At 60.8% G+C, this 57,671-nt stretch carries 46 protein-coding genes and 3 tRNA genes (2 of these 49 cut by a window edge); 33 read left to right on the top strand and 16 right to left on the bottom strand.

Translation table 11 applies throughout. The annotated features are described in order from the left end of the window. The 5 genes from AB4O09_RS16250 to nudC form a co-directional block, all read left to right on the top strand. Nucleotides 1-2,861, top strand: the 3' portion of a protein-coding gene (locus AB4O09_RS16250) for an MdtB/MuxB family multidrug efflux RND transporter permease subunit (RefSeq protein WP_003201732.1). The gene continues 235 nt to the left of window position 1, outside the view; only the last 2,861 of its 3,096 coding nucleotides appear in the window; the start codon falls outside the window, past its left edge; it ends in the stop codon at nt 2,859-2,861. 112 nt (nt 2,862-2,973) lie between these two features. Beyond that, on the top strand, nt 2,974-6,078 hold the full coding sequence (locus AB4O09_RS16245) for an efflux RND transporter permease subunit (protein WP_013693328.1): 3,105 nt from the start codon (nt 2,974-2,976) through the stop codon (nt 6,076-6,078). After that, nucleotides 6,075-7,565: an efflux transporter outer membrane subunit gene (locus AB4O09_RS16240; protein ID WP_003201735.1), complete on the top strand. Its 1,491-nt coding sequence runs from the start codon at nt 6,075-6,077 to the stop codon at nt 7,563-7,565. Before AB4O09_RS16245 ends, AB4O09_RS16240 begins: the two co-directional genes overlap by 4 nt. 215 nt (nt 7,566-7,780) lie before the next feature. Beyond that, nucleotides 7,781-8,593 carry a crotonase/enoyl-CoA hydratase family protein gene (locus AB4O09_RS16235; RefSeq protein ID WP_003201737.1) on the top strand — a complete coding sequence of 271 codons (813 nt, stop codon included), beginning with the start codon at nt 7,781-7,783 and terminating at the stop codon, nt 8,591-8,593. Nucleotides 8,594-8,599: 6 nt separating this feature from the next. Further along, entirely contained in the window at nt 8,600-9,430 is an 831-nt protein-coding gene (gene nudC, locus AB4O09_RS16230; RefSeq protein ID WP_003201739.1) for an NAD(+) diphosphatase, read from the top strand. Here the strand turns inward: nudC and AB4O09_RS16225 are convergent. Further along, nucleotides 9,398-10,177: a TSUP family transporter gene (locus AB4O09_RS16225; RefSeq protein WP_060613859.1), complete on the bottom strand. Its 780-nt coding sequence runs from the start codon at nt 10,175-10,177 to the stop codon at nt 9,398-9,400. The two genes, nudC and AB4O09_RS16225, sit on opposite strands and share 33 nt — an antisense overlap. Nucleotides 10,178-10,574: 397 nt before the next feature. On the opposite strand from AB4O09_RS16225, the gene AB4O09_RS16220 reads away from it, so the two are divergent. The 3 genes from AB4O09_RS16220 to AB4O09_RS16210 all read left to right on the top strand — a co-directional run bounded on the left by AB4O09_RS16220 (nt 10,575) and on the right by AB4O09_RS16210 (nt 11,626). After that, nucleotides 10,575-10,648, top strand: a tRNA-Cys gene (locus AB4O09_RS16220). A 193-nt stretch (nt 10,649-10,841) separates the two neighbouring features. Then, nucleotides 10,842-10,928 (top strand) — tRNA-Leu (locus AB4O09_RS16215). 230 nt (nt 10,929-11,158) lie between these two features. Further along, nucleotides 11,159-11,626: a hypothetical protein gene (locus AB4O09_RS16210; RefSeq protein WP_032833317.1), complete on the top strand. Its 468-nt coding sequence runs from the start codon at nt 11,159-11,161 to the stop codon at nt 11,624-11,626. A 128-nt stretch (nt 11,627-11,754) separates the two neighbouring features. Here AB4O09_RS16210 and AB4O09_RS16205 read toward each other — a convergent pair whose 3' ends face one another. Beyond that, a complete protein-coding gene (locus AB4O09_RS16205; protein ID WP_003201745.1) occupies nt 11,755-12,117 on the bottom strand; it encodes an NUDIX hydrolase in 363 nt (120 codons plus the stop codon). Nucleotides 12,118-12,402: 285 nt separating this feature from the next. On the opposite strand from AB4O09_RS16205, the gene AB4O09_RS16200 reads away from it, so the two are divergent. Both AB4O09_RS16200 and AB4O09_RS16195 read left to right on the top strand, forming a co-directional pair. Then, nucleotides 12,403-12,588, top strand: a complete 186-nt coding sequence (locus tag AB4O09_RS16200; protein WP_003201747.1) for a hypothetical protein — start codon at nt 12,403-12,405, stop codon at nt 12,586-12,588. Between the two features lie 88 nt (nt 12,589-12,676). Further along, entirely contained in the window at nt 12,677-12,904 is a 228-nt protein-coding gene (locus AB4O09_RS16195; RefSeq protein ID WP_003201749.1) for a PLD nuclease N-terminal domain-containing protein, read from the top strand. Nucleotides 12,905-12,929: 25 nt separating this feature from the next. On the opposite strand, the gene AB4O09_RS16190 is transcribed toward AB4O09_RS16195, so the two are convergent. The 3 genes from AB4O09_RS16190 to AB4O09_RS16180 all read right to left on the bottom strand — a co-directional run bounded on the left by AB4O09_RS16190 (nt 12,930) and on the right by AB4O09_RS16180 (nt 14,115). After that, entirely contained in the window at nt 12,930-13,355 is a 426-nt protein-coding gene (locus tag AB4O09_RS16190) for a hypothetical protein (protein WP_003201751.1), read from the bottom strand. A gap of 121 nt (nt 13,356-13,476) precedes the next feature. Continuing rightward, nucleotides 13,477-13,707 (bottom strand): hypothetical protein, encoded by a 231-nt coding sequence (locus AB4O09_RS16185; RefSeq protein ID WP_003201752.1) that lies wholly within the window; start codon nt 13,705-13,707, stop codon nt 13,477-13,479. Between the two features lie 153 nt (nt 13,708-13,860). After that, nucleotides 13,861-14,115, bottom strand: a complete 255-nt coding sequence (locus AB4O09_RS16180; protein ID WP_003201754.1) for a DUF6555 family protein — start codon at nt 14,113-14,115, stop codon at nt 13,861-13,863. 230 nt (nt 14,116-14,345) lie between these two features. On the opposite strand from AB4O09_RS16180, the gene AB4O09_RS16175 reads away from it, so the two are divergent. Then, nucleotides 14,346-15,245 carry a polysaccharide deacetylase family protein gene (locus tag AB4O09_RS16175; protein ID WP_460107203.1) on the top strand — a complete coding sequence of 300 codons (900 nt, stop codon included), beginning with the start codon at nt 14,346-14,348 and terminating at the stop codon, nt 15,243-15,245. A gap of 103 nt (nt 15,246-15,348) precedes the next feature. Beyond that, nucleotides 15,349-15,540, top strand: a complete 192-nt coding sequence (locus AB4O09_RS16170) for a hypothetical protein (RefSeq protein ID WP_013693334.1) — start codon at nt 15,349-15,351, stop codon at nt 15,538-15,540. Between the two features lie 148 nt (nt 15,541-15,688). On the opposite strand, the gene AB4O09_RS16165 is transcribed toward AB4O09_RS16170, so the two are convergent. From AB4O09_RS16165 to AB4O09_RS16155, 3 genes are all read right to left on the bottom strand, one after another. Further along, a complete protein-coding gene (locus AB4O09_RS16165; RefSeq protein WP_003201758.1) occupies nt 15,689-17,485 on the bottom strand; it encodes a DAHL domain-containing protein in 1,797 nt (598 codons plus the stop codon). A 252-nt stretch (nt 17,486-17,737) separates the two neighbouring features. Beyond that, nucleotides 17,738-18,592 (bottom strand): prohibitin family protein, encoded by an 855-nt coding sequence (locus tag AB4O09_RS16160; protein WP_003201760.1) that lies wholly within the window; start codon nt 18,590-18,592, stop codon nt 17,738-17,740. Nucleotides 18,593-18,716: 124 nt separating this feature from the next. Continuing rightward, nucleotides 18,717-18,804: transfer RNA gene (locus tag AB4O09_RS16155), tRNA-Ser, on the bottom strand. A gap of 124 nt (nt 18,805-18,928) precedes the next feature. Here AB4O09_RS16155 and AB4O09_RS16150 point away from each other — a divergent pair. Both AB4O09_RS16150 and AB4O09_RS16145 read left to right on the top strand, forming a co-directional pair. After that, nucleotides 18,929-19,600: a Bax inhibitor-1/YccA family protein gene (locus AB4O09_RS16150; protein ID WP_003201763.1), complete on the top strand. Its 672-nt coding sequence runs from the start codon at nt 18,929-18,931 to the stop codon at nt 19,598-19,600. 614 nt (nt 19,601-20,214) lie between these two features. Continuing rightward, on the top strand, nt 20,215-21,177 hold the full coding sequence (locus AB4O09_RS16145; RefSeq protein ID WP_003199432.1) for an IS110 family transposase: 963 nt from the start codon (nt 20,215-20,217) through the stop codon (nt 21,175-21,177). Between the two features lie 578 nt (nt 21,178-21,755). Here the strand turns inward: AB4O09_RS16145 and AB4O09_RS16140 are convergent. Then, nucleotides 21,756-22,034 carry a DUF1652 domain-containing protein gene (locus tag AB4O09_RS16140; RefSeq protein ID WP_003201764.1) on the bottom strand — a complete coding sequence of 93 codons (279 nt, stop codon included), beginning with the start codon at nt 22,032-22,034 and terminating at the stop codon, nt 21,756-21,758. Between the two features lie 193 nt (nt 22,035-22,227). After that, nucleotides 22,228-23,691, bottom strand: a complete 1,464-nt coding sequence (locus AB4O09_RS16135) for an MFS transporter (protein WP_027913047.1) — start codon at nt 23,689-23,691, stop codon at nt 22,228-22,230. A 131-nt stretch (nt 23,692-23,822) separates the two neighbouring features. On the opposite strand from AB4O09_RS16135, the gene AB4O09_RS16130 reads away from it, so the two are divergent. The 8 genes from AB4O09_RS16130 to AB4O09_RS16095 all read left to right on the top strand — a co-directional run bounded on the left by AB4O09_RS16130 (nt 23,823) and on the right by AB4O09_RS16095 (nt 36,842). After that, nucleotides 23,823-24,728: a LysR family transcriptional regulator gene (locus AB4O09_RS16130; RefSeq protein WP_027913048.1), complete on the top strand. Its 906-nt coding sequence runs from the start codon at nt 23,823-23,825 to the stop codon at nt 24,726-24,728. A gap of 332 nt (nt 24,729-25,060) precedes the next feature. Beyond that, nucleotides 25,061-26,518 carry a serralysin family metalloprotease gene (locus AB4O09_RS16125; protein WP_003201770.1) on the top strand — a complete coding sequence of 486 codons (1,458 nt, stop codon included), beginning with the start codon at nt 25,061-25,063 and terminating at the stop codon, nt 26,516-26,518. 55 nt (nt 26,519-26,573) lie between these two features. Continuing rightward, nucleotides 26,574-27,011 carry an AprI/Inh family metalloprotease inhibitor gene (locus AB4O09_RS16120; RefSeq protein ID WP_371916703.1) on the top strand — a complete coding sequence of 146 codons (438 nt, stop codon included), beginning with the start codon at nt 26,574-26,576 and terminating at the stop codon, nt 27,009-27,011. Between the two features lie 139 nt (nt 27,012-27,150). Beyond that, complete coding sequence (locus AB4O09_RS16115; RefSeq protein ID WP_028236894.1) at nt 27,151-28,950, top strand: type I secretion system permease/ATPase; 1,800 nt, start codon at nt 27,151-27,153, stop codon at nt 28,948-28,950. Continuing rightward, nucleotides 28,947-30,281: an HlyD family type I secretion periplasmic adaptor subunit gene (locus AB4O09_RS16110; RefSeq protein ID WP_028236893.1), complete on the top strand. Its 1,335-nt coding sequence runs from the start codon at nt 28,947-28,949 to the stop codon at nt 30,279-30,281. Before AB4O09_RS16115 ends, AB4O09_RS16110 begins: the two co-directional genes overlap by 4 nt. 14 nt (nt 30,282-30,295) lie before the next feature. Continuing rightward, on the top strand, nt 30,296-31,645 hold the full coding sequence (locus AB4O09_RS16105) for a TolC family outer membrane protein (protein WP_003201779.1): 1,350 nt from the start codon (nt 30,296-30,298) through the stop codon (nt 31,643-31,645). A 187-nt stretch (nt 31,646-31,832) separates the two neighbouring features. Then, nucleotides 31,833-34,925 carry an autotransporter serine protease gene (locus AB4O09_RS16100; RefSeq protein WP_039011944.1) on the top strand — a complete coding sequence of 1,031 codons (3,093 nt, stop codon included), beginning with the start codon at nt 31,833-31,835 and terminating at the stop codon, nt 34,923-34,925. A 63-nt stretch (nt 34,926-34,988) separates the two neighbouring features. After that, nucleotides 34,989-36,842, top strand: coding sequence for a polyurethane esterase (locus AB4O09_RS16095; protein WP_013693342.1), 1,854 nt, complete (start codon nt 34,989-34,991; stop codon nt 36,840-36,842). Nucleotides 36,843-37,095: 253 nt separating this feature from the next. Here AB4O09_RS16095 and AB4O09_RS16090 read toward each other — a convergent pair whose 3' ends face one another. Further along, the gene (locus AB4O09_RS16090; protein WP_003201785.1) at nt 37,096-37,320 is read right to left on the bottom strand and encodes a YgdI/YgdR family lipoprotein; all 225 of its coding nucleotides are present in this window, start codon (nt 37,318-37,320) and stop codon (nt 37,096-37,098) included. 220 nt (nt 37,321-37,540) lie between these two features. On the opposite strand from AB4O09_RS16090, the gene AB4O09_RS16085 reads away from it, so the two are divergent. The 3 genes from AB4O09_RS16085 to AB4O09_RS16075 all read left to right on the top strand — a co-directional run bounded on the left by AB4O09_RS16085 (nt 37,541) and on the right by AB4O09_RS16075 (nt 43,704). Next, nucleotides 37,541-39,271 (top strand): VRR-NUC domain-containing protein, encoded by a 1,731-nt coding sequence (locus AB4O09_RS16085; protein ID WP_013693343.1) that lies wholly within the window; start codon nt 37,541-37,543, stop codon nt 39,269-39,271. Next, nucleotides 39,268-41,598, top strand: a complete 2,331-nt coding sequence (locus AB4O09_RS16080; RefSeq protein ID WP_003201789.1) for an ATP-dependent DNA helicase — start codon at nt 39,268-39,270, stop codon at nt 41,596-41,598. The genes AB4O09_RS16085 and AB4O09_RS16080 overlap by 4 nt, the downstream gene beginning before the upstream one ends. 177 nt (nt 41,599-41,775) lie before the next feature. Next, nucleotides 41,776-43,704, top strand: a complete 1,929-nt coding sequence (locus tag AB4O09_RS16075) for a hybrid sensor histidine kinase/response regulator (protein ID WP_003201791.1) — start codon at nt 41,776-41,778, stop codon at nt 43,702-43,704. A gap of 43 nt (nt 43,705-43,747) precedes the next feature. On the opposite strand, the gene AB4O09_RS16070 is transcribed toward AB4O09_RS16075, so the two are convergent. Further along, complete coding sequence (locus AB4O09_RS16070; protein WP_003201793.1) at nt 43,748-43,978, bottom strand: hypothetical protein; 231 nt, start codon at nt 43,976-43,978, stop codon at nt 43,748-43,750. Between the two features lie 153 nt (nt 43,979-44,131). Here AB4O09_RS16070 and AB4O09_RS16065 point away from each other — a divergent pair, with 153 nt between their 5' ends. Next, nucleotides 44,132-44,668, top strand: a complete 537-nt coding sequence (locus AB4O09_RS16065; RefSeq protein ID WP_003201795.1) for a hypothetical protein — start codon at nt 44,132-44,134, stop codon at nt 44,666-44,668. A gap of 12 nt (nt 44,669-44,680) precedes the next feature. On the opposite strand, the gene AB4O09_RS16060 is transcribed toward AB4O09_RS16065, so the two are convergent. Next, complete coding sequence (locus AB4O09_RS16060; RefSeq protein ID WP_003201797.1) at nt 44,681-46,018, bottom strand: cation:proton antiporter; 1,338 nt, start codon at nt 46,016-46,018, stop codon at nt 44,681-44,683. 401 nt (nt 46,019-46,419) lie between these two features. Here AB4O09_RS16060 and AB4O09_RS16055 point away from each other — a divergent pair, with 401 nt between their 5' ends. Genes AB4O09_RS16055 through ligD form a run of 4 tightly spaced genes read left to right on the top strand, consistent with a single transcriptional unit; the run spans nt 46,420 to nt 52,576 of the window. Then, nucleotides 46,420-47,805 carry an iron-containing redox enzyme family protein gene (locus tag AB4O09_RS16055; RefSeq protein WP_027913053.1) on the top strand — a complete coding sequence of 462 codons (1,386 nt, stop codon included), beginning with the start codon at nt 46,420-46,422 and terminating at the stop codon, nt 47,803-47,805. 10 nt (nt 47,806-47,815) lie between these two features. Further along, the gene (locus AB4O09_RS16050) at nt 47,816-48,829 is read left to right on the top strand and encodes a methyltransferase (RefSeq protein WP_003201800.1); all 1,014 of its coding nucleotides are present in this window, start codon (nt 47,816-47,818) and stop codon (nt 48,827-48,829) included. After that, nucleotides 48,801-49,964, top strand: coding sequence for a carboxylate-amine ligase (locus AB4O09_RS16045; protein WP_013693345.1), 1,164 nt, complete (start codon nt 48,801-48,803; stop codon nt 49,962-49,964). Before AB4O09_RS16050 ends, AB4O09_RS16045 begins: the two co-directional genes overlap by 29 nt. Beyond that, nucleotides 49,961-52,576 carry a DNA ligase D gene (gene ligD, locus AB4O09_RS16040; protein WP_100263750.1) on the top strand — a complete coding sequence of 872 codons (2,616 nt, stop codon included), beginning with the start codon at nt 49,961-49,963 and terminating at the stop codon, nt 52,574-52,576. Before AB4O09_RS16045 ends, ligD begins: the two co-directional genes overlap by 4 nt. A gap of 338 nt (nt 52,577-52,914) precedes the next feature. On the opposite strand, the gene AB4O09_RS16035 is transcribed toward ligD, so the two are convergent. Beyond that, entirely contained in the window at nt 52,915-53,526 is a 612-nt protein-coding gene (locus tag AB4O09_RS16035) for a Yip1 family protein (RefSeq protein WP_003201804.1), read from the bottom strand. A 167-nt stretch (nt 53,527-53,693) separates the two neighbouring features. Here AB4O09_RS16035 and AB4O09_RS16030 point away from each other — a divergent pair, with 167 nt between their 5' ends. Beyond that, nucleotides 53,694-54,194: a CinA family protein gene (locus AB4O09_RS16030; RefSeq protein ID WP_003201806.1), complete on the top strand. Its 501-nt coding sequence runs from the start codon at nt 53,694-53,696 to the stop codon at nt 54,192-54,194. A 145-nt stretch (nt 54,195-54,339) separates the two neighbouring features. Here the strand turns inward: AB4O09_RS16030 and AB4O09_RS16025 are convergent, their stop codons facing one another. After that, complete coding sequence (locus AB4O09_RS16025) at nt 54,340-55,197, bottom strand: SDR family oxidoreductase (RefSeq protein ID WP_460107198.1); 858 nt, start codon at nt 55,195-55,197, stop codon at nt 54,340-54,342. A gap of 187 nt (nt 55,198-55,384) precedes the next feature. Between AB4O09_RS16025 and AB4O09_RS16020 the strand changes: the two genes are divergently transcribed. Beyond that, a complete protein-coding gene (locus AB4O09_RS16020; protein WP_003201811.1) occupies nt 55,385-55,789 on the top strand; it encodes a VOC family protein in 405 nt (134 codons plus the stop codon). A 57-nt stretch (nt 55,790-55,846) separates the two neighbouring features. Here AB4O09_RS16020 and AB4O09_RS16015 read toward each other — a convergent pair whose 3' ends face one another. After that, entirely contained in the window at nt 55,847-56,995 is a 1,149-nt protein-coding gene (locus AB4O09_RS16015; RefSeq protein WP_003201813.1) for a MalY/PatB family protein, read from the bottom strand. Between the two features lie 179 nt (nt 56,996-57,174). Between AB4O09_RS16015 and AB4O09_RS16010 the strand changes: the two genes are divergently transcribed. Beyond that, nucleotides 57,175-57,671: the 5' portion of a methyl-accepting chemotaxis protein gene (locus AB4O09_RS16010; RefSeq protein WP_003201815.1), read on the top strand. 1,015 nt of this gene lie beyond the right edge of the window; 497 of the gene's 1,512 nt are visible here — the first part of the coding sequence; the start codon lies at nt 57,175-57,177; its stop codon lies beyond the right edge, outside the window.

Raw genomic sequence — 57,671 nt, 5'->3', positions numbered from 1 at the left:
AAATGGCCTCCACCAGTTCCGGTGGTGCGTCGGTGATTACCCTGCGCTTCAACCTCGACATCAACATGGACGTCGCCGAGCAGCAGGTGCAGGCCGCGATCAATGCGGCCACCAACCTGCTGCCCAAGGACCTGCCGGCACCGCCGGTGTACAACAAGGTCAACCCGGCCGATACCCCGGTGCTGACCCTGGCTATCACCTCCAAGACCATGCTGCTGCCCAAGCTCAATGACTTGGTGGACACCCGCATGGCGCAGAAAATCGCCCAGATCAGCGGCGTCGGCATGGTCACCATCGCCGGTGGCCAGCGCCAGGCCGTGCGAATCAAGGTCAATCCCGAGGCCCTGGCGGCCAACGGCCTGAACCTGGCGGATGTGCGCACATTGATCGGCGCCTCCAACGTCAACCAGCCCAAGGGCAACTTCGACGGCCCGACCCGGGTCTCGATGCTCGACGCCAACGACCAGTTGACCTCGCCCAAGGATTACGCCGAACTGATCCTGGCCTACGCCAACGGTGCGCCGTTGCGGCTCAAGGACGTCGCGCAGATCGTCGATGGCGCCGAAAACGAACGCCTTGCCGCCTGGGCCAACGAAAACCAGGCCGTGCTGCTGAACATCCAGCGTCAGCCGGGGGCCAACGTCATCGAAGTGGTGGACCGGATCAAGGCCCTGCTGCCGAGCATCACCGACAACCTGCCGGCCGGCCTGGATGTCACCGTGCTGACCGACCGCACCCAGACCATCCGCGCATCGGTCACCGACGTGCAGCATGAGTTGCTGATCGCCATCGTGCTGGTGGTCATGGTGACCTTCCTGTTCCTGCGTCGCGTCAGTGCCACGATCATTCCGTCGGTGGCTGTGCCGTTGTCGCTGATCGGCACCTTTGGCGTGATGTACCTGGCCGGTTTTTCCATCAACAACCTGACCCTGATGGCCCTGACGATTGCCACCGGTTTCGTGGTGGACGATGCCATCGTCATGCTGGAGAACATCGCTCGCTTCATCGAGGAGGGCGACAGCCCGCTGCAGGCAGCACTCAAGGGCGCGAAGCAGATCGGCTTCACGCTGATATCCCTGACGCTGTCGCTGATCGCCGTGCTGATCCCGCTGCTGTTCATGGCCGATGTCGTGGGACGGCTGTTTCGCGAGTTCGCCATCACCCTGGCGGTGGCGATCCTGATTTCCCTGGTGGTGTCCCTGACCCTGACGCCGATGATGTGCGCCCGCTTGCTCAAGCGTGAGCCCAAGGAAGCAGAGCAGGGCCGTTTCTACCGAGCCAGCGGCGCCTGGATCGACTGGTTGATCGCCGCCTACGGACGCAAGTTGCAATGGGTGCTCAAGCACCAACCGCTGACCCTGCTGGTGGCGGTGGGCACCCTGGTGTTGACGGTGGTGCTGTACCTGGCCGTGCCCAAGGGGTTCTTTCCGGTGCAGGACACCGGGGTGATCCAGGGCATTTCCGAGGCGCCACAATCGATCTCCTTTGCCGCCATGAGCGAGCGCCAGCAGCAATTGGCGAAAGTGATCCTGGCGGACCCGGCGGTGGAGAGCCTGTCGTCCTACATCGGCGTGGACGGCGACAACGCCACGCTCAACAGCGGGCGCCTGCTGATCAACCTCAAGCCCCACAGCGAACGGGATGACAGCGCCACCGAGATCATTGCCCGCCTGCAGCCGCAACTGGATCGGCTGGTGGGCATTCGCCTGTTCATGCAGCCGGTGCAGGACCTGACCATCGAAGACCGGGTCAGCCGGACCCAATACCAGTTCAGCCTGTCGTCGCCGGACGCCGAATTGCTCAGCCTCTGGAGCGGGCGGCTGGTCGAAGCCCTGGCCCAACAGGCGGAGTTGACCGATGTGGCCAGCGACCTGCAGGACAAGGGTTTGCAGGTCTACCTGGTGATCGACCGCGACGCAGCCTCTCGCCTGGGCGTCTCGGTGTCGAACATCACCGATGCGCTCTATGACGCCTTCGGCCAGCGGCAGATTTCCACTATCTACACCCAGGCCAGCCAGTACCGCGTAGTGTTGCAGGCCCAGGCCGGGGAGCGGATCGGGCCGCAGGCGCTGGACCAGATTCACGTCAAGACCACCGACGGCGGGCAGGTGCGGCTGTCGAGCCTGGCCCGGGTCGAAGAACGCCAGGCGCAACTGGCGATTGCCCACATTGGCCAGTTCCCGGCGGTGATGATGTCGTTCAACCTGGCACCGGGCGTGGCCCTGGGGCATGCGGTGGACGTAATCGAAAAGGTCCAGCGGGACATCGGCATGCCGGTGGGCGTGCAGACCGAGTTCCAGGGCGCGGCCCAGGCATTCCAGGCCTCGCTGTCGAGTACCTTGCTGCTGATCCTGGCGGCGGTGGTGACCATGTACATCGTCCTGGGCGTGCTGTACGAAAGCTACATTCACCCGATCACCATTCTTTCCACCTTGCCCTCGGCGGCCATCGGCGCCTTGCTGGCCTTGATTCTCAGCGGCAATGACCTGGGCATGATCGCGATCATCGGCATCATCCTGCTGATCGGCATCGTCAAGAAAAACGCGATCATGATGATCGACTTCGCCCTCGACGCCGAACGCAACCGGGGCGTCGACCCGCAGACGGCGATCTATCAGGCTGCATTACTGCGCTTCCGTCCGATCCTGATGACCACCCTGGCGGCCTTGTTCGGTGCAATACCGCTGATGTTCGCCACCGGTTCCGGCGCCGAACTGCGCCAGCCTCTGGGGTTGGTGATGGTCGGTGGGTTGTTGGTGAGCCAGGTGCTGACGTTGTTCACTACCCCGGTGATCTACCTGTATTTCGATCGACTGGGGCGCCGGTTTGCCAGGCCCGATGGGAAAGAGGTGCAGGTATGACTGCGACGCCCGAAATCCTGGGGCATTTGTGGCGAGGGAGCTTGCTCCCACATAGCGGAAGCAAGCTCCCTCGCCACAACAGCCTGCTCATTGAAGCCTGGAGCGGCTGCTGATGAACCTGTCCGGTCCATTCATCAAGCGTCCGGTCGCGACCATGCTCCTGAGCTTCGCCATCATGCTGCTCGGTGGTGTGAGCTTCGGCCTGCTGCCGGTTTCGCCGCTGCCGCAAATGGATTTCCCGGTGATCGTGGTCCAGGCCAACCTGCCAGGGGCCAGCCCCGAGGTGATGGCTTCAACGGTGGCTACGCCCCTGGAGCGTTCCTTCGGCGCTATCGCCGGGGTCAACACCATGAGCAGCCGTTCCAGCCAGGGTTCTACCCGCGTCATCCTGCAATTCGACCTGGACCGTGACATCAACGGTGCCGCCCGGGAAGTGCAGGCGGCCATCAATGCGTCGCGCAACCTGTTGCCCAGCGGCATGCGCAGCATGCCGACCTATAAGAAGGTCAACCCGTCCCAGGCGCCGATCATGGTGCTGTCGCTGACCTCGGATGTGTTGAAAAAGGGCCAGCTCTACGACCTGGCCTCGACCATCCTGTCCCAGAGCCTGTCCCAGGTCTCGGGCGTCGGCGAGGTACAGATCGGCGGCAGCTCGTTGCCGGCGGTGCGCATCGAACTGGAGCCGCATCTGCTCAACCAGTACGGCGTGGCCCTCGATGACGTGCGCACCGCTGTTGCCGATAGCAACGTGCGCCGGCCCAAGGGGTCGGTGGAGGACGATCAGCGCATGTGGCAGGTCCAGGCCAACGATCAACTGGAGAAGGCCAAGGACTACGAAACGCTGATCATCCGTTACCAGGATGGCTCGGTACTGCGGCTCAAGGACGTGGCGAAAGTCACCGACAGCGTCGAGGATCGCTACAACAGCGGTTTCTTCAACAACGATGCCGCCGTGTTGCTGGTGATCAACCGCCAGGCCGGGGCCAACATCATCGAGACGGTCAACGAGATCAAGGCGCAACTGCCGGCGTTGCAGGCCGTGCTGCCGGCCAGCGTCAAGCTGAACCTGGCCATGGACCGCTCGCCGGTGATCAAGGCCACCCTGCATGAAGCGGAAATGACCTTGCTGATCGCCGTGGCCCTGGTGGTGCTGGTGGTGTTCCTGTTCCTCGGCAACTTCCGCGCCTCGCTGATCCCGACCCTGGCGGTGCCGGTGTCGCTGGTGGGCACGTTCGCGGTGATGTACCTGTACGGTTTCTCCCTGAACAACCTGTCGTTGATGGCGTTGATCCTGGCGACCGGGTTGGTGGTGGACGATGCCATCGTGGTGCTGGAGAACATCTCCCGGCATATCGACGAAGGCGTGCCGCCGATGAAGGCCGCGTACCGGGGAGCCGAGGAGGTGGGTTTCACCTTGCTGTCGATGAACGTCTCGCTGGTGGCGGTGTTCCTGTCGATCCTGTTCATGGGCGGCATCATCGAGAGCCTGTTTCGCGAATTTTCCATCACGCTGGCGGCGTCCATCGTCGTTTCGCTGGTGGTCTCGCTGACCCTCACGCCGATGCTCTGCGCCCGTTGGCTCAAGCCTCACGTGCCAGGGCAGGAAAACCGCTTGCAGCGCTGGAGCCAGCGGCTCAATGAGCGCATGGTCCGTGGTTACGCCATCAGCCTGGACTGGGTGCTGCACCATCGGCGCCTGACCTTGTTGAGCCTGCTGGTGACCATCGGCGTGAACGTCGCGTTGTACGTGGTGGTGCCGAAAACCTTCATGCCGCAGCAGGACACCGGCCAGTTGATCGGTTTCGTGCGTGGCGACGACGGGCTGTCGTTCAACGTGATGCAGCCGAAGATGGAGATCTTCCGCCGCGCCGTGCTCAAGGACGAGGCGGTGCAAAGCGTCGCCGGTTTCATCGGTGGTAACAACGGCACCAACAACGCCTTCATGCTGGTGCGCCTCAAGCCGATCAAGGAGCGTAATATTTCTGCACAAAAGGTCATCGAGCGCCTTCGAAAAGAAATGCCCAAGGTTCCCGGCGCTCAGTTGATGTTGATGGCCGACCAGGACCTGCAGTTCGGTGGTGGTCGCGAGCAGACCACCTCGCAGTATTCCTACATCCTGCAAAGCGCCGACCTGGCGTCGCTGCGCGCGTGGTATCCCAAGGTCGTGGCGGCCTTCCGGGCCTTGCCGGAACTCACCGCCATCGATGCCCGTGACGGTGGTGGGGCGCAGCAGGTGACGCTGGTGGTGGACCGCGACCAGGCCAAGCGCCTGGGCATCGACATGGACATGGTCACCGCGGTGCTCAACAACGCCTACAGCCAGCGGCAGATCTCGACCATCTACGACAGCCTCAACCAGTATCAGGTGGTGATGGAGGTCAATCCCAAGTACGCCCAGGACCCGAGCACCCTCGAGCAGGTTCAGGTGATCACCGCCGATGGCGCGCGCGTACCGCTGTCGGCCATTGCCCACTACGAGAATAGCCTGGAGGACGACCGGGTCAGCCATGAAGGCCAGTTCGCGTCCGAGGGCATTTCCTTCGACATGGCCGAAGGTGTCACGGTGGAGCAGGGCACCGCGGCCATCGAGCGGGCACTTGCCAAGCTTGGATTGCCCGAGGATGTCATTGCGAAAATGGCCGGCACCGCCGATGCGTTCGCCGCCACCCAGAAGAGCCAGCCGTTCATGATCCTCGGGGCGTTGCTGGCGGTGTACCTGGTGTTGGGTGTGCTCTATGAAAGCTACATCCATCCGCTGACCATCCTGTCTACGTTGCCATCGGCCGGGGTCGGCGCATTGCTGTCGATCTACGCGCTGGGTGGCGAGTTCAGCCTGATCTCACTGTTGGGGCTGTTCCTGCTGATCGGCGTGGTGAAGAAAAACGCCATCCTGATGATCGATCTGGCGCTGCAACTGGAACGTGCCGGGCAGACGCCGCTGGAGTCGATCCGCAGCGCTTGCCTGCTGCGGTTGCGGCCAATCCTGATGACCACGCTGGCGGCGATCCTTGGCGCCTTGCCGTTGCTGCTCGGTGCTGCCGAGGGCTCGGAAATGCGCCGGCCATTGGGCCTGACCATCATCGGTGGGTTGGTGTTCAGCCAGGTACTGACGCTCTACACCACCCCGGTGGTTTACCTATATCTCGACAAACTGCGCCATCGCTTCAATCGCTGGCGCGGCGTGCGCACTGATGCTGCCCTGGAAACTCCGCTATGACCGATCGTTCGCCTTTCAATCTTGTCGCAACACTGGCGACTGCCCGTGGCTCGCGGGTGCTGAGCCTGGTGCTGTGCGTGGCGATGCTCAGTGCCTGCGCCGTCGGCCCGGATTATCAACGTCCCCAGGCTGCCGCCCCGGTGCAATACAAGGAGGCTCAGGGCTGGCGCCAGGCCAATCCCAGCGATGCGATGGCCAGGGGCGCCTGGTGGGAGCTGTACGGCGATGCGCAACTCAATGGCCTGGTGAACCAGCTCAATGCGTCCAACCAGACCGTGGCCCAGGCCGACGCCCAGTACCGGCAGGCCCGGGCACTGGTGCGCAATGCCCGTGGCGCATTTTTCCCTACCGTGGACCTGACCGTTGGCAAGACCCGCTCCAGCCAGGGCACCGGTAGCAGCAGTTCGAGCCTGAGCAGTTCGTCCAGCGGCATTCGCGATACCTATAACGCCCAGGCCGGCGTCAGTTGGGAGGCGGACGTGTGGGGCAAGTTGCGCCGCACCCTGGAAGCCGACGAGGCGAGCGCGCAAGCCAGTTTTGCCGACCTGGCGGCGATGCGTCTGAGCCAGCAATCGGAACTGGTGCAGAATTACTTGCAGTTGCGGGTGATCGATGAACAGAAACGCTTGTTGCAGACCACCGTCGACAACTATCAGCGCTCCCTGAAAATGACCGAAAACCAGTACCGCGCCGGGGTGTCCGGCAAGGACGCGGTGGCCCAGGCGCAAACCCAGCTCAAGACCACCCAGGGCGACCTGATCGACCTGATCTGGCAACGGGCCCAGTTTGAAAACGCCATCGCCGTGCTGATCGGCCTGCCGCCCGCCGAATTCAACCTGGCCGAGACCCAGGACATCCCGTCATTGCCGCAAATTCCGGTGGCGCTGCCTTCGCAGTTACTCGAGCGCCGGCCGGATATCGCCTCGGCAGAACGCTCGGTGATGGCCGCCAACGCCAACATCGGGGTCGCCAAGGCCGCGTATTACCCGGACCTGACCCTGAGCCTCAGTGGCGGCTACAGCAGCAGCACCTACGACAACTGGGTGAGCGTGCCGAACCGCTTCTGGTCGGTAGGGCCACAACTGGCGATGACGCTGTTCGATGGCGGCCAGCGTTCGGCAGAGGTCGACCGTACCGTCGCGGCGTATGACCAGACCGTCGCCACCTATCGCCAGACCGTGCTCGACGGCTTGCGCGAGGTGGAAAACTATATGATCCAGCTCAAGGTGCTGGAAGACGAAGCCCGCGTGCGCCAGGAGGCTCTGGACGCCGCCCGGGAATCCCTGCGCCTGACGCAGAACCAGTACAAGGCCGGGTTGATTGCCTACCTCGATGTGGTGACCGTCCAGGCCACGGCCTTGAGCAATGAACGCAGTGTGCTGAGCTTGCAGCAGAGCCGCCTGATCGCCAGCGTGCAATTGATTGCCGCATTGGGCGGGGGGTGGGACGGGCAGCTGCAGGCTAGCGAACAGGCTGCCGAGAACTGATACCCAACACTGTCCCTGTGGGAACGAGCTTGCTCGCGAAAGCGGTGTTTCGGCTTGCAGAAATGTTGACTGAACTACCGCCATCGCGAGCAAGCTCGCTCCCACAACGACTTGCGGTGAGGTCAGTCCCGCTTTTGGCCGATGCACTGTCTACGTCCTGTCGCGATGGCTTGTTATAGTTCAAGCCTCTTTTCAGCCGGTAAAGGATCACTGCCATGTCGCAATACCAAGCGTTCAACGTCGAACTTGCAGACAACATTGCCCATGTGCAGATCAATCGCCCGGAAAAGATCAACTCGATGAACGCTGCGTTCTGGAGCGAGATCATCGAGATCTTCCAGTGGATCGACGACACCGATGCCGCACGGGTGGTGGTGCTGAGCGGTGCCGGCAAGCATTTCTCCTCGGGGATAGACCTGATGATGCTGGCGGGCGTGGCCAACGAGTTGGGCAAGGACGTAGGGCGCAATGCACGCCTGCTGCGGCGCAAGATCCTGCAACTGCAAGCCTCGTTCAACGCCGTGGACAACTGCCGCAAACCCGTGCTCGCGGCTATCCAGGGCTATTGCCTGGGCGGGGCCATCGACCTGATTGCCGCCTGCGACATGCGTTACGCGGCCGAGGACGCCCAGTTCTCCATCAAGGAGATCGATATCGGCATGGCCGCCGATGTTGGCACATTGCAACGCTTGCCCCGGATCATCGGGGACGGCATGCTGCGTGAACTCGCTTATACGGGGCGCACTTTTGGTGCCGACGAAGCGCGCAGCATCGGCCTGGTCAATCGTGTCTACAGTGACACCGCCAGCCTGCTCGACGGCGTGATGGGCATCGCCCGGGAAATCGCCGCCAAGTCGCCGATTGCCGTGACCGGCACCAAGGAAATGATCAGCTACATGCGCGACCACCGCATCGACGACGGTTTGGAATACGTCGCCACCTGGAACGCCGCCATGTTGCAATCGACCGACCTGCGCGTGGCCATGGCCGCCCATATGAGCAAACAGAAACCTGAATTTCAGGATTGATTGACCATGATTTCACGCTGGACCACCGCAGTACTCGATACCGCTCTTGCTGGCGGCTGGGCCGTCGCCCGCAGCCCTGAGGGCTTTCTGTTCGATGACAACGGCGCGCTGTTTCCCCGCGAATGGCTCAAGCGCCAAGACCTGTCGATCCTCGCCGAGCATGGCATCGGTCACCTGGATGGCGAGCCCGTCTACCTGCTGGAATTGCACAGCCTGCTGGACATCCCTGGCTGCAACTGGAAAGGCCTGCGGGCGTTCATGCTCGAGGATGACCACACGCTGTACAAAGTGTTGGGCTATGCCGCGCAGATCGGCACCTGGGCCCGCGAGCATCGTTTCTGTGGCAGTTGCGGCAAGCGCATGGGCCAGATTCCGTTGGAACGGGCCATGTATTGCGATGCCTGTGAGCTGCGGCACTATCCGCGGATTTCTCCGAGCATGATCGTGTTGATCACTCGCGGCGATGAAGTCCTGCTGGCCCGTTCGCCGCGTTTCGTCCCGGGCGTCTACAGCACCCTGGCGGGGTTTGCCGAGCCTGGCGAGTCGGCCGAGGATTGCCTGGTGCGCGAGGTTCGCGAGGAAGTCAGCATCGAGGTGAAGAACATCCAGTACATGGGCAGCCAGTGCTGGCCATTCCCCCATTCGATGATGCTCGGTTTCCACGCTGAATATGCCGGTGGCGACATCGTGCCCCAGGAAGATGAAATCGAGGACGCGCAGTGGTTCAACATCCATGACCTGCCACCGTTGCCGGCTTCGCGCTCCATCGCCCGCTACCTGATCGACCTGTATGTGGCGCGGCGCCTAGGCCACGCTGAACCAGTGCTGCCAGGCTAGGCGCACGGTCAAGCCCAGCACCACGGTGATGAACACCGGTCGGATGAACTTCGCGCCGCCGCTGATGGCGGTGCGAGCGCCGAAGAACGCACCGACCATCACAGACACACCCATGCTCAGGCCGATGACCCAGTCCACTTGTCCGGAAAAGATGAACACCGACAGCGCCGCGATGTTGCTGACGAAGTTCATGCTACGGGCCACGCCGCTGGCCTTGACCAGGTCGATGGGGTAGAGCAGCAGGCTGCTCACAGTCCAGAACGCCCCCGTACCCGGCCCGGCCACGCCGTCATAGAAACCCAGGCTGAAGCCTTGGGGCGACTGCCATGTCTTCTTGATCGGTGCGTTGCTGTCCAGCGGTGCCTTGGGCGTGCCGCCGAACAACAGGTACAGGCCACAGGCGAAGACGATCACCGGCAGCATCTTGTTCAGCCACTCGGCGGGCAAGTAATGGGCGACGATGGCGCCGGTCAGGGCCCCGACCAGGGTGCCGACGAGGGCATGAGTCCACTGCCTTGGGTGGAACAGCTTGCGCTTGTAGAAGGTGAAGCTGGCCGTCGCCGAGCCGAAGGTCGAGCTGAGTTTGTTGGTCCCCAGGACCAGATGAGGCGGCAAGCCTGCCGTCAGCAGGGCTGGCGTGGTCAGCAACCCACCGCCACCGGCAATGGCATCGATGAAACCGGCAATGAACGCGACAACAGCAAGGATAGCGAGGGTAGTGAGGTCAACGCTGAGTTCAAAAGGCATGGAATAGGCTTATTTAGCAGGTCGCAGAAGGGCTGCGGGGAGGGCCGGTATGTTACCCATAATGGTGCAGGGCTGCGACAGCCGGTTGGGGCGTTGCACTGTAAGATCCCACAACCCCGCAAATCGCCCGTGGCGTGGGAGCATGCTCTCGCTGGGCTGCGCAGCAGTCCCAAAAGGCTTCCTGATATCTGCCTGGCACACCGAGACCGCTGGACAATTTTTTTTTGAAATCAAGGGGTTGTCAGCCTGGGCAAATGAGTACATAATTGCGCCCATCGAACGCACTGGGACGTAAAAAATCTCAATGTTTTCAAGGAGATAGCGGTGCCTAGATGCCCTGTATCCTGATCAGGTTTGTACCGCGGTTGATGTGGCAGCATTGCATCAAACGTTCTGAGGCCGAATAGCAAAATGGTTATGCAGTGGATTGCAAATCCACCTACGCCGGTTCGATTCCGACTTCGGCCTCCACTTTTAAAAAGCTCTGTAGATCTATGATTTACGGAGCTTTTTTATTTTCGAAGCATTGAAAGCTTTTGTATTGAAAAGGGCATGAGCTACCTTGCTTCGCAGGGGAGGGATGTATATATTCCCCCTCTTGCTGCACCAGCCAGAACATCGGCCACTGGATTTTGCCGACGTTCCCATGGCTAACCGCGCTACCGCCCGAATGGCGAAACTGGTAGACGCATGGGACTTAAAATCCCCCGCTCGTAAGGGCGTGCCGGTTCGATTCCGGCTTCGGGCACCATCTAAAATCAAGGGTTTGCGAGCGAAAGCTAATGCAAACCCTTGTTCGTTTCCGCTTCTGAAAACTGCTGCGGAAACGGAGCCCAAGCCTGCGGGTATTTTCAAGCGCAAGCCTCTACACTCGGCGTTGAGATTAGCAAGGTGAGTGGCTGGTGGTTACGTCCTCCAGCCCTTGCCCAGTACGCTAATCCTTTGACCATGGAGAGGTAACGAGTGAAAACGATCGCAACGATGAGTCTGTTGGCCTTGATGAGCAGCAGCGCTGTATGCGCTGGGGAGACAACCTCCGTTGATGGGAAAACGCTAGCCGTGAACTTTGGCGAGCCGACCGTCAAGCAGGTTCTGCACTATCGGAAAATGTACGATAAGAAGCCCTTTCCCGACGCGGAAATTTATTACTACAGCAACGGTTTGTACAAAATCATCTCTCAGGGAGAAAATCATTACGGTGTCTACGTCTTGCAGGGCCAGCACACCGACGAGACATACACTGTGAAGTTCATCTCCCTGCCTTCCCCTGACTGGGGCAATAAAACGGCGTATCACCAGCTCACCTTTATTCGAGGTGATGCACAAAACGTATTTATCCAGAACGCAATTGTCGACACCGGCGAGGCGATAGCCCAGCAGAACGGGACCTATACGCAGGAAGAAAATACCGTGGTCAACCCGATCAGTACCGCCTGGCAGAAAAAGTGAGCCCGTTGCCCTCAGCGGCTTGATGGCAGATTTCTGGCAATTTTGTGATCACCTAGTATTTATAAAACAATAGGTTGCATGATATTTCTCATGCAACCTATCCGGTATTGGTCGTCAGTACCGGTGCCTCACAACCGTCGCCGAAACGCCTCGAGAATGTCCCGCGTCCCCTTTTTCATTTGCAACTGGGCAATAGCGTCCAGCGGATGCCAGAGGCAATCGCTGATTTCATTCTGTGGCTTGGCCGCCGTCGAGTCGCTGACTGATGCTTCGAACACATGATGTTCGGTCTGCCCGTCACTGATTCGCATCAAGTAGAGCAGATTCTCGACGTCCAGGCCGGTTTCCTCTGCCAATTCCCGAATGGCTGCGCCGGCATGGGTTTCGCCGCGCTCGACGGTACCGCCCGGCAACGCCCAGCGGCTATTGGCTTTGCGAACCAGGAGGATGTGGCGATTTTCCTCGCAGATGACGGTCGCTCGAATTTTCATGGCCGTGCTCGATCTGTGACTGTCATTAAAGTGAAATATAACTGCAATATTTGCGCCTGGCATTAGCTGCTTCGTTCAAATGTCGAGTTTTTCAAGGTCTTATCCACTACGACCGCGACGGAGCGGGAAAGACTGAGCTTATTTGTGCCTGTCATCGCTTCGCTCCATCTCTGCGACCGCTAGCACTAGGTTTTCGACCGGTTATCGCCTCAAATGAATCAGCTTCAAAAAAATGAATCCATGTTGGGTGCATTGGCCGGCCCCGATAGGGGAAGGAAGCGAGAAATGACCACCGTTGAAGACTTCAAGATCAAATCCCATGAGCTCCTGGTAGAGCTCGATACGGCAACGTCGGAAATGATGAAGCTCATATGTGTTCATCAAATGAGTGGATCGACCTGGGATGAGGCAGTCCAGCGTCAACATGAAGCTTATGAGCAGTGGGTCGCTTATCTGAACGAGCGGGGATAGCTGCCAATGCGCGTCCCGAGGGTGCAAATTCTTTGAACGGCGCCTCAACGGCTCTGCCTAATCCTTGAACCGACAAGAGGATTAGGTCATGTCTGAATTAGCCAGTTATTTCTGGATCGCTGTTGCGGTGCTTTTGCTGCTCGTCGATTTGTGGGCGATCGTCAGTGTCTTTCGAAGCGACAAGTCGGTCGGGACCAAGGCGGGCTGGGCCCTGCTGCTGATCGTTTTGCCGGTGCTGGGCCTGGTCATCTGGGGCGTAGCCGGGCCTCGCGGAGTCAAGGAAGGTCCGTCATCGCCGGAGCACAGCAAGGGCTAGCCAGGAAGCGGCTGTGACAGCCACCTCACTGGTTTATCCAATTGCCGCCGGTGGTTTCGCAGTCTTCCCGGGCCTGCTGCAACTGCTCGACGCCGTAGTAGTACCACGTCACTTTTGCATCATCGGGAAGGGTGGCCGACCCACCGCGCTTTTCCTTGCTGGTTGAGTGCGGGTTGGCCAACGCTTCCTGGGTCGGCTTCGCCTGGCATGTCGCCACGTATCCCTCGGCACAACGCTCGACTCTACGCTTTTGAGTCGTGAGCGTTCCCTTGCTTTCATTGCTGCAAGACCAATCGAGGGCTTCGGCGGGCATGCCTTTGTATTCGTAGCAGCTATGGCTTTCGATCACTGGAACGGCCTGGCTCTGGGATCGTGTGATGACGTCGCAGCCTTGGGCCAAGACGGCGGCGGGGCTTGCACAAACGATCAATAGCAGGATTCTGGCATTCATGAGTTTCTCCCTTTGCGGTTTCTGCACCGGTGCCTATCAATTTCGAGGTGCAAAAAAAGCCCACGTTCCATCAGTTTTCCAACCGGTAGAACTCAGGGAGAAACGGGGCTGGCGCAGCGCGTCAGCGGAACTTGGGTAGAGGGGGTTCAGCAGGCTTGAGCGACGTTAGCGCGCTTTGGATCGACGGAGCGTCTTTGTCGATGTCGTTGAGCCGGTCCCGGATGCGCACTGCGGTGGGGTGCCCGCCTTGGTGGTCGACCCAGTCGGCGATTTCCTTGCAGGCTGCCGTGAGCCTGGCTTGACGCGATTCGAGCAAGGTGAGCAGGGTGGTGATGGACTCTTTTTCGGACATGTCACACCTCCATTCAGGGGTTGATGAGGCAGCACAAAACCCGCCAGGGGGCGGGCTGCGCCGTGGTTTAAGCGTAGTTGAGTTATTTCAGGTCTGTCGAAGAATCCGGCGTCCGGCTAGACAGCCGGTGCGCCGGAAACAATGCGAGTAGTGTCAGCTGGACTCCTTGACCCAGGACGGCGTGACGCTTGCCCGCCAGCGTACGTCGGTAATACCGTATTTTTCAGCAAGGGGCTTGGAGACCCGCTTGACCTTTTCTCTCCCGAATTTCGGTATGCGCCCGACCCCCGCGTCGCAACTGGCCCAATGCCAAGCCTCGGAGTTATTCATCACTTCCGCGCGAATAATGAATGACTTGGGTTCGCCATGGAGTATGTAGTCAATGATGTAAAGCGATGGCCCGCCCATAAATCCTCCCTAATTAGTCCTATACGGATGGATACAAAGGCATTCGGAAAATTCCATCGAATTTCCAGACGGTCAAATTAATACCGCTCAGGCTCGTGCACCGAGCAGCGGCAAAACAGCCGGAACTCACGGCAAGGAACCAAACCCGGTTACCCTTCTCCAAGGTGAGCTTCAACACCATAGGCCAGGGATCAAAGGCGACGCAGTGCGGCATCAACAAAAGGCAAAACATGAAAAACATCGCCAGGGTGCTGTTCATCGCAGCCCTCGCCATCGGTTTGTCGGGCTGCATTGGCGCCCCCATCGAACTGACGCCGCAAACCGAGCAACGCTTGCGCGAACAACCCCCGATCCGTTTCCTGCTGACATTCGATGATGGGCCCAGCGCCTCGTCTATCTGGAACCCTAGCCTGGAGGTGCTCGACGCACTCGCAGACAATCCGCTACAGCCCGGCATCAAGGCGGTGTTTTTCCTGCAGACCCGCTCACCACGTGCCGGTGGCAGTGATATTGGCCGCTCGGTAATGCGCCGTGAACAGCAGGAAGGCCATGTGCTGGCCTTTCATACGGCGACCCACTGGCACACCAATCACCGGTCGCTGAGCCCTGATGAGCTGGAGCAATCGCTCAGCAATGGTGGGCGCGATATCGCCGCCATTAGCGGCGCGGCGCCGATCTTGGTGAGGCCGCCATTCTGGAGCTTCGACAAGCGCACTGCGGCCGCCTACCGACATCATGGCCTGCACATTTTGTTGACCGATCTGAGCGCAAATGACGGCAAAGTCTGGGGCATCACGATGAGCCCGCGGCGGCGGATCAACCTGATCCGACAACTTTCCGAAGTGCGCGAGCGCATCGCCGCCGGGCAACTGCCAGCGGTGGACGGAGTTATTCCGGTGGTGGTGACGTTTCACGACATCAATCGTTATACCGCCCGGCATGCTCGTGAATACCTGCAAATCCTGCTCGACAGTGCCAAGGCTACCGGGGTGAGGACCGACGCCAAGCCGTTCTATGATGACCACCAGGCGCTGGAGCGAGCGGCCTTGGCTCGGACGGTCGATCACAGCACTGAACCCGTGCATTTACCGGGGTTGTGGGACTGGTTGTGGGATTCGGATTCCCACTGAGGGCGCCACGAATGCGGCGGGTGTCGCGACGTTCGGTTGGCCGCCCGGCGCAATCAGCGTGTATGGTAGGCCGTGCACCCTTGGTTGAAGTCGGAGGTGACCAATGAGCACTGCGATGCTGACGAAAATGCACATCAACGGTTATGACGTGCTTAGCGTAAACAGCGGCCCGTGGAGGGTCTGTACCCAGGCTGACCGGTTGGGTTCCTTTGCTTCCCGCGAGGAAGCGCTGGCCTATGCCGCCGCGTTGCCGACCCGAAGAGCCCGTAGCGGCCGGCCTGTAAACACGAAATAAGTGGGGCCGGTACAGCCAACCTCTCGGTGACAGGTAGACCGCTATCGCGAGCAAGCTCGCTCCCACAGTTTTTCCGGGTATTCACCAATAATCCCCTGTGGGAGCTTGCTCGCGATGGCGGCGGGTCAGCGTGCGCCCGTCACGGTGATCAGGCACGGGCCAATTCCAGCGGGACTTCCAGGGTAAACAGAGCGCCTTGCCCCGGTCCGTCGCTATGGACATAGAGGCGGCCATTCATTTCAACCGCCGCCAGGGCGCAGCTGTGCAAGCCAAACCCATGGCCGTCCTTGCGGGTCGTGAAGCCGTGATTGAAGATGCGGGCCAGGTTCTCCGGGGAAATGCCTTCGCCTCGGTCCTTGACGCTCAGGCTCAGCGTCGTTTCGTCTAGGATGCGGATCCCCAGGGTTATCTCCCGTGGGTGCTCACTGATGTGCGACATCGCGAATTTGGCGTTGCTGATCAGGTTGATCAGGATCAGCAACAACCTGTGCTTGTCCCCCATGATCGCAGGAACTTCCTGATATTCCTTGATGACGGTGACGTGATGCCGACTGAGCGCACCCGAATTCATGCGTAGCGCATCTTCGAACAGATCGCTGACATTGAGCGGTTCGATCAACCTGGCGGCCCCTGCATAGGTTTGTTGAGTGGTGACGATTTCCTTGATGTGATCGATGCTCTTGGTCAACTGCGCCAGCTCATCTATAAGCACTGCCTGTTCCGCGGCGATGGAGTCGACCAGTTCGTTGAAATAACGCGGCAGCAACCGGCCTTTTTCATCATGGGTGATGAACTGGCCAAGATCCTCGGCATGTTCATTCATCATTTTGACCGCCTTGGTGAGCCCGAGCGTCTTGCTGTTCCTCAACTTGCGGGTCACGAGCTCGGCCGAAATGTTCACGCTGTTGAGCACATTCCCGACGTTGTGCAATACATTCGTGGCTATTTCGGCCATGCCCGCCATCCGGGCTGCATCCACCAGTTCGCGTTCGGCCTCCATCAGCTCGCGAGTGCGCTCCTGCACGCGCTCCTCGAGCCGTTCATTGGACGTTTGCAGTTGCTGGTTGATCTGGTTGATAACGGCGTAACTGCGAACCAGGCGTACCGCCAGGTAGATCATCAATAGCGCCATGAGGCTGGCACACGCGCCCAGGTAGATATGGTATTGACGGTCCGCAGCGGCTGTCCTGCGCTGTGTCTCGTTCAATAGCTCGTTGATGCTGTCCAATTCCTGGGCCACCGGAATCACGCTGATGCGGTCCAGCAGATCATTGACGATTGGTTGCTCCTGGATAATGGATTTGACGTGCTGGGTCAGGGCAATGAAGAGGGGCTGGTTGGTCGCGGGCAGTTGGTCGACGTATTTTTCCAGATCACTCAATTGGCGCTGCACTTCCTCGGCTTTGTCTGAGGTGACATAAAGTGCGTACTCCAGCGTTGTCAGTGTCAGCTCACGAACATTGGAGGCTGTTGCCAGGCGTCCCGTAGAGCTTTCGGTGCTCATCTCTGCTAGCAACGTTTGAATACCGTCCTCGACCATCGGCAACGCATCCAGGGCGATGCGTAGATTGGCGTTGTGTTGCTGGAATTGATCGACCAGTACTGTTTTGTTCTTGACCGCATCCACATAACCGTTGCGTCTGGATGCCCAAAGGGCCGCCAGGGGACCAGCGTTATTGAGCTGCTCCAACTGCTCCCATCGACTGTTGGCCTCAAGCGGCGGCGCCAGCGACAGGTTATTGTTCACGCCGATCTTTTTCCTGAGGATCTTGACGTTCCAGTTAGCGTCGGCCTGCTTGAGCTGGCGAATGAAGTCGCGGGATTCGAAGTAGGTCGATGAGTCGTACGTGTATGACTTGATCAAAAAGAATATCAGTGCAGCAAACACAATCAGCGCGACGGCCAATAGGGCGGGCCATTTATATTTTTTGATAATAGTGGTCACGCTATTCTCCTGCTCAAGGCGCTTATCGAAGGAGTTGGTGAATTCCCGAGGGGGGAGAGATGCTCGAGGGAGGAGCCGGAAGGGGGGAAAGGTAAACGTCGTGCGGGTTGGTGTGCCGGTTTGCTGTGGCCTGGGTACACGTTGAGCTCCCTGCTAACGATGAACGTCGGGTTCATGGTTGAGTGTAGCGCTAACGAGAGGGGCGATGCTTGCTGCGCGAAAGGCGCGGCCGGGCAGGCCGCGCCCCTGGCGTTACTTGATGTCGATGAAGGGCAGGGCGCCGTTTGGTAGCACGGTAGTCGGCAAGACGCCATTCCAGCGCTCGGCCTTGGTCAGTTCCACCAGGTTCTGGTTGCTGGCCAGGGCCTGGGCCCGCGCCTTGATGGCTTCGGCTTCGGCTTTGCCGCGCAACTCGGTCGCCAGTGCGTCTGCCTTGGCCTGCGCCACTTGCGAATCGGCTTCGGCCTGGGCCTGAGTCACGCGAATCTGTGCTTGCACTTGCTCGGTGGCGAGCTGTTGCTCGCGGGTCTTGACTTGGACTTCCGCAGCCATGCGCGCTTCGATGGCTTTTTCGTAGGCATCACTGAAGTCAATGTTCTCGACCTGGACGCTGTCGATGATCACGGGGCCGGTAATGGTGGCCTTGATGGCGGTGGAAATATCGTTGACCAGTTGGACGCGGTTCTGCACGGCAGCCACGGCGTTGAACTTGCCGAATACGTTTTCCACCTGGGTTGGCACCTGGCGGCTGATCATCCGGTCGCGGATACCTTCCAGGTCCTTGAACTGGGTATAGACCTTCGCAACATCCGAAGGCGCGATGTGCCAGGACACGGACACCTTGAGCTGGGCGGACTGTTGGTCCTTGCTGTAGGCCTGGAGGTCTTCATAAGCCGTCACTTGGCTCTGGACGCTGATCAGGCGTACCGACTCGATAAATGGCGTCTTGAAGGACAGTCCCGGTTCAATGACGCCGACCAGCGCCCCGTTGCGCAGCAGCACGCCACGCTCGGTTTCGTCGATCGTGTACCAACTGCCAAAGAACACGCACAACAGGACGATGCCCGCGATTGCGGCAACGATGGAGCCGATGGTTTTACTGGTCACTTTTCTTTCCTTGATTGGCTGGGGAGGGTTTGCCATAGCTGTGTCCAATGTTGAAGCCGCAATTGGCATTCTGAATGCCAGACACGAAAAAGCCCTGAATAATCAGGGCTTTAACGTTAGAAGATGGCGGAGGCGATGGGATTCGAACTCATGGACCTGTTACAGTCGACGGTTTTCAAGACCGTTGCCTTAAACCACTCGGCCACACCTCCGTATTGCGTTGCGGGCGCCATAATACCCGAATGAAACACACTGTCAAACTCTCTACGTAGCTTGTTACAGAGCGTCTGTTATGATCCTTGCCACTGAATGTTTCAAAACCGGAGGAGTGTCGCCATGCGCGAACAGGATTACGCAGTGAACAACAGCGTGCAGGCTGAGCAGCTAGAGGTTAGCCGCGTCCTGCGCAACACTTATGGCTTGCTGGCCCTCACACTCGCTTTCAGCGGTGTGATGGCCTACGTCGCGCAACAGATGCGGGTGGGTTACCCGAACATCTTCGTCGTGCTGATCGGTTTCTACGGCCTTTTCTTCCTCACCAACAAACTCCGTGATTCGGCCTGGGGCCTGGTGTCGGCTTTCGCCCTGACCGGCTTCATGGGCTTTTTGCTCGGCCCGATCCTCAATCGCTACCTGCAAATGCAGGGCGGCGCCGAAGTGGTCAGCTCGGCCTTCGCAATGACCGCACTGGTATTTGGTGGCCTGTCGGCCTACGTGCTGATTTCCCGCAAGGACATGAGCTTCCTGGGTGGTTTTATCACCGCAGGTTTCTTCGTGTTGCTGGGGGCGACGCTGGCCAGCTTCTTCTTCCAGATCAGCGGCCTGCAACTGGCGATCAGCGCCGGCTTCGTGCTGTTCTCGTCGGTCTGCATCCTGTACCAGACCAGCGCCATCATTCACGGCGGCGAGCGTAACTACATCATGGCCACCATCAGCCTGTATGTATCGATCTACAACCTGTTCGTCAGCCTGCTGCAGCTGTTCGGCCTGATGGGTCGCGACGACTGATTGCATTCGTGATGGGTGAGAAGCCCGCTTCGGCGTGAGGCTGCTCACATACAAATAACGGCGTTTTTTCAGAAATGAAAGACGCCGTTTTTTTTCGTTTTTAGGTGCATTTTTTTGGAGGGCATATCCGTTTCTGCGGTAACGGCTGCTTAGGGTTCCGCCCTGACGGCGGCTCACTTTTGAAAAACCCGGGAGCCGGCCCAGTCAAAAGTAAGCAAAACGCTTTTGCCCCACCACTCGATGTCTCGCCTAGGCTCGGCATCCATGTCGAGGTGCCCACTGCGCAATGCCTGCGTTCGGCCAGCGTGGTTTAACGGGGCTCTCAGATCAAGATCCAAAGCAAAGCAAGAGCGGGACATGGGGCATGTCCGGCATCCATGTGGCTGAGTCACTGCTATCGCGAGCAGGCTCGCTTGTATGTTTAGACTTGAAGGGGTGGGCGGGACTAAAAGCTCGATTCCGACTCTAGCCAGTACGGACCGTGGGAGACTTCTCGTCCCGCCCTTTCTACCCAAAGCGCCAATAAGGAATTCATCGGTAAACCGACGATAGAGACAAGCCAGCGCAAAGGTAGACCCCGACAAGCACCTAAACCCTAGCTCCGAGGATTCGTCATGACAATCCTTACCTCGCAGACGGTTGTTGGTATCGATATAGCCAAGGCCGAAATTGTTGTTTATCGCTCTGATCTGCAAGCCATCGACACTATCAAGAATGATCGAACAGCCCTCAAGCGCTGGCTAAAAACGTTGCCCACCCAAAGCGCTCTTGCCGTTGAAGCCACCAATATCTATCACCTGGATACCGTCGAGCTGGCTCACGCGATGGGTCATCAGGTCTATGTCGTGGATGCTTACCGGGTGAGCAACTATCGTCGCGGCATCGGCCAAAGAGCTAAGAACGATCCTTGTGATGCCCGTCTGCTGGCGCGGTATTTGACCAATGAACAGCACGAACTGCGGCTCTGGAACCCGCCACCGAAGGCTTACACGACATTAAAAAGCCTGCTTCATCGGCGCGCGACGCTGGTCAAGAATCACGCCGGTCTTATGTTGAGCTGGGCCGACGAACCCTTGTTAAAAAAAGCGCTGATTGCTCAGCAAAAAGCGTTCAAAGAGGCGATTCAGGCCATCCAGAAGTTGCTACAAAAAGTTAGCAAAGAGTCGGGAATTGAGGCGAATATCGACCGCTGCAAAGCCATCGAAGGCGTTGGTGAACTGGTCGCAACTGGGTTGGCGACGAGTTTTATGCGAGGTGATTTTGCGGACAGTGATGCATTTATCGCGTTTTTAGGGATGGACCTGCGGGTCGATGATTCTGGAAAAAAGAATGGTCCCCGATACCTGAGCAAAAAGGGGGATCCAGAAATACGCCGATTAGCTCATATCGCTGCAATGACGGCATGTCGCTCGCCTAGATGGAAACCGTTTTATGAGTCGTACCTGGTCAGAGGCTTCTCAAAAACCCAGGCATTGGTGGTGCTTGCTCGCAAGCTCTGCCGGGTGGCATTTGCCTTGATGAAAAATCAGAGCGAATACCAGCCGAAGCCTATGTTGCAGGGTTGCCCTGCAACATAGAATCTCCCACATTGGATCTTCGGCAGACACAATATTCGTGTGCTCCCGGAGTTCCTTTGTGGGAGCGAGCTTGCTCGCGATGAGGCCCGCAGCCCAACATCCCTGTAACTGACCCACCGCCTTCGCGAGCAAGCTCGCTCCCACAGGAGAAACGCGATCACCAAGAACCAGGTCGGCTGTTAGGCCGCCTCGGCGTGGACGTTGATCTCGGCGCCCCGTTAACCACGATGGCCGAACGCAGGCATTGTGGAGTGGGCATCCCGGCATGGATGCCGGGATAGCCGCGGCCATGGATGGCCCTTCGCGGCGGCCCACGGAGCAATGCCTTCGTTCAGGCATGCCGAGCCTAGGCGAGGCACCAAGTGGTGGGGCAAAGCGTTTTTGGTTACTTTTGGCGCTCTTCCAAAAGTGACCCGCTGTAAGAGCGGAACCGCCAGCAGCCGTTACCGCAAAAACGGATATACACACCAAAGCAAGTAAATCCCGAGCCCCCTCAAAAAAAAACGGCACATCCCCTTGGAAAAAGAGAGGTGCCGCTTTTGGAACCTAGGTGAACGGTATCGCCACATGAAGTGGACTTAAGAGGCAAACCGCCGCAACCCCACCGGTGGCACAAAGGCTTCCAGCTCGGCCTCCACCGCCTCGATTATTCGTTCAACATCCGGGGCATTCATCACAGTTGCGCAGGGGATACCCGCAATGGCGATCATGGTTTCGCCGCTGGCACGGTCAAACAGCCGGGCAACCATGCTGCCAGGCGCATCCATGCTCGCTTCGAATCCCATGGGATGGAAGTGCCAGCGCATCAACTGGCAAGCGTTGGGGAACGTAACCTTGCTGAAAGATCCTTTATTCATGTGTTGCCCGCCTTCTTCAATCGAGCGCTTCCTTTTGCTCATGTCAGGAAGGAAGAGCCATCATGGCTCTACCAGTGAGAACTAAAAATAGCACCTGAAAATGAAGCTCATGTGGATTTTTTCAGTCCGTTTTGCGATTGGTTCACTTTTTTTGATCTGGATCACGACTTAAGCGGCAATGTCCAGAATGCCATCACGCTTGGCTGGGGTTGTCCCGAGGCTTGGGCAATGGCTCTGGCACGCGGCTTTTCCAGGCGATGAGCAGGGCCAGGGTCATCATCGCCAGGGCGACGGCGAAGGTCATGTGCAGACCGTTCGTCACGGTCGCAGGGCTGGCGTGGGTGATGTCATTCGTCGCTGCCGCTGCCGCAAACACCGCGCCGAGCACGGAGGCTCCGGTGAAGAAACCCAGGTTGCGCGACAGGTTGAGCAGCCCGGCGATGACGCCTCGCCGCTGGGCAGCGACATCGGCCATGACTGCTGTGTTGTTGGCCGTCTGGAAGAATGCGTAGCCGAGGGTCGTCACCACGATAGCCGTGAGGTAGCCGACGATGCCAAGGGCAGGGGGAACCAGTGACAGCATCAGGCAGCCGAGGACCATGGTTGCCAGGCCGGCGAGCCGCATGGGCTGCACGCCGAAGCGATCCGCCAGGCGTCCGGCAGGCACTCCGGCCAGCGCCGCGACGGACGGCCCCGCGGCCAGCGCCAGCCCCACGAAGGCCGCCGGCAGTCCGAGGGTGATGGACAAGTAAAAAGGCCCGACCAGAAGCGTCGCCATCAAGACCGTCGCGACCAGGGCGCTCGTCGCCAGGCCTGATACCAATTGCTTGTCGCGAAAGACTGCCAAGGGAATCAACGGCGATACGGCCCGGGACTGGGCCCGAATGAACAGTCCGCCGCCCACGAGCGCGATCAGCAGCAGCGCAAGATTCAATCCGCCAAAGTTTCCGTGTTCGGAGGTCATGGCCAAGGCATAGGCGGCGAGTGTCATTGCCAACAGCAATGTACCGGTCACATCGAAGCGGACTCCTTCGGGCTTCAGCGGCACTTCACGCACCGGTAGCGAATACCACGCCAGCCCTAGCGTCAGCAGGCCGAGGGGAATGTTGACCAGGAACAAGGCCGGCCAACCGAACCCGCTGATCAACATACCGCCAAAGGACGGTCCAAGGGCTGTGCCCACTGCCGACAGCGTTGCCAGCAGGCCCATGGCGCTGCCGGTTTTTTCCTGATCGACCGTTTCGCCAACCAGCGCCAGGGTCAGCGCCATCATGATGGCGGCCCCCAGGCCTTGCAGCGCCCGACCTGCGACCAGCAGCCAGAGCGAGGGCGCCAGGCCGCATACCGCCGATGCCAAGGTGAACAGGGCGATACCGACCAATAGCAGCTTGCGCCGGCCCATCAGGTCTCCCAAGCGGCCGACACTGACAATCAGCGTGGTGATTGCCAGCAGATAGGCCAGCACCACCCATTGGACCTGCTGGAAAGAGGCACCGAGCGCCTCGGCCAGCGTCGGCAGTGCCACCGAAGCCACACTGGCGCCAAGGGAGGCCAGCAGTGTCGAGAGCGCAAGGCTGGCCAGGGTCCGGCGAGGTGAAAAGGGCTTGAGCGTGGGCGCGGTTGCCGGCCGGTTCTGTTGCGTGTTGACGGGTTTCATCGTGTCACCTGTATCGTGGCGCTCGAAACGGAGCTGTCAGAACGTTACGCCTGGGCATAACATGGCGGAAGACGCAGCATTTGCACGTTATAGCTGCAGCAAACGCCATCTCCTTAATTCGAGCTACCGCCATGTCCTCACCTGACCTCAATCTGCTCGTCACCCTTGATGTGCTGCTCTCGGAAGGCAGCGTGGCCAGGGCCGCCCGGCGCTTGCAGCTCAGCCCGTCGGCCATGAGCCGGGCACTGGCGCGGTTGCGTGAAACCACCGGTGACCCGCTGTTGGTTCGGGCCGGGCGAGGGCTGGTGCCGACACCCCGCGCGCTGGAGTTGCGCGAACAGGTCAGCCACCTGGTGCAGCAGGCCCAGGCGGTGCTGCGGCCAGTGACGACCCCGGATCTCGGGCGCTTGAGCCGAACTTTCACGTTGCGCACCCGCGAAGGGTTCGTGGAAAACTTTGCCATCGACCTGATCACTCGCATCCATGAGCAAGCGCCCGGCGTGCGCCTGCGTTTCGTGGAAAAGACCGACCGCGACAGCACGGCGCTTCGCGAAGGCACCGTGGACCTGGAGACCGCCGTCGTGGACAAGGACACCAGCCCCGAACTGCGAACCCAGGCCTTGTTCAGCGACCGCTTGATCGGCGTGGTGCGCGCGGGACACCCGCTGAGCCAGGCAACGGTGAGCGCCGCCGGTTATGCCGCAGGCGGGCATGTCGGTGTGTCGATGCGCGGCCTGGATCATGGCCTCATCGACCAGGCCCTGGCGGCGTTGAATCTGTCCCGGGAAATCGTCACCACCGTGCCAGGCTTTTCCTCGGCGCTGGGGCTGGCCCGCTCGAGTGACCTGATTGCCAGCGTGCCTGAACGCTACACCGCGAGCCTGAGGGTCGGCCTGCACAGTTTTACGCTGCCGTTTCCCGTACCTGGGTTCACGATCGCCATGCTCTGGCATCCGCGGATGGACGCCGACCCTGTGCATCGTTGGCTTCGAGGTTGTCTGCGGGAAGTGTGTGCACGTAAAACCGTTGAGGTTTAGTAGATATTCATTAATAGCATTTCGCTGGCACTTAGTTGGCGAAAGTGCGACGCCGTGCGCAAATTGCTAGTTATCGATATTTAATATTTAAATAGAATTTTGTCCGACAATCCGCAACTCGGGCAATTGAGCGTGGGCACTAACGAGGCAGAACCCTATTATTTATGGGCGTTAAGGGTGGGGCGTGAAATTGAACGAAAAAAATTGCTAGACGTTTGATTTCCAATTGTGTCAGGTTTCTTACGTCCTCATTGGGCGAGTGATAGGACGATCTCGCCAGAGATTGTCTGTCTGACTAAAACTGTTCCATTTGCAAACAAGGAAGTATGTTTATGTCGAAAGTCAAAAGCAGCGCTATTGATTCTGCCGAACAACTCCTCTGGGCGCCGCAATCATTGGCAGCTGCCAGTAGTGCGTTCAACCAGATCAATAGTTTCAGCCACCAATACGACCGGGGCGGTAACCTGACTGTCAACGGCAAACCGTCGTACTCTGTCGACGAGGCGGCCACTCAGTTGCTGCGCGACGGCGCGGCTTACCAGGACCGGGACGGCAGCGGCAAGATCGAGCTGACCTACACCTTCCTCACTTCCGCCTCTTCCAGCACCATGAACAAGCATGGAATCAGCGGCTTCAGCCAGTTCAGTGCGCAGCAGAAAGGCCAGGCGGCCCTGGCCATGCAATCCTGGGCGGACGTGGCCAACGTCACCTTTGCCGAAAAAGCCAGCGGCGGCGATGGTCACATGACCTTCGGCAACTACAGCGGCGGCCAGGATGGCGCGGCGGCGTTCGCTTATCTGCCAGGGACGGGTGCCGGCTATGACGGGACCTCCTGGTACCTGATCAACAGCAGCTACACCCAGAACAAGAACCCGGACCTGAACAACTACGGCCGCCAGACCCTGACCCACGAAATCGGTCACACCCTCGGCCTGGCCCACCCGGGTGACTACAACGCTGGTGAAGGCAGCCCGACCTACGATGACGCCACTTATGGCCAGGACACCCGTGGCTACAGCGTCATGAGCTACTGGAGTGAAAGCAATACCGACCAGAACTTCAGCAAGGGCGGCGTCGAAGCCTACGCATCCGGTCCGCTGATGGATGACATCGCGGCCATCCAGAAGCTCTATGGTGCCAACACCACGACCCGTACCGGCGATTCGACCTACGGTTTCAACTCCAACACCGGACGCGATTTTCTCAGTGCGTCTTCGTCGTCGGACAAAGTGGTGTTTTCGGTATGGGACGCGGGCGGTCGCGACACCCTGGATTTCTCCGGTTTCACCCAGAACCAGAAAATCAACCTCAATGACGCCTCGTTCTCCGATGTTGGCGGCATGGTAGGCAACGTCTCCATCGCCAAGGGTGCCGTCATCGAAAACGCCATCGGCGGCGCGGGCAGCGACTTGCTGATCGGCAACTCGGTGGCCAACGAACTCAAGGGCGGCGCGGGCAACGATATCCTTTGGGGGGCCGGCGGTGCAGACAAGCTCTGGGGTGGCTCGGGGTCGGACACATTTGTGTTCGCCGCCAGTTCCGATTCGCGGCCGGGAGCGACGGACCAGATCCTCGATTTCGTCAGCGGCCTGGACAAGATCGACCTGACCGGTATCACCAAGGGCGCGGGCCTGCACTTCGTGAGCGCGTTCACCGGGGCGGCGGGCGATGCGGTGTTGTCGACATCGGCTGGCAACAGCCTGCTGTCGGTGGACTTCTCCGGGCACGGCGTGGCTGACTTCCTGGTCAGCACCGTTGGCCAGGCAGCGGTCTCGGATATCGTGGCCTGATGTCCATGTCCCGCGGGGGCGGCTGCCCCTGCGGGACGCCGGCCAGGATGAAAAAATGCGTAGAAAATTCATGCCCAGTAGCGTTCAGGCAACCGCCGGGTTGCTCGCTACGCTGATGATGTTTTGTGGAGAAGTCGCCATGGCGCGCAGCCTGTTGTTAGCAGAACCCTCGCAGTTGGCCGGTCAGTGGCAGGCTGTCTTGTCGAGCCCGCAGGACAATGCGCAAACCCAGGCGATGCAGGACAAACCGTCCAACAGTTGCCTCGTCGAACTCAAGGTGGACCAGACCCTGGGCGGGCAAACCGATTGCCTGGGCCAATGGTTGGGGGATGAACCGGTTCGTTGGTTCACCGAACCCGACGGACTTTCCCTGATCGGCAAACAAGACTCCAGGACTCACTTGGGGCTGCGTCAGGGAGATCATTATCAAATGACCTTGAAGTCCGGTTTGATACTCAGGCTTGAGCGGAATAAATCCCAGAGTGCTCATTAACGAGTGAGTACAGTTGAGCCTTGATCGAGGTGCGCTTGTTCAAACAGGCGTGCGTTTCGGTGTGGGCCGAATTGAAAAACAAAGATTGGTAAGTTGAATAACGGGCCCGTTCGCGGGCAAGCCAACTGCAAGGAAGATCATGAATAGGGTAAGGAGCGTTGCCGCGGCGCCGCTGTTTAAAGCGCTGGGCGATTATAAAAATATTCTGATCAGTGTTGGATGTTTTACCGCGCTGATTAATGTCCTGATGCTCGCACCTTCGATTTATATGCTCCAAGTGTATGACCGCGGGTTGTCATCACAGAACGAGACCACGCTGGCGATGTTGTCATTGATGGTCGTCGGCTTCTTCGTATTCATCGGGCTGCTGGAGATGGTCCGCAGCTTCGTGGTCATCCGCATCGGCAGCCAGTTGGAGAGACGCTTCAATCTCCAGGTGTACAAGGCCGCGTTCGAGCGCAATCTGCGCCAGGGTGAAGGCAACGCCGGGCAATCCCTGGGCGACCTCACGCATATTCGCCAATTCCTCACCGGGCCGGCGCTGTTCGCTTTCTTCGACGCGCCGTGGTTTCCCATCTATCTGCTGGTGATCTACCTGTTCAACGTGTGGCTCGGCGTGTTTGCCTCCATCGGCACGCTGCTGCTGATCGGCCTGGCCTGTCTGAACGAGGCCATGACCAAAAGAGCCTTGGGGCAGGCCAGCGTCTACTCGCAACAATCCACTCAACTGGCTACCAGTCATTTGCACAACGCCGAGACGATCCAGGCCATGGGCATGCTCGGCGCGCTGCGCAGCCGCTGGTTTGCCGTGCACTCCCGGTTTCTCGGCCTGCAGAACCAGGCCAGCGACACCGGCGCGGTCATCAGCTCCTTGAGCAAGACCCTGCGCCTGTGCCTGCAATCGCTGGTGTTGGGCTTGGGCGCACTGCTGGTGATCAAGGGCGACATGACCGCCGGGATGATGATTGCCGGCTCGATCCTGATGGGACGGGTATTGAGCCCCATCGACCAGTTGATCGCCGTGTGGAAGCAGTGGAGCGGCGCCAAGCTGGCTTATCGGCGTCTCGACGCGCTGTTGCAGGCATTTGCGCCCCAGGATGACGGCATGACGCTGCCAGCACCCAAGGGCCAGGTGAGCTTCGAGCAAGTGAGCGCAGGGCCACCAGGGCAACGCAACGCGACGCTGCAGCAGGTCAGCTTCAGCTTGGCTGCCGGGGAAGTGCTCGGCGTGCTGGGGGCGTCCGGCTCCGGCAAGTCCACCCTGGCCCGAGTCCTGGTGGGTGTGTGGCCGACCTTCGCGGGTACGGTGCGCCTCGACGGGGCCGACATTCATCGCTGGAATCGCGAGCAACTCGGCCCGCACATCGGCTATCTGCCCCAGGACATCGAGCTGTTCAGTGGCAGTATTGCCGAGAATATCTCCCGGTTTCGCCAAGCCGATCCGCAAAAAGTCGTTGCCGCCGCGCAGCAGGCCGGGGTCCATGAGTTGATCCTGCGCCTGCCCCAGGGCTATGACACGGTGCTGGGGGAGGACGGCGGTGGTTTGTCCGGCGGGCAGAAACAACGGGTTGCGCTGGCCCGGGCGATATACGACCGGCCGAGCCTGGTGGTGCTCGACGAACCCAACTCCAACCTCGACACGGTTGGCGAAGCGGCGCTCGCCAGTGCCATCGCGCAGATGAAGACCCAGGGCACCAGTGTCGTGCTGGTCACTCATCGTTCCTCGGCACTCGCCCAGGCCGACAAGTTGCTGGTGCTCGACGAAGGCCGGCTACAAGCCTTCGGCCCAAGCCAGCAAGTGTTGCGGGCGCTTTCCGGCCAGTCGGGCCAACAGGACAACGCGCCGCGCAGCTCACCGCCGAACAGTCCCCAGACGGCCCCCAACGGACTGAGCATGAGTCGCCAGTACCAGGCTGCCAGCAAACCGGGTGGCACATGAGCAAGGAACTCGACATGAATCTCGAACATTCTCAGGACGTTGAGCACCCGGAGCGCGACGCCCGCTTCTTCACCCGCATGGGCTGGGCGCTGGCGCTTGTTGGCGCGGGCAGTTTTTTTACCTGGGCCAGCCTGGCGCCGCTGGACCAGGGCATCCCCGTGCAAGGCACCGTGGTGGTTTCAGGTAAGCGCAAGGCGGTGCAATCGATGAGCAGCGGTGTGGTCAGCCGGATCCTGGTGCGCGAAGGCGAAGTGGTGAAGCAGGGTCAGCCGTTGTTCCGCCTGGACCAGACCCAGGCCGCCGCCGACGTGCAATCGCTGCAGGCGCAGTACCGGATGACCTGGGCAAGCCTGGCGCGCTGGCAAAGCGAGCGAGACAACCTGTTGCAGGTGAGTTTCCCGGCTGTGCTGAGTCGCGATCCCGACCCACGCCTGGCCCTTGTGCTTGAAGGCCAGCGGCAACTGTTCAGCAGCCGCCGCGAAGCCTTCGCCCGGGAGCAGGCTGCGTTGCGCGCCAACATCGAGGGTGCGGCGGCGCAACTGGCGGGCATGCGTCGGGCCCGCAGCGACCTGACCGCCCAAGCCGAATCCCTGCGCCTGCAACTGGGCAACCTGCAACCCTTGGCCGACAACGGCTACATCCCGCGCAACCGATTGCTGGACTATCAACGCCAACTGTCGCAAGTGCAGCAGGAACTCGCGCAGAACAGCGGCGAAAGCGGGCGAGTGGAGCAGGGGATCGTCGAGTCGCGCCTGAAGCTGCAGCAGCATCACGAGGAATACCAGAAAGAGGTGCGCAGCCAATTGGCCGACGCCCAGCTCAAGAGCGAAACCCTGCAACAGCAATTGAAATCCGCCGGATTCGAGCTGCAACACAGCGAAATCCTCGCCACCGCCGATGGCATCGCCGTCAACCTGGGGGTGCATACCGAGGGCGCGGTGGTACGCCAGGGCGACACCTTGTTGGAAATCGTCCCCCAAGGCACGCGGTTGGAGGTGGAAGGGCATTTGCCGGTGCACCTGATCGACAAGGTCGGCCCGCATTTGCCGGTGGACATCCTGTTTACCGCCTTCAACCAGAACCGCACGCCAAGGGTGCCGGGGGAAGTCAGTTTGATTTCCGCCGACCAGATGCTCGATGAGAAGACCGGCGCGCCGTATTACGTCCTGCGCAGCAGCGTCAGCGACGTGGCGATGGACAAGCTCAACGGCCTGGTGATCAAGCCCGGCATGCCGGCCGAGATGTTCGTGCGCACGGGCGAGCGCTCGTTGCTCAACTACCTGTTCAAACCGCTGCTCGACCGAGCCGGCTCTGCGTTGACCGAAGAATAAGGATGTCCGGCGGTATGAAGCGTTTCTATTGGCTGGCCGTGCTGGCCGTTTCCGTGTGCAACAACGCCTGGGCCATGGGGCCCTTCGAGTTCTACGAGCAGGCCCTGCGCAATGACCCGGTCTACCTGGGCGCGATCAAGGAGCGCGATGCGGGCCTGGAAAATCGCGCCATTGGCCGCGCCGGGCTGTTGCCGCACCTGGGCTACAGCTACAACAAAGGTCGCAACCAATCCAAGGTCACGTACCTCAACGATCGCGGCGCCAGTCAGCATGACGATCGCAACTACAGCAGCTACGGCTCCAGCCTGACACTGCAACAACCGCTGCTGGACTACGAGGCGTACGCGGCCTACCGCAAGGGCGTGGCCCAGGCGCTGTTCGCCGACGAAAGTTTTCGTGGCAAGAGCCAGGAGTTGTTGGTGCGGGTGCTGAGTTATTACACCCAGGCGCTATTCGCCCAGGACCAGATTGACATTGCCCTGGCCAAGAAAAAGGCGTTCGAGCAGCAATTCCACCAGAACGAGCATCTGTTTCGCCAGGGCGAAGGTACGCGCACCGACATCCTCGAGGCGCAGGCGCGCTATGAACTGGCTATCGCCGAAGAGATCGAGGCGCGCGATGAGCAGGACGCCGCCTTGCGTGAACTGGGCTCGCTGATTGGCGTCCCGGCCCTGGATATCGGCGACCTGGCCCCGTTGCACGACACCTTCCAGACCTTTGCCTTGCAACCGGCCAGTTTCGACACCTGGCATGAGCTGGCGGTGAGCAATAACCCCAACCTGGCATCCCAGCGCCAAGCGGTGGACGTGGCGCGTTTCGAGGTGGAGCGCAACCGCGCCGGGCACCTGCCCAAGGTCAGCGCCTACGCGACGATGCGCCAGAACGAATCGGAAAGTGGCAACACCTACAACCAGCGCTACGACACCAACACCATCGGCCTGGAAGTCAGTGTGCCGCTGTACGCCGGTGGCGGGGTCTCGGCGTCGACCCGCCAGGCCAGCCGCAATATGGAACAAGCCGAATACGAGCTGGATGCCAAGACCCGCGAGACGCTGATCGAATTGCGCCGCCAGTTCAGCGCCTGCGTGTCCGGGGCGAACAAACTGCGCGCTTATCAGAAGGCCCTGAGCTCCGCTGAAGCACTGGTGGTCTCGACCCGGCAAAGCATCCTTGGCGGCGAGCGGGTCAACCTCGACGCACTCAATGCCGAGCAACAGCTCTACACCACCCGCCGCGACCTGGCCCAGGCCCGTTACGACTACCTCATGGCCTGGACCAAGCTGCATTACTACGCCGGCACCCTCGGCCCGCAGGACCTGGCGAAGGTGGATGAGGCGTTTGTGTCCCGGGCGCCAATTCAATGATCGGCGCTTTGTCTTTGTGGCGAGGGGATTTATCTGTGGGAGCAAAGCTTGCTCGCGGTGCAGGCGCCTCGGTTCCAGAGATACCGCGTTGTTTTTATCGCGGGCAAGCCTTGCTCCCACAGATAAATCCCCTCGCCACAGAAGGTATTTTCAGCAATTCATAAAACGCTACTAAGGATGGTTCGTGATGAAAGTCGATAACAAAAAACAGCCCGGACAGACGGGCCGCGTGTTTCTGCTCAAGGCCCTCAACCGCGCCGTGCTCTGCGCCCTGGCGACCTTGGGCACGGCCCAGGCGGCGCCTTATGTCGAGAGCGGCAGGGCGGGCAACCCGGACAGCTGGCGCAGCAGCGAATTCAACGCCGAATGGGGGCTGGGAGCCATCAACGCGCAACAGGCCTACGCCGCCGGGTATACCGGCAAGGGCGTCAAGCTGGGGATCTTCGACCAGCCGGTCTACGCGGCGCACCCAGAGTTCTCCGGCACCGGCAAAGTCGTGACGCTGGTCACCAGCGGCATCCGTGAGTACACCGACCCCTACATCCCGGTGAAGGCCGGTGATGCGTTCCGCTACGACGGTTCACCCACTGTGGGCTCCGATGGCAAGCTGGGTTCCCACGGCACCCATGTCGGCGGGATCGCTGCCGGCAGTCGCGATGGCAGCCCGATGCACGGTGTGGCGTACAATGCGCAGATCATCAGCGCCGACAACGGCGACCCGGGCCCCGAGGATGGCATCATCCTGGGCAACGATGGCGCGGTGTACAAGGCGGGTTGGGACGCGTTGATCGCCAGCGGCGCACGCATCATCAACAACAGCTGGGGCATCGGCATCACCGATCGTTTCGACCTGGGCGGCCGCGATCCGGCGTTCCCGCACTTCACCGTGCAGGACGCGCAACTGCAATTCGATCAGATCAAGCCGCTGCTGGGCACCAAGCCCGGCGGCGCCTACGAGGGCGCCATCGCCGCGGCCCGCAGCGGGATCGTGACGATCTTCGCCGCCGGCAACGACTACAACCTCAATAACCCCGACGCCATCGCGGGCCTGGCGTATTTCGTGCCGGACATCGCGCCGAACTGGCTCACCGTGGCGGCGCTGCAAATCAACCCCGACACCGCCAGCGCCGATCCGTACACCATCAGCACCTTCTCGTCGCGCTGCGGCTACACCGCCAGTTTCTGCGTGTCGGCACCGGGCACACGGGTCTACAGCGCCGTGATTGGCGGCACCAGTGCCGACGACCTGACCGTCGGCTACGCCAACAAGAGCGGCACCTCCATGGCCGCGCCCCATGTTGCCGGCAGCGTGGCGGTGTTGATGGAGCGTTTCCCGTACATGACCGGCGCCCAGGTCGCCAGCGTGCTGCGCACCACCGCTACCGACATGGGCGCGCCGGGCGTCGATGCGTTGTACGGCTGGGGCATGATCAACCTGGGCAAGGCCATCGACGGTCCATCGATGCTGGTGACCGAGCAGGACATTCCCGAGGAATTTCGCATCGAGGGCGCCTACGGCTCCGGTCAGTTCGTGGTGGACCTGCCGGGCATTGGCGCGATCATCGATGCCGGCAAATCCACGGAGCGAGTGTGCAGCGGCATCCAATGTGGCCTGGACGTTTGGCGCAACGACATCGCGGGTCACGGCGGGCTGACCAAGGAGGGCATCGGCACCCTGGTGCTCACTGGCGCAAACACCTACAGCGGGCCAACCCTGGTCAATCAAGGACGGCTGGCAGTCAATGGCTCGCTGGCCTCGGCCGCTACCGTCAATGACGGCGGCATCCTTGGTGGCAACGGGCGCATCGCCAGCCTGACCGCCAACCGCGGCGGCAGCGTGGCGCCCGGTAACTCCATCGGCACGTTGCAAGTGGCCGGCGACGTGACGTTCCAGCCCGGTTCGAACTACGCGGTGGAGGTCTCGCCCACCTCCAGCGACCTGATCGTGGCCGGCGGCAAGGCCTCCATTGACGGGGCGACGGTGTCGCTGTCCCTGGAAAACAGCCCGACGCTGCTGACGGCCGGCGACGTGAAAAGCCTGCTGGGCAGGCAGTTCAATATCTTGCAGGCCGTCGATGGTATTGACGGGCGCTTCGCTGAAGTCTTGCCCAACTATGCGTTTCTGGGGGGCGACCTGGCGTACAGCGCCAGTGGCATTCAACTGGCGGTCGAGCGTAACGATGCGTCGTTTGCCAGCCTCGGCTTGACGCCTAACCAGCGTTCCGTCGCCTCGGCCGCCGAACAATTGGGCGCGGGCAACGGACTCTACGAAGCCTTGCTGCTTTCGCCCAGCGCCGCCGTGGCGCAACAGGCATTCCAGCAACTGTCTGGTGAAATCCATCCGGCCATTGGCACGCTGCTGATCAACGACAGCCGTCAATTGCGCGACGCCGTGGGGGATCGCCTGCGCCAGGACGCACTGTACGACGCCGGTACGCCGACCGATGCCAGCAGCAATGCCTGGTTCAAGGTGCTGGGTGCTTGGGGCAAGAACGATGGCGGACATGATCACGCCAGTACGACCAGCTCCATCGGCGGGCTGCTGGCCGGTGTCGACGGCCTGATCAGCGACCAGACGCGACTGGGCTTCGTCACCGGCTACAGCGACAGTTCGTTGAGCATGGGCGACGGCACCCACTCTTCGGCCAAGGCCGACAGCTATCACCTGGGCGTCTATCTGGGGCATGAGATCGACGCGCTGCGCCTGACCGTCGGCGGCGCCCACAGCTGGCATCGCATCGACGTCAAGCGGGACCTGCAATGGGGTGACGTCAGCGGCCGAGAGAAAACCAAGCGCGATGCCCGGACCACCCAGCTCTTCACCGAAGCGGCGTATCGCCTCGACTTGCAACCGGTCGCCCTGGAGCCGTTTGCCAACCTGGCCTATGTGCACCTGGACAGCGACAGCTTCCATGAGAAAGGCGACAACGCAGCCCTGCACGCTGGCGACGACCGTCGCGATGCCGTGCTCTCGACCCTGGGCGTGCGGGCCAGCCACACCCTGGCCCTGTCGGATAAACAACAACTGCAGCTTTCCGGCTCCCTCGGCTGGCAGCACAACCTGAGCAACACCACGTCCGAACAGGATCTGGCATTTGCCGACAGCAGCAGCACTTTCGCGGTGCAGAGCGTGTCCATGGACCGCAACGCTGCTGTGATCGGCGCCCGCGCCGGGCTCGCGGTCGCCAAGGATGTGCGGGTCAACCTCGATTACAACGGCCTGCTCGGCTCCCGGGATAAATCCCATGGCGTGGGCTTGACGCTGGATTGGCAGTTCTGACCAGGAGCAAGGAAGTCTTGCCACCCGGTTCCCGCATTCCAACAACAAAAGAGAGCAACAACCATGGGTATCTACGACTACAAGAACCTCGGCACTACCGAGTCCAAGGCACTGGTCAGCGACGCAATGGCGATCATGCTGTATTCCTACCACAACCTCGACAACGGCTTTGCCGCCGGTTACCAGCACAACGGCTTCGGTGCCGGCCTGCCGGCGACCCTGGTGACTGCGCTGCTGGGCGGCACCGATTCCCAAGGGGTGATTCCCGGCGTGCCGTGGAATCCCGACTCGGAAAAACTGGCCCTGGAGGCGGTACAGAAGGCCGGCTGGACGCCCATCAGCGCCGATCAACTGGGTTACGCCGGCAAGGTGGATGGCCGCGGGACGTTTTTTGGTGAAAAGGCCGGCTACACCACCGCGCAGGTAGAGATCCTCGGCAAGTACGACGCCGAGGGTCACTTGCAGGAAATCGGCGTGTCGTTTCGCGGCACCAGTGGCCCTAGGGAAAACCTGATTGGCGATTCCATCGGCGACGTGATCAACGACCTGATGGCCGCGCTGGGGCCCAAGGACTATGCGAAAAACTACGTCGGCGAAGCCTTTGGCAACCTGCTGGGGGACGTCGCGAAGTTTGCCCAGGCCCATGGCCTGACGGGCAACGACGTGCTGGTCAGCGGTCACAGCCTGGGTGGGCTGGCGGTCAACAGCCTGGCGGACTTGAGCGCGAGCAAATGGTCAGGGTTCTACTCCAGTGCCAACTACATCGCCTACGCCTCGCCAACCCAGAGCAGTACCGACAAGGTCTTGAACATCGGCTACGAGAACGATCCGGTGTTCCGCGCCCTGGACGGCTCGACGTTCAACCTCGCGTCGGTGGGTGTGCACGATGGGCAACAGGAATCGGCCACTAACAATATCGTCAGCTTCAACGACCACTACGCTTCGACGGCATGGAACGTGTTGCCGTTTTCCATTCTCAACATCCCCACCTGGATTTCCCACCTGCCTACCGGCTATGGCGATGGCATGGGCCGGATCATGGGCTCGGTGTTCTACGACCTCACCGAAAAAGACTCCACCATCATCGTCGCCAACCTGTCGGACCCTGCGCGCGCCAATACCTGGGTGCAAGACCTCAACCGCAATGCTGAAACCCACACCGGCAGCACGTTCATCATCGGCAGCGACAGCAATGACCTGATCCAGGGCGGCCAGGGTAACGACTACCTGGAAGGCCGCGCCGGCAACGACACCTTTCGCGATGGCGGTGGCTACAACGTGATCCTGGGCGGGCAGGGGAGCAACAGCCTGCAACTGCAGCAGTCGGTGAAGGATTTCAGTTTCGCCCACGACGGGGCCGGGACGCTGTATATGCGCGACGCCCATGGCGCGATCAGCATCACCCGCGACATCGGCACGTTGGTCAGTAAGGAGTCCGGGTTGTTCTGGGGGCTGCTCAAGGATGAAGTGAGCCACAGTGTCACCGCCAATGGCCTGGTGGCCGGTGCCAACCTGACGGCGTATGCCTCTTCGATCAAGGGCAGCGCGGCCAACGACACCTTGGTGGCGGGAGCGAAGGGTGACTGGCTGTTCGGCCAGGACGGCAACGATGTGCTGGTGGGCGGCGCGGGTAACGACACCTTCGTCGGTGGTGCAGGCAATGACCAGATGCAAGCGGGAGGCGGCAGTGACACTTTCCTCTTCAACGGCGCCTTCGGCCACGACCGGATCAGCGGCTACGACGCGGGGGACAAGCTGGTGTTCCTCGGCGTACCAGGTGCCGGGGCAGGTCATGACTACAGCCAGTACCTGTCACAAGTGGGCAATGACACGCTGCTCAAGGTGGGCGACAGTTCCGTGACCCTGGTGGGCGTAGGTCTCGGTCAGGTGGGGGGCGAAGGGATCGTGTTCGCCTGATATAGCCATCGCGAGCAGGCTCGCTCCCACAGTGGATCTCGGGTGTATGCAGTATTTGTGTTCATCACCGAACCTTGTGGGAGCGAGCTTGCTCGCGATTGGGCCGGCACATCCAACCCCGCTGCTACTGACTCACCGCTATCGCGAGCAAGCTCGCTCCCACAGTGGGTCACAGGTGTGTACTGGATTTGTGTTCACCACCGAGACTTTGTGGGAGCTCGCGATGGCGGTGCAGCAGGCGAATCACCGGTAATCAGTCTTCCTTGCGAATGGTTGCCACATCATCGGCGCGGACCCGGACTTTCCTGCCGGAAATATCCTCGAACTCGTAGAAACCGTCAGCGGTGCGGGTATTGGGGGTGTCCTTGGTCAAATACTGGGTACCGTTCTGCAAGGTCACCACGGTTGGCGACGCGCAGCCAGCCAGAGCCAGAAATGCCACGGCGACCATGGGCAGGCCCAGAAACCTGATGTTCATAACCATAACCTCTCAATCAAAAGGACACGGCGCAACTGATTCGACCGCGCCATCATGTTAGTCAACCGCCATTGGTCTCGCTTGCTGTAGGAAAGTTCATCGCTAGCTGAAGGATTTCATCTTAAATATAGGAGACCGTTCATCTTTTGCTGTTGCCTGGCTGGTTTACAGCTGTTATCTGTATGCATAACCAGTATCCGATATCCTTGGTGTTCTTTCCGTGGCAGTCCGTTCCCTCGACGATCCGTTTTACTACCTGAACAACTTCCAGCAGGTGCTCGCTTGGTTGACGCAGCGTTATGCCGATGTGCTCAGCACTGACGAGCAGCGTTTCATCGAGCACTTCGCCGCGCTGCCGCGTGGTGCCCAGGGCTTGCTGGTGCGGATGGTGATGCGCAAGGGGCTTCGGTTTCGCCATAGCAAGCTGCACTACCCGGAAATTGGCGACATCGGCGCCGCGGTCGCGCCACTGCTGGCGCTGGGTTGGGTCGAGAAAGAGGCCCCCATCGGGCTCGCCGAACTGTTCGAGGTGCTGCTCAAGCCGGAAATCCTCCTGTGCCTGGGTCACCTGATCGAACAGCCCAAGGCGAAAAAGACCGAATGGCTCCAGGCCTTGGACGAGCGCCTCAACCAGTCCCAGCCGTTCCGTGCCTGGTGCCCGCAGCTGGACGACAGGCTGTACAGCCTGACGATCATGAATCTGTGTGACCGGCTGCGGTTGATGTTTTTCGGCAACCTTTACCAGGATTGGTCGGAATTCGTCCTGTCGGACCTGGGCATCTTCACCTACGAAACCGTCGAGTTCAGTGCCGAGTCACGGGGGTTGCGCAGCCGCGAGGACGTCGATGCCTGCCTGTTCCTGCACGACTGCCAGCAGCGCTTCGAAGCTGGCGAGTCCCTGGAAGAGATCGTCGCCCAGGTCAACGAGCTGTCCCTGGACAATCCGTGGCTGGAGCGGCGCCGGGGCAAGTTGTTGTTCCAGATTGGCCAGCACGGCGAACGCATCGGTGACTTCGCCTTGGCCTTGGGCATCTATCGCGATTGCGCTTACCCGGGGGCGCGGTTGCGGATGGTCCGGGTGCTGGAACGCATCGGCGAATACGCCCTGGCCCTTGAACTGGGCGAGGTGGCGATGCAGGCACCGCAAAGTGCCGCCGAAACCCAGGCCTTGCTGCGGATCGTGCCCCGTCTTCGGCGCAAGTTGGGCGGGCCGCCGGTGCCACGGAGCCTGGCCCGGGAAGTGGAGCGCCTGGAACTGCAACTGCCGCGCGTCGATCCGACCTTGTCGGTGGAGTACCACGTCCAGGCCCACCTGCACGACGAAACCGCGCCAGTGCATTACGTCGAGAACAGCCTGATCAATTCGCTGTTCGGCCTGCTGTGCTGGCCGGCGATCTTCGCGCCGTTGCCGGGCGCGTTTTTCCACCCGTTCCAACGCGGGCCGGTGGACCTGCTCAACGAAGATTTCCATGCCCGTCGCGCCGAGCTGTTCGCAGCTTGCCTGGCAGAGTTGGACGATGGCCGCTATCGGCAGACCATCGGCCGTCGCTATGCCGAAAAGCGGGGCGTGCAGTCGCCTTTCGTATTCTGGGGCGCGCTGTCCGAGCCCTTGCTGGAGCAAGCCCTCGATTGCCTGCCGGCCGCGCATCTCAAGCACTGGTTTGACCGTCTGCTGCTGGACATCAAGGCCAATCGCGCCGGTATGCCGGACCTGATCCAGTTCTGGCCGCAGCACAAGACCTACCGCATGATCGAAGTCAAAGGCCCTGGCGATCGGCTGCAAGACAACCAGCTACGCTGGCTGGAGTTCTGCCATGAACACCAGATGCCCGTTGCCGTTTGTTATGTGCAATGGGCAGAGTCAGCCATCGCGAGCGAGCTCGCTCCCACATGGGATGAGTCACCACAGATCACCTGTGGGAGCGAGCTTGCTCGCGATGGGGCCGCATGAACCCGGCACCCAGCTACAGCATCGCCGTGCGGGCATTGTGTGAGTTCACCGCCAAGGTGGGTGACCTTGACCTGCGCTTCACACCTTCGCCCACGGCCCTGGAAGGCATCGCCGGCCATCGCACCGTGGCCTCGCGGCGCAGCGAGGGTTATCAGGCTGAAGTGGCCCTCGAAGGTCATTACCAGACACTGACAGTCAAAGGCCGGGCCGATGGCTACGACCCCGTTCGCCAATGCCTTGAAGAAGTGAAGACCTACCGGGGTGAGCTGGCCAAGCAGCCAGCCAATCATCGCCAGCTGCATTGGGCCCAGGCGAAAATCTATGGCGGGTTGATGTGCCAGAAACTGCAATTGCCGCACATCGACGTGGCTCTGGTGTACTTCGACATCGTCAGCGAAAAGGAAACCTGCATCACCCAACGTTTCGAGGCGACACAGCTGCAAGCCTTCTTCGAAGCGCAATGCGCGTTGTTCCTGGCCTGGGCCGAACAGGAAATGGCCCATCGACAGGCGCGCAACCTCGGCGCGCAATCGCTGGTATTTCCCCATGCGGGTTTCAGGTCGGGGCAACGGCACCTGGCCGAATCGGTGTTCAAGGCCGTCAGCACCGGCCGCTGCCTGATGGCCCAGGCGCCAACGGGCATCGGCAAGACCGTCGGTACCTTGTTCCCAATGCTCAAGGCTTTGGCGCCGCAGCAACTGGACAAAGTGTACTTCCTCACGGCGAAAACCCCAGGGCGCAAGCTGGCCCTGGATGCGGCGCGGGTGATCACCCACGGCGCGTCGTCAATGCCATTGCGGGTGCTGGAAATGATCGCCCGGGACAAGGCTTGCGAACACCCGGACAAGGCATGCCATGGCGAATCCTGCCCACTGGCCCGCGGTTTCTACGACCGCTTGCCGGGCGCCCGGGCAGCAGCGAGCCAGGTCACGTTGCTCGACCAGGCGGCGTTGCGCGAGATCGCGCTGGCCCATGAGGTCTGCCCGTATTACCTCAGCCAGGAAATGGCCCGCTGGGCCGACGTGGTGGTGGCCGACTACAACTATTACTTCGACTTCAGCGCGTTGCTCTTCGGTCTGGCCCAGGCCAACGGCTGGACTGTCGCGACCTTGGTGGATGAAGCCCATAACCTGGTGGAGCGCGGGCGGCAGATGTACAGCGCGACCCTCGACCAGGCCACGCTGACCAGCGTGCGCAAAACCGCCCCCGAACCGCTGAAGAAATCCCTCGATAGGGTCAATCGCCAGTGGAACGCCTTGCATGCGCCCCAGGTGGCGGCCTATCAGGCTTATGAAAAACTGCCGGAAAAACTGCTCCAGGCCCTGGCCAACTGCACGACGGCTATCGGCGATTACCTCAACGATCATCCCCAGGGCCTGGACAGCGGATTGCAGGCGTTTTACTTCGACGCGTTGCAGTTTGGCCGGGTGGCGGAAACCTTCGACGAGCACTTTCTGTTCGACATCCACAAGCGCGAACTTGGCCGCCAGCGCAGCCTGTCTACGCTGTGCCTGCGCAACGTGGTGCCGGCCGCATTCCTGCGGCCCAGGCTGACGGCGGCCCGCAGCACGGTGCTGTTTTCCGCGACCTTGAGCCCCCGGCACTACTACGCAGATTTGTTGGGGACGCCGGGCGACACGGTATGGATCGACGTGGAATCGCCGTTCAAGGCCGAACAACTGGACGTGCAGGTTGTCAGCCGCATTTCCACCCGTTTTGCCCACCGCCAGGCGTCCCTGGAACCCATTGCCGCGTTGATGGCCCGCCAGTTCAGCGAGCGCCCAGGCAACTACCTGGCTTTTTTCAGCAGCTTCGATTACTTGCAGCAAGTGGCGGGGTTGTTTGCCGAGCGCTACCCGCAAATTGCGCTTTGGACGCAATCGCGCGGCATGGGCGAAGCCCCCCGGCAGGCGTTTATCGAGCGGTTCATGGAGCACAGCCAAGGCATTGGCTTTGCGGTGCTGGGCGGTGCGTTCGGCGAGGGCATCGATTTGCCGGGTTCACGCCTGATCGGCGCGTTCATCGCCACCTTGGGGCTGGCGCAGTTCAACCCGGTCAATGAGCAGATGAAACAACGCATGGCGGCGATCTTTGGCGATGGTTACGACTACACCTACTTGTATCCCGGCCTGCAAAAAGTCGTGCAGGCGGCCGGCCGCGTAATCCGCACCCAGCAGGATCGCGGGGTGGTATTGCTGATCGATGACCGGTTTGGCGAGGCCAGGGTGCAGCACTTATTGCCGCGTTGGTGGTCTGTCACTCAGGAAACACACCCCGCCACCTGTAGGAGCGAGCTTGCTCGCGATGGCGGTCTGTCAGTGACATGAAGGCTGGCTGAAACACCGCCATCGCGAGCAAGCTCGCTCCCACAGGGGAATCCATCAGGGCTTGGGTTTGTGAATAGCCTGGGAGACCTGAGTATTGCGCTCCCAAAGCTCAATAATTTTTCCTGGCGCCAGACTTGTTCCATACTCCGCAAAAGTCCACACGGATGCCCCGGCCAGATGCTTGAGAACGCCCCCAAGACCCCACTCATGAACGAGGAACAGCGTTTTCGCCTGCTCATCGACGCTGTGGTCGACTACGCCATCTACATGACCGACCCATCGGGCATCATCACCAGCTGGAACTCTGGCGCCAGGCGTTTCAAGGGCTACGCGGAGTCCGAGATCCTGGGCCAGCATTTCTCCCGTTTCTATACCGATCAGGACCGCGCCGCCGGCCTGCCGCAACGGGCGCTGGACACGGCTGTGCAGGAGGGGCGCTTTGAAGGTGAGGGTTGGCGGGTGCGCAAGGACGGTACGCTGTTCTGGTCCCATGTGGTGATCGATCCGATCATCGACAGCCAGAGCGGCACCTTGCTTGGTTTCGCCAAGATCACCCGCGACCTGACCGATCGCAAGATGGCCGAGGAAACCCTCAAGCAAAGCGAGCAGCAGTTCCGCCTGCTGGTGCAAAGCGTCACCGATTACGCCATCTACATGCTCGACCCGCAAGGCCAGGTCACCAACTGGAACCTGGGGGCGCAGCGGATCAAGGGTTACCTACCGGCCGAAGCCATCGGCCAGCATTTCTCGATGTTCTACACCCCCGAAGATCGCGATACCGGCGAACCGCAGCGCGCGTTGAGCATCGCCGCCAGCGAAGGGCGTTTCGAGAAGAAGGGCTGGCGCATGCGCAAGGATGGCACGCGCTTCATGGCCCACGTCGTCATCGATGCGATTCGCAGCGACACCGGCACGCTGTTGGGCTTTGCCAAGATCACCCGCGACATTACCGATGCCACCCAGGCCCAGCAGGCCCTCGAACAGGCCCGCGAGGCGCTGTTCCAATCCCAGAAACTGCAAGCCATCGGCCAGCTCACCGGCGGCATCGCCCATGATTTCAACAACCTGTTGACGGTCATCCTTGGCAACCTGGAGATCGTGCGCAAGCGCATGCCCAACGAGCCGAAACTCACTCAATTGCTGGACAACGCGACCCAGGGCGCGCTGCGCGGGGTTTCGCTGACCCAGCGCATGCTGGCGTTTGCCCGCCGGCAAAAACTGACCTACGAATCGGTCGAGCTGTCGGCCCTGGTGCAGGGTATCAGCGGCCTGCTGCAAAGCTCCCTGGGCCCGTCGATACACATCCAGACCCGTTTCGCCGAGGCGCTGTCGCCGGTGCTGGCCGATGTCAACCAACTGGAACTGGCGATTCTCAACCTGGCGACCAACGCCCGGGACGCCATGCCCCATGGCGGCCAGCTCATGATTACTGCCGATGAGCGGCAAGGGTGTGATGCGGCCCCGGACAAGCCGATGGCTCCCGGGCGCTACATTTGCCTGGCGATTACCGATGAAGGCGAGGGCATGGATGAAGCCACGCTGGCCTCGGCCGTGGACCCGTTTTTCACCACCAAGGGCGTTGGCAAGGGCACGGGCCTGGGGTTGTCCATGGTGCATGGCCTGGCGGAGCAGTTGGGGGGACGTCTGACGCTCAGGAGCCAGAAAGGTGTCGGTACCACCGCGCAGTTGTGGCTACCGGTGGCGAACAACCCGGCACCGGGTAAAGCGTCGATCCAGGAAGCAACACAGCCGGTCGACGAGTTGAAAGTGCTGGTGGTCGATGATGACAGCCTGGTGCTGACCAGCACGCGCCTGCTGATCGAAGACCTCGGACACCGGGTCCTTTGCGCAGCCTCGGGCGCCCAGGCGCTGGAGTTGCATGAGCGCAACCCGGACATCGACCTGGTGATCACCGACATGGCCATGCCGCAGATGGACGGTGCGCAGCTGGCGAAACTGTTGCGCGACCGCCAACCGACCTTGCCCATCATCCTGGCCACCGGTTATGCCGAACGCCTGGAAGGTTTCGCCACGCAATTGCCTCGGTTGATCAAGCCGTTCAAGCAGATTGACCTGGTGCAGATCATTGGGCAGACGATGAAATAGCCAGGAGCGCAACGTCCGCCTCCTTTGGTGAGGGAGCAGCCGCCTATTCGGTATTCTTCTTGAACCCACGCAAATTCATCGCACACAGGCAAAACTGCAACACGATCAATGCATACGCGTGGGTATGAAGCCCCCAGATCACCCACAGAATATTGCTGGCAATAAAACAACTGAATCCCGCCACCCGGCGTCGCGGTTGACGTGAGCCGATCAACCAGGCGGCCAGCACCGTGACGAGCATCGCTGGCCATTGCACCCATCCAAGATAATCCACACAAGCGTCCTCTTGCCCATATGAACTAGAGACCTTGGCGGTCAGGGAGTGTTTCCTCGGGCGCTTGATGCCCCTGCGGTCCATTGGCTTGAACTTGCCGTGTGCCGGGTTCTTCTAATGAGTCCGAATCATCATCGAGGCTCAGCCTGCGCAATGCCCAGAATACTCACCGGGCCAACCCCGGAAGAAGAACTGACGGAACACAACGCCAAACTGTTCGGCTCGCCCAAGGAACGACTGGATTTCTATCGCCGGGAGATCCAGTACGAGACCAGCATTCTGGCCAACCGAACCGATGCTTACCTCGCCGCGCAATCTTTCCTGGTGATCGCCTTTGCCTCATGCATGGCCAACTTGAACCCGGAATGGGGCAAGTTGTTCACGCTGATCGTGCCGCCATTCCTGGCCTTGCTGGGCTTCTTGAGCTCACTCAATGCCTGGCCGGGCATCAAGGCGGCCTACGAGATCATCGATCATTGGCATTTCAAACAGAGCGAGTTATTGCGCGCCGAACCCTTGATGGGCCTGGCCTACGACGAGTCGCCGCTGTTCAGCGAGCGGGAATCGACGCACAAAGGCTACCGCAAGTCGCTGCTGTTCTCGGTGCGTACGCCATGGATCTTCGCCACCTTCTGGGTGTTGCTGGGGGTGTATTCGGTCTATATCCAGATGGGCGATCCTGGCGGTTGAGACGCGCTCGTCTCAGCCTGAATGCTTGCGGCGCTCATACCATGCCAGGGTCGGTTGGGTCGTGACACCATGGACCAGAATGCTCAACGCCACCACCGACAGGGTGAGGTTGATGCACAGTTGCGCCACCTCCGGCTGCAGGTCATGGTTCAAGGCAAAAAACAGATAAAACAGGCTGCCAATCCCGCGGATACCAAACCAGCCGATCAGCAGCCGCTGCGGTCCGTCGAGCAATCGCCCCCAGGGCATCGCCAGGACGCTTAGCGGGCGGATGACGGCAAACAGCAGGGCACCGATCGCCAAGGCCCGCCAGTCCCAATGGTTGGCCAGCACGACGCCGAGCAGGGTGACCAGGAACACTTCCATCGATCGCTCCACCAGGCTGCCGAATGCGAGCATGTCGCTCATCATGACCCCAGCGGCCAATTGACCATCGTCCAGCGACTCGGTATCGCCCAGGACAGCCTGCTGGGGATCGACGGTTTCGTGGCCCACCACCGGTTGCACCAAGTGCTCTGCCGGCGGCGCCGCTTCATCGGTGGACTTGACCTCGGCCTGGCGCAGCCCCAGGCCGGCGGCGAACACTGAGAGAAAGCCGTAGCCCTGGATCCATTCGGCCACGACGTAGGCCAAGGCAATCAGCGCCAGGGCCAGGTAGTCATTGGGCGACAGCGTGCTGTCGGCATTCTTGATGCGCATCGACAAGGTCAGCTTGCCAATCCCGCGGCCCATCCAGTAGCCGACCAGCAAACCGGCCGGCACCGCCCACAGGACGTTACGCAGCAGCCACTCACCGAGAAAACCGCTGCCGTCGTCGCGCAGCATCAACAGGCCGAAGATCACAAAGGGAAACGCCGTCCCGTCGTTCAGTCCCGCTTCGCCCGACAGGCCGAAACGCACCCGGTCGTCATCCCGCGCGTCGTTGACCTGCACCAGCGCCGCCAGCACCGGATCGGTAGGTGCCAGCATCGCGCCGATCAGCATCGACACGCCCCAACTGAGCCCGAACAGATAATGCAATGCCAGGCACAGGCCGGCGATGCACAGGATCATCACCGGCCCGGCCAGCCCAAAGGCCACGCGCCAGGCACGGTTGTTGAGGGGCAAACGCAACTTGAGGCCGCTGACGAACAACGAAAACACCACCGCGACTTCCGTGAGGTGCTCCATCCAGACCGAGGAGTCGCTGATGTCCAGCTTCAGCACGTCCAATCCCATCGGCCCGATGGCGACGCCCAGCACCAGGCACATCGCCGAGGTGGTGACCGGCATCCAGCGCAGATAGGAGGAGGTCAGGGCCAGGGTCAGCAACACCGCACCGAGCACCGCTACCCATACCGTGAAAGTCATCGTTGCTCCTTGGATAGCAAGGGAGTCAGTCGCAACACCCTGTACGACCGCCAAGCACAATACTGTGGCGAGGGGATTTAGCGAAACGTCGCACCGCCCCGCTGTGGGAGCAAAGCTTGCTCGCGATGCAGGCGCCTCGGTTCCAGAGAGACCGCGTTGTTTTTATCGCGGGCAAGCCTTGCTCCCACAGATAAAACCCCTCGCCACAAGGGTGTTCACTTGCTGGTATTAGCGCACTTGTCCTCATTCGAGGGCTGGAGCGAAACGAGGGTTCCCCTCGTGAACGGACAACCCGTTTATCCGCCGGCCTTTCAACCCAACGGAATTTTTCGTCGTTGCCGGCGCTCTGCAACAGAAGAGACGTGTTGATTCAGCGTCCGCCGAGAACCCAAGAGGCCCTTATGACTGCGCTGACACCCCTTCAATCCCGGCCGGCTACCGTGCACCCCGTTACGCCTGACGGGCACGTGCGCCAATGTTATGAACAACTGTTCCAGGGCCCCGACGACGCTGACAAGCAAGCCGTCGCCCAAGCGTTCCTCCAGGAATGCATCGCAAAGGCTGCGGCGCTTCCCCAGGAGATGCCCGATGACCCCACGGCGCTGCAGGCCTGGGTCGAGCAGCACAGTGCCGGCGTGGCCCGGCAATACGCTGACTACCTGGAGCGGCGCAAAAATGGCGGCGCGCGCGAGTTCTTCAGCGGCAAGGCCCACGCCCTGTACTTCCTGCAGGCGGTGGCACCGACCAAACGGGTGGACGGTGCCTGGCTGTATGGCGTGGTCAAGCACTGGCACGACCACCGTTTCGAAGGGTTGCTGTGCACCTACCTGGAAGAACTGGGGGACGGTCATCCCGCGCAGAACCATGTGGTGCTCTATCGCAAGTTGCTCGCCGAACACGACCTGTCGGATGCCCCGGACATCGATGACGACCTTTATCTGCAAGGCGCCGTGCAGCTCGCCTTGGGTTACGCCAGCGACGAATACCTGCCAGAGGTCATCGGCTACAACCTGGGCTATGAGCAATTGCCCCTGCATCTGCTGATCAGCGCCTATGAGCTGAGCGAACTGGACATCGATCCGTACTATTTCACCCTTCATGTCACCATCGACAACGCCAGCACCGGCCACGCCCATAAGGCCGTGCAAGCGCTGCTGCAGCTGATGCCGATGGAAGCCGACCGTGACGCTTTCTGGCACCGGGTCACGTTGGGCTATCGCCTCAATGACCTGGGGCAGGGCAGCCGGGACATCATCGGCTCGTTCGACCTGGATCGCGAAGTGCTGGACATGCTTGAACGCAAACGCCCGTTCGGCCAGCACATGCATTCCGATTACTGCAAGTTCGAAGGCAAGACCGTCAACCAGTGGCTCTCGGCGCCAGGCCAGTTGGAAGGGTTCTTGGCGGCAATGCAGAACAAAGGCTGGATCAAACGCCATGAAGACCCGCAGAACAGCCGCTTCTGGAAGCTGATCAACGGGGCTGGCGCAGCCATGTTCGGGGTGTTCAGCCCTTACGAAAAACAGCTGCTGCACGATTGGATAGCCGGTGACTGGCTGGACGAGGGCACAAGGTCCGGCGTCCGGCGCGGTCCGGTTGCGGCTTGCGAGCCAACGACACCGATGGATGATCCCGATGTACAAAGCTTGCAACAGGCACTGCAAGGCCGGGCGCCCAACGAGCAGATGCAGGTCCTGATGCCCTGGCTCTGTGCTCGGCGTCATAGCCATCCGGCGGGGCTGTTGGCGACTCGCCGCTTCATCGAACTCAAATCCGCACTTCGCTAGGGAGCCCTGCATGAATGAGGAAGAACGCCTGTCCGAGACGGACCTTGCGCTGCTGCAACTGGGCCGGCGCCTGCAAGCCGACGGCTACCGTTTCATTACCCCGACGCCGTTGACCCACGAGCGGGTCAACCAGCGTCCCGGCAATGAGCGCGCCAAGACCATGCGGGACGTGTTCGGCTGGTCACGGCCGTTTGCGCCGGGGCTGATCAGCACCGATGAACAGCGGCAACTGCAAGACGCCCAGGTGCTGGAAGCACACGACGGCCTGTTGCGTAGCCGGGTGCGCTGGTCGAGCCTGGATGGCTTGCTGTTCGCTCATTCGCAGTTCCCCACCCAGGCCACCGATGCGGTGTTTTTCGGCCCTGACAGCTACCGCTTTGCCCAACTGATCCATACTCATCTGCAACAGAACTTCACGGCGGTGCATCGCGCCGTGGACATCGGTTGTGGTGCGGGCGTCGGTGCGATCGTGATTGCCCGCGCCCGGCGTGAAGCACAAGTACTGGCGGTGGACATCAACCCGCAAGCCTTGCGCCTGAGCGCTGTGAACGCCGCGCTGGCCGAGGTGGGCAATGTCGAGGTCGCTCGCAGCGACGTGCTGCAGGACGTGCCAGGCAACTTCGACCTGATCGTCGCCAACCCGCCGTACATGGCTGATCCATCCGAGCGCGCCTATCGCCATGGCGGCGGCGCACTAGGCGCCGGGTTGTCGTTGCGTATCGTCGAACAGGCCTTGCCCCGGCTGGCCCCGGGCGGCTCGTTGGTGCTTTACACCGGCGTGGCGATGGTGGATGGGCGCGACCCGTTCCTGGAAGCGCTGGGTCAATGGCGTGACTCGACGGATTTCGGCTGGACCTACAAGGAATTGGACCCCGACGTGTTTGGTGAGGAATTGCTGACGCCGGGTTATCAGGACGTGGAAAGGATCGCCGTGGTGGCGTTGGTTGTAACCCGCATTGGCGCAGGTATTGGCGGGGTTATCGGAGGGATTATCGATGAACAGGCGCATGAAATTCGGCATTGAAGAGGAGTACTTCATCACCGATCTGCAAACCCGTCACATGCCCGGCGAGCCACCCGCGGAGGCTGTCGCCGCGTGCCAGGCCGAGCTGGGCAAGCATTTCGCCCATGAAATGTTCTTGTGCCAGGTCGAGATGGCATCGCCCATCTTTCGCAGCCTGTCAGAGGCTGCCGACTACCTGAGCCAGGTGCGTACGGGCTTGAACCAGCGGTTGGCGCCGTATGGCCTGGGCCTGCTCAGCGCCGGTTCACACCCGATGGCCACCCCAGTGCTGCAACCGACCGACGAGCTGCATTTCCAGCAACTGTTCGATGATTACCAGCGGGTGGCGCGGCGCAGCGTGCTGTCGGGCCTGCATGTCCATGTGGAAGTCCCGGCCACCCAGGATCGGGTGCGAGTCATGAATGAGATCCTGCCCTGGCTGCCGATGTTCCTGGCCCTGAGCGCGTCATCGCCGTTCTGGAACGGTGCCTACAGCGGCTTCAGCAGCTACCGGCAAGTGGCCTGCGATGAATGGCCACGCATGGGCGTGCCGGAGTATTTCGAAGACGAGTCGACGTTCGCCAGCTACGTCGACATGCTCATGCGTACCGGGTCCATTCGCCAACCCAGCGATTGCTGGTGGGTGATACGGCCTTCCTCACGTTATCCCACGCTGGAACTGCGCATTTGTGATGCCTGTCCTCGGGTCGACGACGTCCTCTGTCTGGTCTCGCTGTTTCGCCTGATGGTGGCCCATGCCGTGGCGCAGCGCCGGCCTGGCGCCAACTACAGCCAGATGTCCCAGTGGGTGCTCAAGGAGAATCGCTGGCGGGCCAAGCGTCACGGGATTCTCGCGGAGTTTATCGTCGAGGGGCAGGAGCAGCCGATGTTGATCGGTGAATGGCTGACCCTGGCCGAGCAAACCTTCGGTGAGACCGCAGCAGAGTTGGGTGTCCAGGACGTATTCAAGCAGGTGCGCCGCATGGTGCAGGAAGGCACCAGCGCCGACCGGCAAATCGTCCTCTTCGAACAGGGGCTGCTGCTGGGCGATTCCGTCGAACAGGCCTTGAGCCGCGTGGTCGATCAATTGCTCGCGGAAACCGCCGGGCTGCCGGTCGCCGATCCGGCGTTGCAACAGGTGGCAGGTGGGCCATGAGCAGCAAGACCCTGGATGACTACAACCGCATGCGCGACTTTGCCGCCACCCCGGAGCCGGCGGCGAAGCGCTCGCGCAAATCGGCGAAGACTGCCCATGCCTTGCAGTTCTGTATTCAAAAACACGACGCCTCGCGGCTGCATTACGATTTTCGGCTGGAGCTGGACGGTGCGCTCAAGAGCTGGGCGGTGCCCAAAGGCCCCTCCCTGGACCCGAAAGCCAAGCGCCTGGCGGTGCATGTCGAAGACCATCCGCTGGATTACGCCACGTTCGAAGGCAACATCCCCGAGGGCCATTACGGCGCCGGTGACGTTATCGTCTGGGACCGGGGTGTCTGGATTCCCCAGGATGATCCCCATGAGGCCTATGAAAAGGGCCGGCTCAAGTTCGAACTGCAAGGCGAAAAGCTCAGCGGCCTGTGGAACCTGGTGCGCACCCACATGCCTGGCAAGCAGGAGCAGTGGTTCCTGATCAAGCATCAGGACCAGGCCGCCCGCCCCGAGAGTGAATACGACGTGGTCCAGGCCGAACCGAACAGCGTGCTCAGCGATCGCACCCTGGTGCCCAAGCGCCGCGGCAAGGCCGCTGCAGCCAAAGCGGTGAAACAACCGGAAAAGGCCGTGCAGGCGAAATCGCCAAGAGGCGCCGCGAAAACCACCCTCAGCGGCGCGGTCGCCGGACCGTTGCCGGACACCCTCAAGCCGGAACTGGCAACACTGGTGGAAAGCGCGCCCGACGGCGAGTGGCTCTATGAAATCAAGTTCGACGGTTACCGGGTCATGGCGCGCATCGAACACGGCGACGTAAGGCTGCTGACCCGCAACGGCCATGATTGGACCCACAAATTGCCAAGACAGGCCGAAGCCTTGGCTGAGCTGGGCTTGGAATCGGCCTGGCTCGACGGCGAGATGGTGGTTGCCAACGACCAGGGCGTGCCGGACTTCCAGGCCTTGCAGAATGCCTTCGAGGCCGGCAGCAGTGGCAAGATCGCCTATTACCTGTTCGACATGCCGTACCTCAATGGCATGGATTTGCGCAAAGTGCCAGTGCAAGAACGCCGGACGGCATTGGCCGCAGTGCTGGAGCCCAATGAAAGCCCCTTGCTGCGATTTTCCGATGCTTTCGAAGAAACTCCCGAAGCGCTGCTCAACAGCGCCTGCCAGATGCAGATGGAAGGGTTGATCGGCAAGCGCATCGGCAGTGCCTATGTGTCCAGGCGCAGCAACGACTGGATCAAGCTCAAGTGCAAGAATCGCCAGGAGTTCGTGGTGGTGGGCTTCAGCGATCCCAAGGGCGCTCGCAGCGCCTTCGGTGCCTTGCTGCTGGGGCTGCATGACGCTGACAGCGGCCAGTTACGCTATGCCGGCAAGGTCGGCACCGGGTTCAACGAAACCACCCTTAAAAGCATCTACCAGCAACTGCTGCCCCTGGAGACCAAAAAGGCCGCCGTGGTCAACCCGCCCAGCGGTTACGAAGCCAAGGGCGTGCACTGGCTCGAACCGACGCTGTTGGCCGAAGTGGCCTTTGCCGAAATGACCAAGGACGGCTCGGTGCGCCATGCGGTCTTCCATGGCTTGCGCAACGACAAGCCGGCCAAGGACATTACCCAGGAGCTGGTCAAGCCCGTGAAAAAAACCGCTGCGGCAAAAAAAACCAAAGCCAAGCATGAGCCTGGCGCGACACCGGCCAAAACCAAGAGCAAGGCCAAGGCACCGGCCTTGGACGGCAAGGTCCGCATCACTCATCCGGAGCGGGTCATTGACGCCAGCAGCGGCACCACCAAGCTGCAACTGGCCGAGTACTACGCCAGCGTGGCCGAATTCATCCTGCCAGAACTGGCGGATCGCCCGGTGGCCTTGGTCAGGGCGCCGGATGGCATCGCCGGGGAACTGTTCTTCCAGAAGAACGCCGAGCGCCTGGCGATTCCCGGTATCACCAGTCTGGACAAGGCGCTGACCGGGCAGCCGGTGATGATCATCAACAACGCCGAAGCGCTGATCGGCGCGGTGCAGATGAGCACGGTGGAGCTGCACACCTGGAACGCCACCTCGGTCGATCTGGACAAGCCTGACCGCTTCGTTCTCGACCTTGACCCGGACCCGGCGCTGCCCTGGAAAAGCATGGTCGAGGCGACGCAGCTCACGTTATCGGTGCTCGATGAGCTGGGGCTCAAGGCGTTCCTCAAGACCAGCGGAGGCAAGGGCATCCATGTGGTGGTGCCGCTGACGCGCAAGCTGGGTTGGGACGAGGTCAAGGGGTTCAGCCATGCGATTGTCAGTCACATGGCCAAGCTGCTGCCGGACCGTTTTTCGGCGGTGTCCGGGCCGAAGAATCGGGTAGGGCGGATTTTCATCGATTACCTGCGCAATGGGTTGGGCGCTACCACCATTTGCGCTTACGCCGCCCGGACCCGGGAAGGGTTGCCGGTTTCGGTGCCTGTTTTTCGCGAGGAGGTGGCCGAGCTCAAGGGGGCGAATTTGTGGAATGTGCACAATGTTCATGAGCGTCTGGCGGAAGTTGGGCATGAGCCTTGGGCGGGGCTTAAGCGGACTCGGCAGAGCATTACGGCTGAGATGCGTAGGCGTATTGGTATGAGGGAGACGGATAAGTAGTGTGTTTTATAGGGGGTGTGGATCCATTGCTGCGGTAACGGCTACTTATGGTTCCGCTTAACGGGGTGCCGAGATCAACGTCCTCCACGAGGCGGCCTAACAGCCGACCCGATTCTTGGTGGAGACCGCGTCTTTCCTGTGGGAGCGAGCTTGCTCGCGATGGCGGAGTGTCAGTTTGCGGTGATGTTTGGATGTGCCGGCCTCATCGCGAGCAAGCTCGCTCCCACAGGTTTTTTGGTGTGTCCAGATACTGCGAATACCCGTAAACCCATGTGGGAGCGAGCTTACTCGCGATGAGCACTGCAACGCCGCCGTCATTGGCGGGTGCAGTATCACCTTCAGCCCACCGGCACTCGCAGATATTCCGGCTGCAGGTAGTTGAACCATAGCAGGATCATTTCCACCAGGATTGTCACCAGGACCAGCAAGCCGACGCCCCAGACACTCGTCGAGTAGAGCAGGCCCTGTTCTTTCCTGAGGCTCATGAACTTGGGCAATCCGACGAATAGCAGGAATGTCGAGTAGGCCGAGGCCAGCAACAAGACGGCCACCGCCAGCCAGCGATTCGGGTAGAGCCCGAAAATCCCGGCCAGGAAGTATGGCGTCGCCGTGTAGGCGGCGAAGCCGATGCATTGGTTGACCGTCGGACGGACGTCGAAGGAGCGGGACATCCAGCGAATGAACAGTCCCATCAGCGCGACGCCGACCACGATGGTCAGGTACAGCAGCACGCACAATTGAAATGCGCTGGCGCGGCTGAGCCGTACCGTCTCGTTTTCGACCAGGCTCCAACCAGTCCAGGTGGTGCCGATGAACAGGCACACCGCCGGAATCAAGGCTAGCAATAGCAGATGAGCCAGGTAATGGCGCGGATGAGCCTGTTCCTGCTCGCGAATGTCTGTCCAGGCGAAATCAGGGTGCGTGAACAGTTTGACGAAAGGTGCAGACATGACGACCTCCTGATCAGGATGGCCTCTGCATGAGGCCCTTATAGGTTTGAGGTGCAGCAAAAGACCGGGGTTTCATTTATTTGTTGGCGCCGGACGACGGGGCGATAAAGGGAATGAATCACTACGGCAAGAGTCAACCCATCAGCATCCCTGAAGGACCCTTTGCCATGACTGCAGCCAAAATCCTGGTCGATTATCTACGAGAGCATGACCTGCGCCTGACCACGGCCGAGTCCTGTACCGCCGGGCAGATCGTTACGTTGTTGGCCGAGGTGCCGGGCAGTGGTTCACTGATCGAAAGCGGTTATGTGGTGTATTCCCCTGAAGCCAAGCAGCGTCTGCTCGGTGTCAGTCCACGCACCATCGATACCTTCAATCTGACCAGTCGTGAAGTGGCCGAGGAGATGGCCCTTGGCGCCTTGCGCGACGCCAATGCCAATGTCGCAGTGGCGACCACCGGGCTGCTCGGACCAGATGACAAGGACGGCATACCTGCCGGCACCGTGTGTTTTGCCTGGGCGTTCGATCTGAACGGCCAGCGAGCGCTGTTCAGCCGCTGCGAACGGTTCTTTGGCAGTCGCGGCCAGGTGCAACTGTGGGCAGCGCAATACGCGTTGCAGCAATTGCCGGTCTTTCACCAGCGGGCTGTGGCCGGTGAGCGTCGGTAGGGATAGATGCTGATCGTTCCCCCGCTCCGCGTGGGAATGCATCCCGTGACGCTCTGCGTCACACTTCAGAAACGGAACGCGGAGCGTCCCTGGCGGCATTCCCACGCAGGAGCGTGGGAACGATCGAAAAAATGTTGCGCCTGGCTCAAAGTATCGGCTTACCCCCGGTAATCCCATAGCGCTCCCCGGAGATGTAGCTGGCTTCGTCCGAGGCGAGCAGCACATAGATCGGCGCCACTTCAACCGGTTGGCCGGGGCGGCCGAGCGGGGTCTGGGAGCCGAAATTCTGTACCTCTTTCTCGGGCATGGTCGCTACGATCAGCGGCGTCCAGATCGGTCCTGGTGCCACGCTGTTCACACGGATGCCCTTGGGGCCGAGCATTTGTGCCAGGCCGCCGGTGAAGTTGGCGATAGCGCCCTTGGTGGTGGCATACGCCAGCAGCGTCGGCTTGGGCATGTCGGAGTTGACCGAACTGGTGTTGATGATCGAGCCACCCGGCTTCATGTGCGGCACGGCGGCCTGGCAGATCCTGAACATCGCCGTGATGTTGATATCGAACGTACGCACCCATTCTTCGTCGGATATTTCCTCAAGACTTTCATGGGTCATCTGGAACGCGGCATTGTTGACCAGAACGTCGATATGCCCGAAGCGGGCGACGGTTTCATCGACGATTTTGCGGCACTGGTCTTTGTTCGCCAGGTCCCCGGGCAGCAACAGGCATTGGCGCCCGGCCTGCTCGACCCAGCGCGCGGTTTCCTTGGCGTCTTCATGCTCGTCCAGATAGGCAATCGCCACGTCCGCGCCTTCACGGGCAAAGGCAATGGCGACGGCGCGACCGATGCCACTGTCGGCGCCGGTGATCAGGGCGATTTTGTTCGCCAGTCGTCCGGAGCCGGTGTAGCTCTGTTCGCCGCAGTCCGGGTAGGGATCCATTTTCCGTTGGCTGCCAGGCACCGGCTGCCTTTGTTTCGGGAAAGGTGGGAAAGGGTATTCGACCATTGTCGTTCTCCAGGCTTGGTTGCGATGGAGGGTGGACTGCGGGGTTTCGGGCAGAGTTCGGTCGGATTTTATTGCCAGTCGATGAGCGTGATACCGGGCGTTTCGTCGGTGAATCGAGCGCTGTGACGAGCGTCGGATGAAGCTGTATTCTTCAATGGAAGGACTGGTTTCGATAAGGAGCAGGACAATGTTCAGCCACATACAGATCGGTGCGCGCGACCTGCCGAAAATGGTCGCTTTCTATGATGCCGTCCTCGGCTGCCTGGGGCTGGAGCGTATCGAAGGTGAACACGACTCGGGCCCGCCGGGGGAGGGGTGGCAGCGCCCCGGCAAGCATTGGCCACAGGTTTTCGTCCAGTTGCCTTTCAACGGCCTGCCCGCCACCTGGGGCAATGGCATGCAAGTGAGCTTCGCCGCTGACTCCCCGCAAACCGTGCGTGCTGCCTGGGAGCAGGCGATTGCCATGGGCGGCTCCGACGAAGGCCCACCCGGCCCGAGGCCGCAGTATTGCGAAGGTTATTTCGGGGCCTATTGCCGCGATCCGGAAGGGAACAAGCTGTGCTTTGTCCATGCGCCGGATATGCATGAGTAACGGTTGTGACGAGGGGATAAATCCCCTCGCCACAATGGATTGTTGTCGCCTGTTGGATCAGCCCCTGGCTTTCAGGCTACGCTCCATCCGCGCAATCCCTTCCTCCAGCAGCGTCCGCGGGCAGCCGAAGTTCAAACGCACGAACTGACCGGCATCGTCACCAAAATCCAGGCCGGCACTCAGCCCCACCTTGGCTTCTTTCAGGAAGAAGCCCTGCGGGTCATCCAGTCCCAACCCGGAACAATCCAGCCAAGCCAGGTAAGTGCCCTGGGGCACGGTCATGGTGATGCCCGGCAGGCGAGAGTTCACCGCTTCGACCAGGTAATCGCGGTTGGCTTGCAGATACACCTTCAAGGCCTCTAGCCACGGGCCGGCCTCGCTATAGGCCGCACGGGTCGCTTCAAGGCCCAGGGCATTGACGCTGTCGACCATGCCAGCCCGGGCGCTGTTGACCCGTTCGCGCAGCTTGGCGTTCTGGATAATGGCGAACGAGGTTTTCAACCCGGCTATATTGAAGGCCTTGCTGGCGGACATCAGGGTGATGGTGCGCTCGGCAATTTCCGGGCTGAGGGACGCGGTTGGAATGTGCACACGGCCGTCGAAGCACAGTTCGGCATGGATTTCGTCGGAGATGATCCAGGCGTCCTGCTCCAGGCAAATGTCTGCCACGGCCTTGAGTTCCTGGCGGTCAAACACCTTGCCCAGCGGGTTATGGGGATTGCTCAGCAACAGCGCGCCGCCGCCCTGCAATGCGTCGCGCAATGCCGCCAATGGCGTGTGGAATTCACCGTTGACCGGGTTGAATGGCAATTCCACTTTGTTCAACTGCCAGTTACCCGCTGCGTTGCGCAGCGGCGGGTAGTTGGGCACCTGCACCACGACATTCTGCTGGGGTTCTACCAAGGCATGCAGCGCCATGTTGAAGCCCGGTTCGACACCCGGCAGGAACACAATCTGCTGGGGCTCGACGCGCCAGGCGTACTTGCTCCACAGGTCGGCCACGATGGCGGCACGCAGATCGTCCTGGGCCACGCTGTAGCCCAGCATCGGATGTTCCAGGCGCTTGTGCAGCGCGTCGATGATCACGGACGGGGCGGAGAAGTCCATATCAGCGACCCACATCGGCAACACATCGGCCGGGTAGCGGCTCCATTTGGTACTGCCGGTGCCGTGGCGCTCCAATACCGTGTCGAAATCGAAAGTCATGGGGGTTCCATCAGTCAGTCATGAGATGGCGAACATCATAAAGCAAAGGCCAGCGAGAAAAGCTTGGTGGCGTAGTGCCACTAACTGATGATAATCAGTTACAGTTCACTGTCGAAACGCCGCCAAGACGTGAACGGCATTGGTAACGGACCCTCCAGGCCTTTGAAAAGGACGACCCCATGACATCGCCCGTGCGCTTTAACGATCACCACCGTAAAGCCGATCGCATCATGTTGGGGCTGCTTTGGCTCACGTTGTTGTATTCCCTGAGCCTGGCATTCCTGCACTCGACGTTTACCCAGGCGTTGCTGGTCGGGGCGACAACCTGCGTAGCAAGCACCGTGCTTTATCGCGTCCTGGCGGGCACTCGGGCCATGCGTTGCATTATCGCGGTGGCGTTGATGGTCATGGCGGCATTGCACATCAACCAGACCCGGGGCGTGATCGAGTTCCACTTCGGGATCTTCGTGCTGCTGGCCGTGTTGACGTTCTACCGTGACTGGCTGCCGATTGTCGTGGCCGCCGCCACCATTGCGGTTCATCACCTCGGTTTTCACTGGCTCCAACACCAGGGTTATCCGGTATTCGTGATGGATGCCCACGGTGGCTGGTCGATGATCTTTCTCCACGCGTTCTACGTGGTGGTGGAAAGTGTGATCCTCATTTACCTGGCGAA

The sequence above is a fragment of the Pseudomonas sp. H1_F01 genome, from assembly GCF_054681425.1.
This window is presented reverse-complemented; position numbering and strand designations above follow the sequence as displayed.

What these genes read in the sequence shown, in the direction of transcription:
- AB4O09_RS16245 (WP_013693328.1), top strand. Translation starts at nt 2,974, where the DNA reads ATGAACCTGTCCGGTCCATTCATCAAGCGTCCGGTCGCGACCATGCTC.
- AB4O09_RS16240 (WP_003201735.1), top strand. Translation starts at nt 6,075, where the DNA reads ATGACCGATCGTTCGCCTTTCAATCTTGTCGCAACACTGGCGACTGCC.
- AB4O09_RS16235 (WP_003201737.1), top strand. Translation starts at nt 7,781, where the DNA reads ATGTCGCAATACCAAGCGTTCAACGTCGAACTTGCAGACAACATTGCC.
- nudC (WP_003201739.1), top strand. Translation starts at nt 8,600, where the DNA reads ATGATTTCACGCTGGACCACCGCAGTACTCGATACCGCTCTTGCTGGC.
- AB4O09_RS16225 (WP_060613859.1), bottom strand. Translation starts at nt 10,177, where the DNA reads ATGCCTTTTGAACTCAGCGTTGACCTCACTACCCTCGCTATCCTTGCT.
- AB4O09_RS16210 (WP_032833317.1), top strand. Translation starts at nt 11,159, where the DNA reads ATGAGTCTGTTGGCCTTGATGAGCAGCAGCGCTGTATGCGCTGGGGAG.
- AB4O09_RS16205 (WP_003201745.1), bottom strand. Translation starts at nt 12,117, where the DNA reads ATGAAAATTCGAGCGACCGTCATCTGCGAGGAAAATCGCCACATCCTC.
- AB4O09_RS16200 (WP_003201747.1), top strand. Translation starts at nt 12,403, where the DNA reads ATGACCACCGTTGAAGACTTCAAGATCAAATCCCATGAGCTCCTGGTA.
- AB4O09_RS16195 (WP_003201749.1), top strand. Translation starts at nt 12,677, where the DNA reads ATGTCTGAATTAGCCAGTTATTTCTGGATCGCTGTTGCGGTGCTTTTG.
- AB4O09_RS16190 (WP_003201751.1), bottom strand. Translation starts at nt 13,355, where the DNA reads ATGAATGCCAGAATCCTGCTATTGATCGTTTGTGCAAGCCCCGCCGCC.
- AB4O09_RS16185 (WP_003201752.1), bottom strand. Translation starts at nt 13,707, where the DNA reads ATGTCCGAAAAAGAGTCCATCACCACCCTGCTCACCTTGCTCGAATCG.
- AB4O09_RS16180 (WP_003201754.1), bottom strand. Translation starts at nt 14,115, where the DNA reads ATGGGCGGGCCATCGCTTTACATCATTGACTACATACTCCATGGCGAA.
- AB4O09_RS16175 (WP_460107203.1), top strand. Translation starts at nt 14,346, where the DNA reads ATGAAAAACATCGCCAGGGTGCTGTTCATCGCAGCCCTCGCCATCGGT.
- AB4O09_RS16170 (WP_013693334.1), top strand. Translation starts at nt 15,349, where the DNA reads ATGAGCACTGCGATGCTGACGAAAATGCACATCAACGGTTATGACGTG.
- AB4O09_RS16150 (WP_003201763.1), top strand. Translation starts at nt 18,929, where the DNA reads ATGCGCGAACAGGATTACGCAGTGAACAACAGCGTGCAGGCTGAGCAG.
- AB4O09_RS16145 (WP_003199432.1), top strand. Translation starts at nt 20,215, where the DNA reads ATGACAATCCTTACCTCGCAGACGGTTGTTGGTATCGATATAGCCAAG.
- AB4O09_RS16140 (WP_003201764.1), bottom strand. Translation starts at nt 22,034, where the DNA reads ATGAATAAAGGATCTTTCAGCAAGGTTACGTTCCCCAACGCTTGCCAG.
- AB4O09_RS16135 (WP_027913047.1), bottom strand. Translation starts at nt 23,691, where the DNA reads ATGAAACCCGTCAACACGCAACAGAACCGGCCGGCAACCGCGCCCACG.
- AB4O09_RS16130 (WP_027913048.1), top strand. Translation starts at nt 23,823, where the DNA reads ATGTCCTCACCTGACCTCAATCTGCTCGTCACCCTTGATGTGCTGCTC.
- AB4O09_RS16125 (WP_003201770.1), top strand. Translation starts at nt 25,061, where the DNA reads ATGTCGAAAGTCAAAAGCAGCGCTATTGATTCTGCCGAACAACTCCTC.
- AB4O09_RS16120 (WP_371916703.1), top strand. Translation starts at nt 26,574, where the DNA reads ATGCGTAGAAAATTCATGCCCAGTAGCGTTCAGGCAACCGCCGGGTTG.
- AB4O09_RS16115 (WP_028236894.1), top strand. Translation starts at nt 27,151, where the DNA reads ATGAATAGGGTAAGGAGCGTTGCCGCGGCGCCGCTGTTTAAAGCGCTG.
- AB4O09_RS16110 (WP_028236893.1), top strand. Translation starts at nt 28,947, where the DNA reads ATGAGCAAGGAACTCGACATGAATCTCGAACATTCTCAGGACGTTGAG.
- AB4O09_RS16105 (WP_003201779.1), top strand. Translation starts at nt 30,296, where the DNA reads ATGAAGCGTTTCTATTGGCTGGCCGTGCTGGCCGTTTCCGTGTGCAAC.
- AB4O09_RS16100 (WP_039011944.1), top strand. Translation starts at nt 31,833, where the DNA reads ATGAAAGTCGATAACAAAAAACAGCCCGGACAGACGGGCCGCGTGTTT.
- AB4O09_RS16095 (WP_013693342.1), top strand. Translation starts at nt 34,989, where the DNA reads ATGGGTATCTACGACTACAAGAACCTCGGCACTACCGAGTCCAAGGCA.
- AB4O09_RS16090 (WP_003201785.1), bottom strand. Translation starts at nt 37,320, where the DNA reads ATGAACATCAGGTTTCTGGGCCTGCCCATGGTCGCCGTGGCATTTCTG.
- AB4O09_RS16080 (WP_003201789.1), top strand. Translation starts at nt 39,268, where the DNA reads ATGAACCCGGCACCCAGCTACAGCATCGCCGTGCGGGCATTGTGTGAG.
- AB4O09_RS16075 (WP_003201791.1), top strand. Translation starts at nt 41,776, where the DNA reads ATGCTTGAGAACGCCCCCAAGACCCCACTCATGAACGAGGAACAGCGT.
- AB4O09_RS16065 (WP_003201795.1), top strand. Translation starts at nt 44,132, where the DNA reads ATGCCCAGAATACTCACCGGGCCAACCCCGGAAGAAGAACTGACGGAA.
- AB4O09_RS16060 (WP_003201797.1), bottom strand. Translation starts at nt 46,018, where the DNA reads ATGACTTTCACGGTATGGGTAGCGGTGCTCGGTGCGGTGTTGCTGACC.
- AB4O09_RS16055 (WP_027913053.1), top strand. Translation starts at nt 46,420, where the DNA reads ATGACTGCGCTGACACCCCTTCAATCCCGGCCGGCTACCGTGCACCCC.
- AB4O09_RS16050 (WP_003201800.1), top strand. Translation starts at nt 47,816, where the DNA reads ATGAATGAGGAAGAACGCCTGTCCGAGACGGACCTTGCGCTGCTGCAA.
- AB4O09_RS16045 (WP_013693345.1), top strand. Translation starts at nt 48,801, where the DNA reads ATGAACAGGCGCATGAAATTCGGCATTGAAGAGGAGTACTTCATCACC.
- ligD (WP_100263750.1), top strand. Translation starts at nt 49,961, where the DNA reads ATGAGCAGCAAGACCCTGGATGACTACAACCGCATGCGCGACTTTGCC.
- AB4O09_RS16035 (WP_003201804.1), bottom strand. Translation starts at nt 53,526, where the DNA reads ATGTCTGCACCTTTCGTCAAACTGTTCACGCACCCTGATTTCGCCTGG.
- AB4O09_RS16030 (WP_003201806.1), top strand. Translation starts at nt 53,694, where the DNA reads ATGACTGCAGCCAAAATCCTGGTCGATTATCTACGAGAGCATGACCTG.
- AB4O09_RS16025 (WP_460107198.1), bottom strand. Translation starts at nt 55,197, where the DNA reads ATGGTCGAATACCCTTTCCCACCTTTCCCGAAACAAAGGCAGCCGGTG.
- AB4O09_RS16020 (WP_003201811.1), top strand. Translation starts at nt 55,385, where the DNA reads ATGTTCAGCCACATACAGATCGGTGCGCGCGACCTGCCGAAAATGGTC.
- AB4O09_RS16015 (WP_003201813.1), bottom strand. Translation starts at nt 56,995, where the DNA reads ATGACTTTCGATTTCGACACGGTATTGGAGCGCCACGGCACCGGCAGT.